Annotated in this window: 30 protein-coding genes (2 of these 30 running past the window's edge); 28 read left to right on the top strand and 2 right to left on the bottom strand. The window is 41.7% G+C overall.

Annotated elements, in window-relative coordinates:
* The 28 genes from B4G94_RS22450 to B4G94_RS22585 form a co-directional block, all read left to right on the top strand.
* Positions 1 to 2239: the 3' portion of a glycosyl hydrolase gene (locus B4G94_RS22450; RefSeq protein WP_286862098.1), read on the top strand. Its footprint begins 503 nt before the window's first position; the window shows 2239 of its 2742 coding nt (coding positions 504-2742); its start codon lies beyond the left edge, outside the window; the stop codon is at positions 2237 to 2239.
* Between the two features lie 356 nt (positions 2240 to 2595).
* Positions 2596 to 4809: a fasciclin domain-containing protein gene (locus B4G94_RS22455; RefSeq protein WP_286862099.1), complete on the top strand. Its 2214-nt coding sequence runs from the start codon at positions 2596 to 2598 to the stop codon at positions 4807 to 4809.
* Positions 4810 to 4822: 13 nt separating this feature from the next.
* Positions 4823 to 8104, top strand: coding sequence for a SusC/RagA family TonB-linked outer membrane protein (locus tag B4G94_RS22460; protein WP_286862101.1), 3282 nt, complete (start codon positions 4823 to 4825; stop codon positions 8102 to 8104).
* A 7-nt stretch (positions 8105 to 8111) separates the two neighbouring features.
* Positions 8112 to 9572, top strand: a complete 1461-nt coding sequence (locus B4G94_RS22465) for a RagB/SusD family nutrient uptake outer membrane protein (protein ID WP_286862104.1) — start codon at positions 8112 to 8114, stop codon at positions 9570 to 9572.
* 117 nt (positions 9573 to 9689) lie between these two features.
* Positions 9690 to 11498, top strand: a complete 1809-nt coding sequence (locus B4G94_RS22470; RefSeq protein ID WP_286862106.1) for a fasciclin domain-containing protein — start codon at positions 9690 to 9692, stop codon at positions 11496 to 11498.
* 6 nt (positions 11499 to 11504) lie between these two features.
* A complete protein-coding gene (locus B4G94_RS22475; RefSeq protein ID WP_286862108.1) occupies positions 11505 to 12968 on the top strand; it encodes a fasciclin domain-containing protein in 1464 nt (487 codons plus the stop codon).
* A gap of 16 nt (positions 12969 to 12984) precedes the next feature.
* Entirely contained in the window at positions 12985 to 16167 is a 3183-nt protein-coding gene (locus tag B4G94_RS22480) for a SusC/RagA family TonB-linked outer membrane protein (RefSeq protein ID WP_286862110.1), read from the top strand.
* An 11-nt stretch (positions 16168 to 16178) separates the two neighbouring features.
* A complete protein-coding gene (locus B4G94_RS22485; RefSeq protein WP_286862112.1) occupies positions 16179 to 18005 on the top strand; it encodes a RagB/SusD family nutrient uptake outer membrane protein in 1827 nt (608 codons plus the stop codon).
* 2 nt (positions 18006 to 18007) lie between these two features.
* Positions 18008 to 20701 (top strand): hypothetical protein, encoded by a 2694-nt coding sequence (locus B4G94_RS22490; protein ID WP_286862114.1) that lies wholly within the window; start codon positions 18008 to 18010, stop codon positions 20699 to 20701.
* Positions 20698 to 21696, top strand: a complete 999-nt coding sequence (locus B4G94_RS22495; protein WP_286862115.1) for a polysaccharide deacetylase family protein — start codon at positions 20698 to 20700, stop codon at positions 21694 to 21696. Before B4G94_RS22490 ends, B4G94_RS22495 begins: the two co-directional genes overlap by 4 nt.
* A 194-nt stretch (positions 21697 to 21890) precedes the next feature.
* On the top strand, positions 21891 to 25064 hold the full coding sequence (locus tag B4G94_RS22500; RefSeq protein ID WP_286862117.1) for a SusC/RagA family TonB-linked outer membrane protein: 3174 nt from the start codon (positions 21891 to 21893) through the stop codon (positions 25062 to 25064).
* A 4-nt stretch (positions 25065 to 25068) separates the two neighbouring features.
* On the top strand, positions 25069 to 26574 hold the full coding sequence (locus B4G94_RS22505; protein WP_286862119.1) for a RagB/SusD family nutrient uptake outer membrane protein: 1506 nt from the start codon (positions 25069 to 25071) through the stop codon (positions 26572 to 26574).
* 279 nt (positions 26575 to 26853) lie between these two features.
* Complete coding sequence (locus tag B4G94_RS22510) at positions 26854 to 27915, top strand: glycoside hydrolase family protein (protein WP_286862121.1); 1062 nt, start codon at positions 26854 to 26856, stop codon at positions 27913 to 27915.
* A gap of 126 nt (positions 27916 to 28041) precedes the next feature.
* The gene (locus B4G94_RS22515) at positions 28042 to 29442 is read left to right on the top strand and encodes a glycoside hydrolase family 28 protein (protein ID WP_286862123.1); all 1401 of its coding nucleotides are present in this window, start codon (positions 28042 to 28044) and stop codon (positions 29440 to 29442) included.
* Positions 29443 to 29599: 157 nt separating this feature from the next.
* Entirely contained in the window at positions 29600 to 33187 is a 3588-nt protein-coding gene (locus tag B4G94_RS22520; RefSeq protein WP_286862125.1) for a DUF4450 domain-containing protein, read from the top strand.
* Positions 33188 to 33219: 32 nt separating this feature from the next.
* On the top strand, positions 33220 to 35376 hold the full coding sequence (locus B4G94_RS22525; protein ID WP_286862127.1) for a hypothetical protein: 2157 nt from the start codon (positions 33220 to 33222) through the stop codon (positions 35374 to 35376).
* 3 nt (positions 35377 to 35379) lie between these two features.
* Positions 35380 to 36513, top strand: coding sequence for a glycoside hydrolase family 88 protein (locus tag B4G94_RS22530; protein WP_286862128.1), 1134 nt, complete (start codon positions 35380 to 35382; stop codon positions 36511 to 36513).
* Positions 36514 to 36728: 215 nt separating this feature from the next.
* The gene (locus tag B4G94_RS22535; RefSeq protein WP_286862129.1) at positions 36729 to 38180 is read left to right on the top strand and encodes a hypothetical protein; all 1452 of its coding nucleotides are present in this window, start codon (positions 36729 to 36731) and stop codon (positions 38178 to 38180) included.
* 77 nt (positions 38181 to 38257) lie between these two features.
* Positions 38258 to 40456 carry a fasciclin domain-containing protein gene (locus B4G94_RS22540; protein WP_286862131.1) on the top strand — a complete coding sequence of 733 codons (2199 nt, stop codon included), beginning with the start codon at positions 38258 to 38260 and terminating at the stop codon, positions 40454 to 40456.
* 66 nt (positions 40457 to 40522) lie between these two features.
* Positions 40523 to 43210, top strand: a complete 2688-nt coding sequence (locus B4G94_RS22545; protein WP_422663712.1) for a SusC/RagA family TonB-linked outer membrane protein — start codon at positions 40523 to 40525, stop codon at positions 43208 to 43210.
* 31 nt (positions 43211 to 43241) lie between these two features.
* Positions 43242 to 43739: a hypothetical protein gene (locus B4G94_RS22550; RefSeq protein ID WP_286862134.1), complete on the top strand. Its 498-nt coding sequence runs from the start codon at positions 43242 to 43244 to the stop codon at positions 43737 to 43739.
* Positions 43740 to 43750: 11 nt separating this feature from the next.
* Entirely contained in the window at positions 43751 to 45217 is a 1467-nt protein-coding gene (locus B4G94_RS22555) for a RagB/SusD family nutrient uptake outer membrane protein (RefSeq protein ID WP_286862136.1), read from the top strand.
* Positions 45218 to 45224: 7 nt separating this feature from the next.
* A complete protein-coding gene (locus B4G94_RS22560; protein WP_286862138.1) occupies positions 45225 to 46838 on the top strand; it encodes a fasciclin domain-containing protein in 1614 nt (537 codons plus the stop codon).
* Between the two features lie 30 nt (positions 46839 to 46868).
* Positions 46869 to 48434 (top strand): fasciclin domain-containing protein, encoded by a 1566-nt coding sequence (locus B4G94_RS22565; protein WP_286862140.1) that lies wholly within the window; start codon positions 46869 to 46871, stop codon positions 48432 to 48434.
* 4 nt (positions 48435 to 48438) lie between these two features.
* Positions 48439 to 51558 (top strand): SusC/RagA family TonB-linked outer membrane protein, encoded by a 3120-nt coding sequence (locus B4G94_RS22570; RefSeq protein ID WP_286862142.1) that lies wholly within the window; start codon positions 48439 to 48441, stop codon positions 51556 to 51558.
* 7 nt (positions 51559 to 51565) lie between these two features.
* A complete protein-coding gene (locus B4G94_RS22575) occupies positions 51566 to 53194 on the top strand; it encodes a RagB/SusD family nutrient uptake outer membrane protein (protein ID WP_286862143.1) in 1629 nt (542 codons plus the stop codon).
* Between the two features lie 585 nt (positions 53195 to 53779).
* Positions 53780 to 54937 carry a glycoside hydrolase family 88/105 protein gene (locus B4G94_RS22580; RefSeq protein ID WP_286862144.1) on the top strand — a complete coding sequence of 386 codons (1158 nt, stop codon included), beginning with the start codon at positions 53780 to 53782 and terminating at the stop codon, positions 54935 to 54937.
* Between the two features lie 75 nt (positions 54938 to 55012).
* Entirely contained in the window at positions 55013 to 56050 is a 1038-nt protein-coding gene (locus B4G94_RS22585) for a GntR family transcriptional regulator (RefSeq protein WP_108634959.1), read from the top strand.
* A 151-nt stretch (positions 56051 to 56201) separates the two neighbouring features.
* On the opposite strand, the gene B4G94_RS22590 is transcribed toward B4G94_RS22585, so the two are convergent.
* The gene (locus B4G94_RS22590) at positions 56202 to 56774 is read right to left on the bottom strand and encodes a DUF4136 domain-containing protein (RefSeq protein WP_286862146.1); all 573 of its coding nucleotides are present in this window, start codon (positions 56772 to 56774) and stop codon (positions 56202 to 56204) included.
* 257 nt (positions 56775 to 57031) lie between these two features.
* A protein-coding gene (locus B4G94_RS22595) for an NAD+ synthase (RefSeq protein WP_286862148.1) crosses the window boundary here: on the bottom strand, positions 57032 to 57671 show its end. The gene runs 1004 nt beyond the window's last position; the window shows 640 of its 1644 coding nt (coding positions 1005-1644); its start codon lies beyond the right edge, outside the window; it ends in the stop codon at positions 57032 to 57034.

A 57671-nucleotide genomic window follows, 5' to 3' on the forward strand; every position in this document is an offset into this window, starting at 1 on the left:
CGATAATAGCGAAATTAACCTGGATGATTACAGTTCACATAGCGATGGAACTTGGGAAGCACCGACCGACGTACGTTTATTGGCTGTATTCTCAGGAAGAACGGGGCAAAAAGTGAAACGTGCTGCACCGGGTGGAGAGGGGTATACTTTGGATCACCTCGGACAGCATTCTGTCGCATCTTATTTCAATAGATTTGCCGAAGTATTTAAGGATAAACAATTGAATGCCCGCGCCTTTTTTAACGATAGTTACGAGGTATATGGGGCGAACTGGACAGATGAATTTTTACAATCGTTCGAACGAATAAAGGGATATAAACTGCAGGATAATCTTTTGGATTTTGCAGGAAAGGGAGGAAATGAAATTAAAACAGCACGTCTAAAATCTGATTATCGTGAAGTTGTAAATGCGTTACTGGCCAACAACTTTTTGATCCCATTTACAGATTTTGCCCATCGCTATCAAGCGATTTCAAAAAATCAAGCGCATGGATCTCCAGGAAACCTGATTGATTTATATGCCGATACAGATATTCCCGAGTGTGAAACCTTTGGATCCAGTAGTTTTGCTATTCCCGGATTAAGACGTGACACTGCCGATATTCGTAATGTAGACCCGGATCCAATAATGGCTAAGTTTGCAACCTCAGCAGCAAATGTGTATGGGAAGAAATATACTTCTTCGGAGACGTTCACTTGGTTGACGGAACATTTTAAAACCTCCTTGTCACAAACGAAACCCGAAGTTGAACAATTATTCCTGGCGGGGGTGAATCATGTGTTCTACCATGGGACAACCTATTCGCCTAAAAATGTTCCCTTTCCGGGTTGGTTATTCTATGCGTCTGTTAACTTTGTTCCCCAAAATTCATTCTGGGATCACCTATCCGGTTTGAACCAATATATTACACGTGTCCAATCCATTCTACAGTCCAGTCGTGCCGACAATGAATTGTTGGTGTATTGGCCCATTTACGATATTTGGAACAATGCCAAGGGGATGGATAAAGCGTTGAAGGTTCATGATGTTGACGAGTGGTTGCACCCAACGCAATTTTATAAACAAAGTGTTCAACTACAGAAACGTGGGTATAGCTTTGATTTTGCAACAGATAAAATTCTGGCGGGAACAACTGTAAACGACGGAAAACTACAAACTTCGAAGGATGCGATCCCGTATCGAGCGATTTATATCCCTGCCTGTCATTATTTTTCGGAAGTGACGCTTCAGAAAATTTTAGAAATGGCGAAGCAAGGAGCAACTGTCATTTTCCAACAATTACCGCAGGAAGTACCTGGGTATAATCAATTGGATGAACGCACTGCGCTATTCAATAAATTAATTACATCGCTTGGTTTTGAAAAAGATAAGGCGAACCAGTATACGGCTTTTGGAAAAGGTAAAATCTATCTGACGACGGATGTCAATTCAGCCCTCGAAACAGAACAGATAGCACCCGAACGAATTAACCAAGCAGGACTGAAATTCTCGAGAAGAGTCTCTGGTAAGGATACGTATTATTATTTGGTCAATCACAGCGAACGGACCGTGGATCGTAGTATGACGCTAAATGCACAGGCTAAATATTATTCTTTGTTGGATCCACAGACGGGAAGAGTATTTAAGTTACCATCAACGGATGGTAAAATACGGGTGCAGATTCCTTCGGGTTATTCCTGGATCATTTTGGCTTCTGAGCAACAAGCCGCGGAACCATTCCGCTATCAAGATGAATTGAGTCAAGTGACTCAATTGGATCATGATTGGAAAGTTAGCTTTATTTCAGGAGGATCTGTTTTACCGCATGCTAGAAAAATCGGTCGACTGTCATCCTGGACGGAATGGGGCGATAAGGATGCGATCAATTTTTCGGGTGCCGCGGCGTACGAGAAAACGTTTTCCATCGAGAAGGATCAATCGAAATCTTATCTGTTGAAGCTTGGACGTGTTGCTGAAAGCGCTCGTGTATTTATCAACGGGCAGGATGCAGGTATTTTATGGTCAATACCCTTTCAACAGGATATTACCAAGTGGTTGGTCAATGGAGAAAATAAAATCCGTATCGAGGTTGCTAACCTAATGGCAAATCGTATTCGTCAGCTGGATCAGCAAAAAATTGCCTGGCGTAATTACCATGAAATAAACTTTGTCAATATCAACTATAAAAACTTTGATGCCAGCGATTGGAAACCAATGGAAAGTGGTCTGATCGGTCCTGTGACTTTGTGGAGTTATTAATTGCGGGCCGGGACATTCAGACTGCTTAAACAAATAGAAGCAAACGCAATCGTTGTTCCATTTTATTTCCAGAGATCTGTCAATTGAATATGGCGCTATTATTCCANNTGGAATAATAGCGCCATATTCATTATATAGTGCGTGACTTGAGTTGTCAATTCCCTCCCGCTCCTGCTCAGGATGGGGCAGGATGGTTGGTAAAACCATATGTTTTATCTTCGAAGTGCCAATTGTGAGCTACAGAAAATAAAAGAGATATAACCTATCACAAGTATTATTGCCGTATCATTTTTTAGCGTTACCAATTATTAACAGAGTTACCAGTCAATTTTTTATTGAACCAATATATCTAAATTATGTTATCATCCAGATTTACATTACTATGGATCAGCTTGCTGGCCCTCACGGTTTCCTGTCGGAAAGAGGCCTTTGATGCTTATTATGGCAGACCGGATTGGTTGGCCAGCCCAATTTACCAACAATTGGATTCCATGGGCGATTTTAAAAATTTCCTTAACTGTATTCAGTTGTCAGGCTATCAGAACACACTGGGGACAGCGGGTTCATGGACGGTATTTGCACCGACGGATAAAGCCTTTGAACAATTTATGAATGAACAGGGAATCGCAGATATGACCAAGGTTAGTCCTGAGCTTGCGGAGAGGATCGTCCGCTCTTCGATGACCTATGATGGCGAGCGTATCGAAAAACTAAGCGATTTCTTTTCTAAACAAGGGTGGCAACCAGGATTGGCTTTTAGACGTCGTTCTGTGTACTATGATTTTGTGGAGAGCGAAGATTTGGGAAATGGCAAAATTCGCAAATTTGTCTCGACCAATCGTGGTTCAGATAAGTTATATGTGCCGATAGAAAACAATAATAAGCACCTGACCTATTTCTTTGATGCCTATATGGCACAGCGGGGCTTAGGAAAGTCAGATTATACTGTGTTTTATCCCAACTCTACCTATAGCGGACTGAATGTCGGTGCTGCAAATATTGATCCGAAACGCAATAATATTGCAGCAGAAAATGGTTATATCCATGTTGTCGACCGAGTATTACTTCCGGAGAAAAGCATTGATCAATATTTGACTAGAAGTGATGAGTATTCATCTTTTAAATCGATTTTGGATTTGTTTGCAACTTATACCTACAACGCGGATCTGACCCGTAAAAATGAAGTGTTAACAGGAAGCAAAGATTCTGTTTTTGTTAAAAGTTATACGGGGGTGGGGCTGGCTCTTAACAATGAGAACTACACGAAGGAGGATGCTAACGATGCACAGATCAATAATTTTTCGGTCACTATCCCAAGTAATGAAGCCGTTGATAAATATGTCAGGGGTATGTTGCTCCAATATTATCCGAAAGGGTCTACGCTCAAGGATTTGTATGCAACAAATAGCGGTGTCTTGGTTGAATTTATTAATTCACATCTCTATAATACGCAATTATGGCCATCCCAGTTTACAAATCAACAAAACTTTCTTGGTGAAAGTACCAAGCTAACTAAAGCGAATATTAAAGAAACCAAATTATTGAGTAATGGTACATTCTATGGCGTAGATGTTTGTCAAAAGGCTAATGTATTTCAGTCGGTATATGGCAGTGTACTACTAAACCCAAAGTACAGTTTAATGCGACGTGCGATTGAACGTATGGGAATGAATCTGACGCTTAAAATACCCACCTTACGCTACATGCTTGTTTTGGTCTCCGATGATAATTTATACAAGATGGGGTTTGATTACGATGCATACAACACGACTGATCCAATTCGCTATAAGGGTGGGAATGGTACACCTGAGATGCGTGAGGTCTTAAATGCGCATATTATTCCTTTAAATAACGATCCGATTCCAGATCTAAGTGGTACTGGAGTGCTGGAAAGTTACACCGGAGAATACATCAAATATGATCATATGATGTTATCATCGAGCGGCACCTTAGACAGTGTTGCCAACAAGCAAGCGCTGAAAATTGATTCAACGAGCACGGGTACGAACTTGTCAGGGCCACTAAATGGCGTTTCAGTCTATCTGGATGGCGGGTTGACCTCGTCAAATACGAATATCGGTTTCTTTTTGCAAAAAATGGGGGCAGACCAAGTCAGTTCACCATACAATGCATTCTACAATTATTTGATCAAAAGTACGCTGTATTCTGCAACCGATGGTGTAGTCAAAGGAATTGAGTTGGGACTCAACTACAGTATGCTGATTCCGAACAACGCGGCAATTGCCGCAGCAGTCGCAGAAGGCGATCTGCCGTCAGCAAATGCTCCTACCTCGCAAGTTGATATCGATAAGGTAACTCGGTTTATCCAGTACCACATTACGCGCAATTCTTTTGCGATCGATGGCAAAAAGACCGGTTATTTTCAGACCTTATGTAAAAATATCGATGGCGATGCACAGTCGGTACAAGTGGTGCTCAATCAAAAGAATAAGCTTCAAGTAATGGATAATGCTGGACGTGTTGTCGATGCAAATATAGCTCAAAGTAACCTTTTGGGACAGCGTGTGGTCATTCATTCCATCAGCAGTTATCTTAAACACGGCTTATAACCCTAGACCTCCTATGAAGATAAAACAAATTAAACTTTTAGTTCTGCTAATCGGCTTTTTTGCAGGATTTCAGTATAGTGCATATGCACAAAATGCGTCACTTTTAATTGGAAAAGTGACGGAGAAGAAAACCAACCAACCTGTGGTTGGCGCTACAGTCGTGCTAAAGGATAACGAGAACCGGACTATCGTGGGTACGGTAACTGATGTGGAAGGGAATTATAGTCTCCGTGCCAATATGAAGGGGTTAAAATTAATGGTGAGCAGCACAGGATATAAATCGTCCGTACCGACCTTAGTCGGTGAGCGTAAAGCGATCAATGTACAGGTTGAGTCAGCACAGCATACAATTGAAGAAGTCACCGTCTCACGCGGTAGACCCGTAAACGATGGAATGGGGATGGGGATTTCCAAAGCACGTAATACGGCCGCGATCTCAACAATTAGCATGGAGGAAATGTCCGAAATGCAGTCCGCATCCGTTGATCAAGCCCTACAGGGGCGTTTGCCAGGGGTGGATATTACGACCGTCTCCGGCGATCCTGGAGCAGGGATGCAAATCCGAATTCGGGGTACTTCCTCCCTCAACGGAGCAACAGATCCACTGATCGTGGTAGATGGTATGCCCTACGATATTACAGTCCCTGATGATTTTGATTTTGCGACATCCGACGAAAATTCTTACGGTCAGTTGCTCAATATTGCTCCTTCAGATATTCAGGATATCTCGGTATTGAAGGATGCAGCGGCGACAGCGGTATGGGGATCACGTGGTGCCAATGGCGTATTAGTTATCAATACCAAACGGGGTACTGTAAGTGCACCTTCCTTCGGGTATACGTTTAAAGGCTCGTTTTCAAAACAACCGCAGGCGATACCGCTGTTAAATGGCGATCAATACACGACTATGCTTCAGGAGTCTTTCTACAACGCGGGACGTGTATTTTCGACAACAGAGAATGCGCAACAGTTTCAATACGATCCAAACGACACCTATATTTACCATAACTACAGTAACAATTCCAATTGGATCGATGCGATTACACAATTAGGCTATTTTCAGGATCACAATATTCAGGTGCGCGGCGGCGGTGAGAAAGCACGTTACATGACTTCAATCGGTTATTTTAATCAAGAAGGTACTACAATCGGTACCGGTCTCGATCGTTTATCTGCCCGAATCAACCTCGATTATCTGGTCTCCGAAAGGATCAGCTTTCAGTCAGATGTATCCTATAGCCATGTCTCCAACGATAATATCTTTTATAAAAATGTAAGGGATGTTGCCTATCAAAAAATGCCAAATCAAGCGATCTGGGAATACGATGAGTATGGGCGCCTGACAGGTAACTTATTTAATCCGGCGCAGACTGCCCAGGGATATTTCCGACCTGCGGAGGCAGATAAAAATGCTTCCGGTACTTATAACCCACTGTCGATGGTCAAAAATGCCATCAACAAGCAGCTGGGCGATATCTTGAATACCCGATTTAATATCGACTATAAATTGATACCAAATGTACTGCGGTTTTCGAGTAACCTTGCGCTCAATATCCGCAATAATAAATCGAAAAATTTCTTACCTCAATTGGCTACTGGTAGGCCGTTTACTGAATATTCTGTAAATAGAGCGTCTGATTCGGATTTGGACGAATTTTCACTCAATACGAAGACGAGCCTATTGTATACGCCACAATTGGGTAAAAAACATTTGTTTACAGCGAATATGTCTTTCCTGACTTCTGATTATCGGAGTACCATTCAGGGGTTGAGTTCGACAAACACGGCGTCTTCTTATTTGCAGGATCCAACGGTACCTTCTCGGACATTGACGGGTGATGCCAAATCGATCACGACACAAACTAGATCCATCGGAGGGTTGATCCAGGCCAACTACATGTTGTTGGAAAAATATGTGGTCGCGGCTAGCGTACGTGGAGATGGCAACTCTAGATTTGGTCCGGACAATCGCTATGGTATATTTCCGGCCTTTTCAGCGGCTTGGCAAATCGGTCGGGAAAATTTTCTGAAAGATATCCGTCAGATCAAGGATGTTAAATTGCGGGCGAGTTGGGGGCGTAGCGGTAATGCGCCACGCAGAGATTATAGCTACATCAATGTGTATAAAACCTATGACTATGCTTACCTGGGCGAGAATGGGGTCTACTCGAGCAACCTTGAACTCGCAGATCTGAAATGGGAAACGGTGACCCAGCAAAACTTGGGATTGGACGTGGATATGTTTGACTACCGTTTGACTTTTGGTGCCGAAGTATATAAAAAGAGAACCACAGATCTGATGATGGACAAGATCCAGATTCCGACCTACAATGGTTTTAGTGAAATCAGTATGAATGTGGGAACCATGGACAACGACGGATGGGAGGCATCCTTGAATGTAGTACCTGTCCGCAACAAGAAATGGGATGTAAGTTTTAATTTCAATATTGCACATAACCAAAACGTGATCCGAGAGATTTCACCTTTATACCCAAGGGAAAATGCCAAGTCATCCTTGAAAAACAAAACATTTTTCGCTTACCTACAAGAAGACAATCCTTTTGGTTCCTTCTATGGTTTCCGTTATCAGGGCGTATATAAAGACAAGGAATCAACTATCGCGACCGATGCACAAGGTAACCAGATTGTTAGTCCAGACGGTGATGTTGTATATATGCGGTTTAACTACCCAACCGTTGATTATGTATTTCAACCGGGTGATGCCATCTATGAAGATATTAACCATGACGGCGTGATCGATCAAAAGGATATTGTTTACCTCGGAAACAGCAACCCCAAACTTACGGGTGGCTTTGGTTTTAATGTAGGCTATAACAAACGCTTGAAATTAAGTGCCTTCTTCAACTATAGACAAGGTATTGATATGATCAACGGTACACAGATGAATACGACAGATATGACAAGCTACAACAACCAGAGTACTGCGGTATTGCGTCGTTGGCGCAAAGAAGGCGATGTAACGGATATTCCGAGAGCCTTGTATGGCACAGGCTATAATTCCTTGGGATCCAGTCGCTATGTGGAAGATGCATCTTTCATACGCTTACGTACCGTTACCTTGAAATATGACTTTGCACAAGAATTCTTGAAACGTCTGCGGATCGGGGCATTGAGTACGTATATAACAGTTGAAAATCTTTTGACCTTTACCAAGTACACTGGACAGGATCCTGATGTGGCTGTGAAATTAAAAGATGCCTTTACGGTATTGAAAGACGATTCCATGACGCCACCGCTAAAGACGGTGACACTGGGTATCACTGCACGTTTTTAATTGAAAAATGATGAGAAAGATAATTATAATGAGCCTTCTTGCGCTATCTAGCGTATCGCTCAATTCATGTAATAAATGGCTTGATCTGCAGCCACAAGACGGTATTACCAACGTCGAGTTTTGGAAAACTAAGGAAGATGTCCATGCAGGTCTGATTGGAATTTATTCATCATTAAATGGAGGGGGGGTAGAAAAAAGCCTTTTCCTTTGGGGGGAATTGCGGGCGGATTTGGTGGGTTTAACCAGCTATGCGAGTGATGATAACCGTTTTGTCAAAAATTATAATATTCTGAGCACCAATACGATTTCTGATTGGAGCGCCGTGTATACTGCAATCAATAATTGTAATCTCTTGATCGACAAGGCACCACAGGCAAAAGAATCTGATCCTACTTTTACTGATGCTGAATACAATGATGCCGTCGGCGAGGCACTCGCTATTCGGAGTTACTTATATTTTTATTTGGTACGTACCTTTCGTGATATACCTCTAAAATTAAAAGGTATTGCAAAAGATACCGACATTGTCCCTACTACCCAATCCACCGCAGAGGAGGTTTTGAAGCAAATTGTAGCGGATTTGATCAAAGCTCAGGGAATGGTGCCGGAATATCTTGTGGAGTCTGTAGATTATAACGCAACAAATACAGGAAGGGTGACCAGATCTGCGGTCACTGCGATGCTGGCCGATGTATACCTTTGGTTGGAACAATACGACAAAGTCGAAGTAGAGACGGCCAAAATATTAAATACTGGTCGCTATCGGTTAAATGGGATAGCTACGGTTTCTATTTTTGACGGCGGAACAGCGGAGACCATCTTTGAGATTAGTCATAAGGGTTCTCAGGTAAATCCCATGTTTGACTTGGTTTTGGCCGACAAGAAACCTTTTATGGCCAATGTAGACCTGTTGAATTCTGAAATTTTTCCAGCAAATGCGGATGTAGATGCAGATCTGTCCGATTCACGTGGTGAAGGAGGTTTATATTTACCTGCAGGCAGTATTGTCAAGTATGGCTTGGAAACACCGGACTATTTTAACTTTCAAATTTATCGGGTTTCCGATGTCATGCTAATGCGGGCAGAGGCGCTGGCTGAATTAAACAGGGGGTCAGAAGCATTGCAATTGATTAATGAGCTGCGGACAAAAAGAAAGGCTATCGCTGCATCTGATGCTTTGGTCGATGAAAATGATACCGAGAGTATCATTTTCTATGTGTTTGATGAACGAGCCCGTGAATTGACCTTTGAGGGTAAGCGCTGGTTTGACCTTTTGCGTCTAGCAAAAAAGGATAATTATGCCAATTTAAATGTTTTGGTAGACCTCGTGACGAAAACTGCGGATTCCAATGTACAGCAATCGGCTATCAGTAAGGTTAGAGATACCAATAGTCACTACCTTCCAATCTTGGAGAACGAGTTATTTAAGGATAAATCACTAAAACAAAACCCATTTTACCTAAAATAAGACTGATGAAATATCCACGATTGCAAAGTATAAACTCGAATGAAAATAATGTGGATATTCCATATGGCCTTAAAAAAACAAACCGAGCTTGCGAGCTCATGAAATAATTATTTACATATGAAAAAGCAACTGAATATGTCATTTTGGATAATTGGTGCATTGTTTGCGCTGATTATCGGTCTGATTCAGGCCTGCCAGAAAGAAAATTACCGCACAACCACGACTGATGAGGTGAATATCACCGGTTATCTCGAACAACATGCGGATGATTATTCGCTATTGACCGATATTATGTACCGTTCGAAAACAGCGGGCTATCTAGGAGCCTACGGTACCTATACGCTCTTTGCGCCAAATAATGCAAGTATCACAACTTGGATGAAGGATAATGGCAAATCAGCATTAACCGATTTTACCGATGCTGAGTTGTTGGACTTTATCAAATACCACGTCGTACGTGATACGGTAGGTACGCTCCGTTTTTCGGATGGAAAGATTAAGACACCGAGCTTGTTTGGTGAGTATCTGTACACAGATGTACTTCGGGGAAATTATCGAATCAATAAATCTGCCATGGTTACCAAATCGAATATTTTTTGTGGTAATGGTATTATCCATGCGATCGATAAAGTATTGACCCCACCGGTACAGAGTATTGCCGAGATGGTTGCCAATAATCCACGATATCGTATTTTTTCTGCCGCACTAAAAGAAACTGGATTTTATGATACATTGTATTATAAGCGTGGAATGGAAATAGCTGCTAACAAGCGATTTCAAACCCTAATTGTTGAGTCAGATTCAGCCTTGAATACTTTAGGGATACACGATATTTCTGATTTAAAGGCGAAATACTCCCAGACAGGTAACCCCAAGAATCCAAAGGACAGCTTATGGTTATATATGGCTTACCATATCACTAATGATGCGAAGTTTTTGGAGGATGTCGTCGCTGGTGGAACGCTCTATACCTTGGCACCAAAAGAAATTATTACCACCAAATTGTTTAGTACGAGTGTTTTGTTGAATGAAGGAACTTTTAACGGAATCTTCGAACCAGGGGCGGAATTAAATCGGACCTACAGTGATCTTATGGCTTCCAATGGCGTGATCCACGAAAGCAAACAGGAAGTTAAGATAAAAGTGCGGCCGCAAGTACCGGTTTATTTTGATATAGCGACCTCGCCTGAATTACTCTCTTCGCTGGGTAGTGCCTATCAAAGTACAGCCAAGCCCTTGGTTGCCAATGGTCAGTCAATTGCAAATTCAATTGGTTTTAATAATCTTACTGTATTAACGATCGGAACCAATGCCTACACGTATTATAAAGCGTTGGAATCTAAACGTCCGTATGCAAATGGTGATTTGTTAAGTTTATCCTTGTGTTTCAATAATGCCAATCGTGCGAAATGGATCGAATTCAAAACCCCTTATTTGGTCAAAGGCCGTTATAAAGTCTGGATTTGCTATGCACAACATGGGGACGCGCCTGAGATACAGGCAACTTTCAATCCAGGGAAAGCTGATGAGCAGATTTTGCCGAATATTATCGTATTGAATCAAACTTTGACAGCTTCCGGCGTCAGTGATTTGGGCAATTCGAATGCAGACAATCTCATGTTGGCCCAAGGCTACAAACGTTATATGGCCACTGTAGGTGATTATAATGCAAACAATGTTACCGGTGGATTGAAGGCGAAGACCGGTAGTGAGGCTTCGTTGAATGTAGGTCGGTTGGCTGGAATCATTAACGTGGAAACCACGGACCGTCATGTTATTCGATTTGAAGCAGTAAAGGATAAAAAATGTGGTAGCAATACGGTTTATCTGGATATGATCCAATTTATCCCAGCAGATGATCTGGAGCAAAACTATCCACGTTTCCACCAGTTAACAGGCGAACTGTTTTATAGACCACAACAATAACAGATTATGATGAAAGATACCTTAAAATATATGGGGGTGATGATGGTCTTGTTACTGTCACTCGCCTCCTGTACAAAAAAATGGGAAGATCATTTTGGGAATACCAGTACACAAAAAAACTTGTATGAGTTGATTTCCGAAAATCCGGATTTCTCGGCCTTTACGGAATTGTTGAATAAATCGGGCTATGCAGAATCATTGAAGGCCTCGAAAAACTATACATTGATTATTCCGACTAACGCGGCAATGGCAGCAGTTAAGGCGGACTATAACTTTACAGATACAGCGGTGGTCAAAAGTTTTGTTGGCTATCATATCATCAATTCGATCTACAATGTGAATACGGGTGTTGATACCGTAAAAGCCCTGAATATGCGCAACAAATATGTAGAGTTTACCCATGGTGAATTTGATGGCGTTGTACCGACAAAGAGCAATGTGATCGCCAGTAATGGGATCTATCATGTGGTAGGCCAACCGCTTAAACCTCTACAGAATATCTTTAACTTATTGCTATCAAAGTTTGCCGACACTAAACAGGTGGAAGCTATTGCTTCTTTTGATACCGTGTTTCGTGAAGGTGAGACAATCACGTATCATACGAGTCCTGTTTGGATCAGTGAAGTGCGACGGAATATGACCACTGAAAACCGTAAGCATACTTATTTTGTAGTGGATGACGAGAGCTATGAGGTAGAGTATGCCAAGTTAAAGCCATATTACACGACTGCTTATGAAGAAGGAAATACGACTCGGCCAGATAGTACAACGACTTTCTTTACAAAGAAAGCCGTTTTACGAGATTTTATGGTAGAGGGAGATCTGAGCGCTGAAGCTCTTGCGGCTGGTGTAGTCTCCATTACAGGAACGGCCTTTCAACTTAATCCAGCTGATATTATCTCGCGGACGAAGACCAGTAACGGAGCGGTATATCGTGTCAAACACCTGACGTATAAACTAAGTGATCAAATCAAAGAAATCAAAGTTTTAGGTGTTGAGCCCCGCGGTTACAAGCAGAATGATAAACGAGGTAATATTTTCTTTAGGGATAAACGCGACATGAATGGGGCGTTATATCAAGATATTGAGATTTACAATCATGGTGTAACATCATTCTATGCCAAGTACCGCGCATTGAGCATGAATGTGGGCAAATATAAAGTCTATGGTCGTGCGATTATGGGATTGGCAGGGGATCCACAGACAGCTGCATTCACGCAATACATCCATTTTTTAGATCCCAGTATCGTCGCAATCAATGAGCCTGATCAGTATAAGCGACAAGTGCTTAACAGTGCGGGCAATGTAGACACAAGAATGGTCTTTGAAGTACAACCTTTAAACCCCAATGAGGTCTATTTAGGCGAAGTAACCCAAGATGTATATGGCAATATGCAACTATTGGTCATGTCCAATGGTACTGGGCCAATTATCTTGGAATACCTCAGATTTGTACCTATTATCCAATAACCAAATGACGACAAAGATGATTTTTAATAAAGTGAATAGTAAGTTAGGATTAATCTTGTTGCTCACGACTTTAGGGGGACAAGCCACATGGGCGCAAGAGAATGATTCTACTATAAAAAAGGCGACAACGATCTCGCGACCACAATATAAGGTAACGGGTACGGTTTATGACAGTAAAACCAATAAGGTAATTGCTGGAGCACGGGTAACCTATGGGAAAAATGTGGCTAAATTGACTAATTCCAAAGGTGAATTTTCGATGGACATTCCAGTAAAGACTGCGGTTGTAGAAGTCTCTATGGATGGCTACATCCCAAAACAGGTTCCGATCCTGAAAGATGGAAAACTACGCGTGACGCTGTATCCCTCAGATTATCGATCGCTTTATAAGACAACAGCAACTGTTTTTGGCGATAATGATGTATTGTCTAGTGGCGGTGCTGTGGATAAATTGGAGTTCAATGCTTGGGAAGAAAATTCTGAAACAGTAGGCAGTTACTTGCAGGGGAAGATGGCAGGAGTCAATGTCGTACGCCGCTCAGGGACACCGGGTATCGGAGCCAACGTTAATATACGCGGATTATCATCGCTCTATACCAACAACCAACCCTTGTATATCGTAGATGGAGTAGTTTACAATGCTGAGCATTTGTCTCCCTCCATTACGACAGGGCACCTGAACAATGCTTTGCAACATATCGATGTACGTGATATTGAGAATGTAACTGTGTTGAAAGATGCGGTAGTGGCGTCGATTTATGGTGCAAAGGCGGCCAACGGTATCGTGGTGATAAATACTAATCACGCAAGGGAGGTTGCTACGCAGATCGATTTGCAAGCCAATACGGGCTATAATTTCCGCCCGAAAAGCTTGCCGGTAATGGGAGCCTATGCCTATCGTAGTTACCTCAATGATGTACTGGCAACGAGTAAATATACCGGAACTGAAATTGCAGCCTTGCCCTTTAATAACGATAATCCAAAATTTGAAGATTATGCCGTGTACCACAATGAGACCAATTGGCAAGAAGAAGTGCTCAAAAGTAGTATTGATCAAAACTATTACCTGCGAGTAACGGGTGGGGATGATATTGCGAAATATGCGCTTTCGGTTGGGTATAATGACGAAAAAGGGATTATAGACCAAACATCGCAGACCCGCTATACGGCACGTTTCAATGGGGATATGGTATTGACGAAAAAATTTACGGCACAAAGTAATATTTCGATTGGTTATGGACAGCAAAATCTCAAAGATCAGGGATTTTCACCAAAGACAAATCCTTTGTTTTTATCAATGATCAAAGCACCGATCTTAAATACCAATGAAGTGTCTTCGGATGGAACTGTCTCGCCAAACTATGCCGATGCAGATTATTTTGGTTATTCCAATCCGATGCAGATTATTCATAATGGTATCAATAATAAAAAAGCGTACCGTCTACTAGGGTCTTTGGTTTTTAATTATGAGTTTAATGACAAGTTTAAATTAAGTAACCTAACCACCGTAACCTATGATAAAGCACAGGAGAATTTTTTTATTCCCAAGAAGGGCGTAGCAAAGGACACGATCAACAACATCGAAGTATTCAGTCGATTGGGGACGCAAGTAGCGCGGTATTATTCCATTTCCAATGATTTACGTTTGCAGTATAAGCAAGACTTTGGATATTCAGGTAAACTACAAGCCATTGGCGGGATCCGGTACCACAAACATGATTCGGAACAGGACTATGCATTGGGGTATAACTCAGCCACCGACCAGTTGGTAAGTATCGGTAACTCGACAGCAGTATCGCGTACTTATGGTGGTAATATCGGCAAATGGGCGAATATGACAGGATATGGATTGGCCAACTTTACATGGAAAGATCGTTATATTTTTAATGGATCTATCGCCATGGATGGCTCTTCCCGTTTTGGCGATCAGGTCAGTGCGGGTGTTCGGATTGCGGATAAAACCTATGGGTTATTTCCGGCAGTGGCTGGTGCCTGGATATTATCCAATGAGGATTTCTTAAAGAATAGCAGCAAAGTTAATTTGGCGAAGTTGCGTTTGAGTTATGGTTTGGTCGGTAATGACGATATCGGTAACTATGATGCACGGCAAAACTATGTGTCACAGAACTTTTTGGGCGTGCAGGGATTAGTCCGCGATGGAGTCGCCAACCCCTATTTAAAATGGGAAAAAGTGGAGAAAATAAATGCAGGATTTGATTTGGCCTTGTTTCAGGAGCGCCTGAATCTAACGGTGGATATCTACCAAAACACCACACGGGATATGTTGGCCTATAATCCAGGCAATACGGTATCTGGGATCAGCTACTATTTATACAATAATGGTTCAATGCGAACCAAGGGGATTGACCTGAGTGTATTCGGTCGTATTATCAACGGTCCTGTTAGATGGGATGCGGGTATCAATTTGGGACATTATAAAAGCCGTATGCTGAGTATGCCGGAAACGAGTTTTAGCCAATATGCGGGTGCTACCTATATTACCGAAACCGGTGGTGCGCCGAATGCGTTTTATGGCTACCAGTTCGAAGGTGTGTACAGTACTGACGCAGAAGCTTCGACAGCAGGTTTGTCAGTTGTGGATGCCGCAGGCAATAAGGTTGCTTTTACAGCGGGAGATGCCAAGTTTGCGGATCGCAATGGCGACAAACTCATTGACGCTAAAGACCGCGTCGTGATTGGCGATCCCAATCCTGACCTGATTGGAGGGTTGAGCAATACCGTCACGTATAAAAATTGGAAATTTTTGGCTTTGTTTACTTTTAGCGTGGGCAATGATATTTATAATTATACCCGTGCACAACTTGAATCGGGCAGTACCTTTTACAATCAGACGGAGCTTTTGCAGAATAGGTGGCGGGTGGAAGGACAAGTGACGGATGTGCCTAAAGCGACATATAATGATCCAATGGGCAATAGTCGTTTTTCAAATCGTTGGATCGAGGATGGATCGTACCTGCGTCTACGTCAAATTTCGGTTGAATACGGTATTCCAGTCAATAAAAAGATCATCAAATATGTGCGTCTGTATGGAACGGCCAATAATTTGTTTACCATCAGTAAGTACTTGGGGTATGATCCCGAATTCGCACAATCTGCTGATGTCTATCATCAAGGTATTGATGTGACATTGGAACCATTGGTTAGATCTGTCCAATTAGGATTTCGTTTAGGTTTGTAATAAGCAGCAGCATGTTGAAAGTATATAAAAAACAGTTAATATGGGCGACAATGGCCTGTATTGTATCAATCTCATCGTGTAAAAAGGCCTTGGACTTTTTACCTGAGGATAAATTAGACAGTTCGAAAACGTATAATACGCTGGCAGATGCCGATGCCGCGGTATTGGGCATCTATGGGCAAGTGGCGACTTTGGGTGATCGCTATGTCATTCTGAATGAATTACGGGCCGATTTGATCGATGTCACGGCGAATGCGAATCCCTATTTGCAGCAGATCTCCAACCATGAAGCCGGAACGGATAATCCCTATGCCGATCCGACAGCTTTCTACCAGATTATTTTCAATTGCAACGATGCATTGAAAAATTTCAAGATTATGGAGAGCAGCGGTAAATTGAGTAATGCGGATTTCAATCAGCGCTATTCGGACATCGCAGTTTTACGCGCTTGGTTGTATTTGCAATTGGGGATGCATTTTGGAAATGTACCCTATGTGAAAACAACGATTGATGATGTCAAGCAGATCAAAGCGTTGGAAAGTTATCCAAAAACCAATTTTGACAATTTGATCGACTCCTTGATTCAGGATACCAAAGACTTACCTTATATGGAAGCCTATGCTTATCCGACAGGATCGAGCTTGGTGTTTACAACAGATGGGGCCAATACCCAACGGGTATTTGTCAATAAGTCGCATGTATTGGGGGAACTCTACTTGTGGAAAGGTGACTATTATCAGGCCGCCTACTGGTATAAAAAGATTCTTTCGGCCGAAGATAACAATACGGATATTGAGTATTTGTACAATGGAAATCGGATTGGTCCCTACAATTTTACCGTAAATTTTGCTCGGGCGCAAGAAGGTTCGTCGCTTGTTAACTCGGTCTCAGAAGGCTGGCGCAGTATGTTTGCGCTACCCAATACCAACAAAATTTGGAATTCGGAGTGGAACTGGTCGATACCGTATAGTAATTCTTTCGCGCCGGGCAATCCTTTTATCGCGTTGTTTTCCAAAACGGGGAAATACGAGTTACGACCATCCCAAAAAATTATGGATGAATGGAATTCGCAGACGAATAGCAACGGTATTCCTTGGGATCCCAGGGGGAAGTTATCGTACGAAATTGCCGCTGATGGTGAGCCTGTAATCACAAAGTTTACCGATAATTCGACTGACGTCTTAAACCTGCTCAACAAAGGCGGCCGATGGAATATCAATCGTGCAGCAGGCGCACATTTAAGATTTGCCGAAGCTGCCAATCAAGATGGTCAGGGGCGATTGGCATTTGCATTAGCCAATAGGGGATTGATCAGAACCTTCTATTATGGTGCATTTACAAGTTTGGGTACCGTAGCGGCAAGTAGTTTCTTTGAGTTGGAATCGCAGATTACCCATCAAGGGTTTGGTTTGGATCGGGTGACCTACCCCAAATCTTCACCATATTATTTTGATGCACGTGATAATGCCAGTCTTGCCCGCGGTGTTTGGTACCGGAGTATTGGCGTCAGGGGAAGAGCAACAATGCCAGAATGGAAATTTCCCGGTGTCCTTTACACACCGGGGACGGTGAATGGTTATGGTCAAATGATGATGGAGTTTGATGTTCCGAAGCTGGATCTGGAGGATAAACTCATTGAAGAATCCTCGTACGAATTAGCATTCGAAGGCGAGCGTTGGTCTGACTTAACCCGTATTGCACGCCGCCGTAACGATCCAGCATTTTTAGCAGATAAAGTCTACGAAAAACTCTTGAAAGCCAATAACCCGAAGGCGGGAGCTGTGCGCAGCAAATTGATGGATCCCAAAAATTGGTATTTACCATTTAAAATTAAATAGAATTGTTTATCCGTTCTTTCATATCGCCAGCGGTCAAAAGATCAGTTTCGTTACTGCTATTGATCGCTGGCTTTTTTGTGTCGGGAGAGGCGCAAGAGCCTGTTGATTTTTTTAGGCGGTTACAACAAGCGCAGGCAACACATCTGGAGGAAAAATTGTACCTGCATTTGGATAAAAATAGCTATGTCGCTGGTGAGACGATCTGGTTTAAGATCTATTGTACCGTTGGTCTGGAAAACCTATTGTCCAACGGAAGTAAGGTCGCCTATGTCGAATTGATTGGCGCCGATCAGCGAAGAGCAAAACTGATTAAAATACCTTTGTATAATGGCTTAGGTGTGGGTGACATCGCATTACCGGATACCTTGACCGAGGGTAGTTACCGATTACGGGCATATACCAATTGGATGCGGAATGATGAAGCTATTTATTTATTTGACCGGACTTTGGCAATCGGTAATGGCCGATCTGACCAGGTCTTTACGCAGACGACTTGGCAACCGAATGAACAAGGTGGCCGCTACCAGCTCGAACTGAGGGCCTTTGCGCAAGTGCCGATCGTCAATACGGATGTGAATGTGACATTTACGCAAGATGAAAAGGTGTTACAAACGGCTAAAGTACGGACGGACGGATTGGGAAAAGTAACCGTGAATGTAGACCGTGGCTTGATGCAAGCACATATGGCGTATTCATTTCAAACCGATGGCCGGACAATCCGTAAGTTGGTGAATCCCCTGATTGCGCAAGAATCGTCCGATGTGCAGCTGCTGCCAGAAGGTGGAAGGCTGTTGGCCGGCTACGACAATCGCATCGCTTTCAAGGTGGTTAATTCCCGTGGACTGGGCGAAAAAGCAACGTTGGTTTTTCGCGTGGGACGCGATACCTTGGTGCAGGTGTCCACCAATGAGTTAGGGATGGGAGCAACACAAATACAAGTGCCTATTGCAGGGACAGTGGAGGTTACCGCTTGCTTTGGCTATGGTAAGCAGCAATCTGTTATTTTTCCGAAAATCTATACCAGTGGGTATGCGGTTATATTAGACACCTTGCAAAAAGGGCAACGAATGCTACGATTGCATACTTCGCCCGATCTCGTGAAGGGACAGCAGCTCCAGGTAGTGGTACAGCATTTGGGCCAGGTATTTTTCCTCAAAACGGTGTCGGTGACTGCACCCGAGATCGCGCTTCAACTGCCAACGACAAACTTTCCAAAGGGCGTATTGACCTGCTCGGTATTGGACGATTATTTTTTGCCGATCGCTGAACGTCCGTTCTTTCATGAAAAGAACAGCGTGTGCGAGCTATTCACCTTTCTTCTGGACAAGGCACAGTATGACTTGCGTGAACAAGTCAATGTAGGAGTACAGCTTCGGCAAGATAGTGTTAAAGGGCGAATCGGTGCATTTTCGGCTGCGGTGATCCATTTGGGAAAGATTGCAGCGAGTGATACCATCAACGTCCCCAATATCTTGACAAGTCTGTTGTTAAGTGCCGATCTCAAAGGCTTTATCGAGCGCCCCGAATATTACCTGGACGGTCATCGGATCAGGACAACCGATCTGGATTATTTAGTATTGACACAAGGCTGGCGAAAGGTTGACTGGTGGAACTTGGCAACAGTGTCTACACCACGATTTGCGGTCGAAAAGGGCCTGTCGATCCGTGGCTATCTTAAGAAGTTAGGTCAAAAGGCACCGGTGCCAAAAGGGACAGTCAATTTGATACCCTCCTCGAATATGTTGGATGTTCAAGCAGTATATACCGATCAAAGGGGCTATTTTGAATTCCCGGATCTGCAATTTCCGGATAGCAGTCATTTTATGCTCTATGCACAAGACGCGAAAGGTAAGAAGCGGGTTCGTTTTGACATTTGGACAGATTCGTTGGCGGAGGTCGGTTTTAACCGCAATTGGCCCTTGGAACAAAATGACGTCAATCGTGCCTATCAACAAGAGTTAAAGCTGGCACAAGCCTATTTTGCCCAATTAGCACGTGTAGGCTTAAAAGATAACACCATCTTATTGGACGAAGTTTTGGTGGAGCGGAAACGCAACAAAGCAGCGATACATTCGCAAAACCTCAATGGTCGTGGCAATGCTGACTTTGTATTTAATGCAGATGATTTTAAGGGCTATGGTTTGTTGGGTTCGGCGATACACGATCAAATTGGCGGGACATTTAAGGGATGGAATTTAGATATGGAATGGCCACCACTGGCGATTTTCTTTTTAGATGGACGTATACTGGATGCTGAATTAGCGGAGAATATTCCACCAGATGCCATAGAAAGTGTAGAAGTACTGCGAAGTAGTGTATACACCGGTTTATATGGCGTTGGGATTCATGCTGGAAAAGAAGATAGTGTCATCTTTGTATTGACCACCAAAGTCGGACGTGGAAACCTAGCCAAAGCACCTGATCGTTATGGTTCAATCAGCGTCAGTCCACAAGGCTTGTATTTTGGGACGACCTATTACAAACCTGCTTACGAAGTTGATAATAATCCGGCGACTTACCAAGATCTACGGACAAGTATCCACTGGGAACCGAGTATCGTGGTCAATAAGTCGGGTAAGACGAGTTTTCAGTTCTTTACTTCCGATGAACCGGGAACCTATCGCATTATTGTTGAAGGTTTGGATATGTATGGTAATTTATTTCGGCAGCAAAAAGATATTACAGTAAAACGATGATCCTACATACAAATAGAAAAGAGATGAAGCAATTGGTTCGAAGTCTTGAATTATATATACCATTGGTAATCACATTATGTTCGGTAAAGATAGGAAAAGCACAGGAGCTGAAATTTGAGATCGCTAAATATCAAGGAAATCGGCAATGTGCCATCAGTTATACCTTCGATGACGGGCTAAGAGAATATGCGACGATAGTGGTGCCACGCCTAAACAAGCTTGGGCTGACGGCCACTTTCTGGATCAATGGATCTAAAGTGAATACCGATCCTGTAGATATGAAAGATACCACTCGGGTGACTTGGGCGGACCTGAAAGCAATGGGAGCGGCGGGACATGAGATATCAAATCACGGTTGGGCGCATCGTAATATGGCTAAACTTTCAGTTTCCGAAGCAGAATACGAACTGTTGAAAAATGATAGCGCGGTTTATGAAAATCTAGGTGTATGGCCGAAAACATTTTGTTATCCGGGCAACTCCAAGAACGAACAAGCGATTGCTTTAGCCTCAAAAAATCGAGTGGCAACGCGCTTATCACAATTTTCGGTTGGTAGCAAGAGTACGGATGCGAATTTGGATAAACGGGTAGAAAATCTATTGACAACAGGAGAATGGGCTGTGACGATGACGCATGGCATTACGTACGGTTATGATCATTTTCTGGATGCGGGGATCTTATGGCGACATTTGGAAAAGGTCGCTCAGATGAAGGATCGAATCTGGATAGCACCTTTTGTACAGGTTGCCGCCTATGTCAAGGAAAGGGATAGCACCACCTTGACTATTGAAAAATTAAAAAAAGGCTATCGTTTCGTACCGCATCTGCCGTTAGACAGGAACTTATTTCAGGAAGATTTGACCATGGTGATTCAGGGTGAATCGGCGAAAAGGCCGATCGTCACACAAGGTGACAAGCTGCTGTATGTGTGGACGGTCAATCGGACTTGGCTGGTCAATTTTTCGCCATGGCAAGAAGTCTATATTGAACTTTAACTGGATTGAAAAGAAACTGAACTTGTTACATTAATAAAAAATAATAATTATAAAAGCTCCATTTATGGGGCTTTTTAGTTTCTGTAACAGACTGGATACATAGGAGCCTGTAAGTTCAGGATAGTTAGTTTAAAGGGATATCATAACTTCCAGTTACCAATATAAATCACAAATAACAATTTAAACTTCAACCCATGAAAAATATCTTACGATATGGTACCGTAGTAATGGCCCAGTTGGCTTTGACTCAGGTATTATATGCTCAAGAACTGCTGAAGGGAAAAGTTGTTGACGATAAAAGTCAACCTATCAGCGGAGTGACTATCCTTGTCAACGGCAAAGGTAGTGGAACAACGAATCAAAACGGTGAATTTGGTATCGTTGCCAAGCCAGGTGATAAAATTACCTTCACTTCGATAGAATACCTCACTAAAACCCTAAATGTAGCTAACCTCTCGTTTTTACAAGTGAACTTGACACCTAAACAAGAATCGCTTGATGAGGTCGTCGTCATTGGTTACGGTACGCAAAAACAGAAAAATCTGACCGCTCCGGTTTCTAAATTTAAAGCTGAAAATTTGGATGAACGTCCGATTGCCCGTGTTGATCAAGCCTTGATTGGGCAAATTGCGGGGGTACGGGTCAAACAATCGACGGGTGTCCCTGGCAAAGGTCTCAGTGTGCAAGTCCGGGGTTCGGGGTCGATCTCCGCAGGTACGGAACCGCTGTATGTGGTAGACGGTTTTCCTTTGCAAAATGCTAAAACAAATACATCTGGAGGTTATTCCTCCGGGAATCCATTGGATAATATGAATCCAAATGATATTGAATCGGTCGAAGTATTGAAAGATGCCGCGGCCGCGGCAATTTACGGATCGCGTGCAGGGAATGGTGTTGTGTTGATTACCACCAAACGTGGACGTACCGGCGAAGCAAAACTAAGTTTAAACTCTTACGTGGGTATTTCGTCGCCTTACCGCAAACTGGATATGCTCAATGGAGAAGAATGGATCGATCGCCAGATTGAAATGATCAATGCCCAATGGGTAGCGTCGGGTACAGGCAGATTGGCCACCCAGAGTAATGAAGAGCGTCGCAAGATCTTAGGGTTACAGGATGGGACCTTTAATACGTCGTATATGTACGACGACCGTTGGCTTGAACCGGGGCACCCAGGGCTATATATGATCGATTGGCAAGATGAGGCTTATCGTAAGGGAATCACACAGAATTATCAAGTCACCGGTTCGGGGGGGACAGAATATGTCAATTATTATGTTTCGGGGAATTATATGAACCAGCAGGGGATTGTGCATGGCCTGAATTATAAAAATTATACAGCGCGTGCCAATGTGGAGGTGAAGGCCAATAAAAAGCTAAGTTTTGGTTTGAATTTAGCACCTTCTTATTCCATTGGTAACGATCCGGGTGTCGAGGGAAAAGATAATATCATGCATCAGATTTACTCGATGTCGCCTGTGCAAGATAATCCTGCTGGGACGGTGAATGTACTTGACAATGATAAGTATCCTTGGAGTGTGTCAACTAACGATCCTATTGCTAAATTGAAAAACTATCTGGGCGAAAATAAAATCTCGCGTTTGCTTGGGACCATCTATGGGCAATATCATATCCTGGATCATTTGACGTTTAAAACAACTGTCAATTTGGATCAAACAGATAGTCGGAGCAATAGGTTTGAGCCGTATACGATTGCTGGATCTTTAGCAAATAGGCTCACAAATCCAAATCAGGCAACCTATGGTTCTAACAGTGTATACCGTAGACAGACCTTTGTCAATGAAAATACACTGAACTACACGATCAATATCGGGAAGCATGATATTACGGCTTTGGTAGGGCAAGCGTATAATTTTGACAAATTAGAAACCTCATCGATTACATCGAAAGACGGGTATATCAATAGCTCAATTAAAACTTTGAATGGCGCCGTCGCTACTGTTGCTTCAACGGGGGCAACACAAAGTGTTTTGTTGTCCTATTTCGGTCGTGTCCAATACGCCTTTGATGGAAAGTATCTATTTTCGGCAAGTCTTCGGCGAGACGGCTCTTCTCGCTTTGGTGCCAATACCAAGTGGGGTTTATTCCCCTCTCTTTCATTGGGTTGGCGTCTGTCGGACGAAAATTTTATGAAATCGTTGAGTTTTATCAACGATTTAAAACTGCGGGGTAGTTTTGGTACGGCTGGTAACAATAATATTGACGATTATAAAAGTATTCCCTTGCTGGGAATCTATAACTATGCTGGAAATGATAAGTCTGTTCCGGGGCAAGCACCAAAAAATATTGCGAATCCTGATCTAAAATGGGAAAAATCACGTACTTACGATGTTGGATTGGACTTCGGGCTTTTTGGTTCTCGAGTTGCCGGATCTTTTGATTGGTATACTCGGAAAAGTAGTGACCTTTTGCTGAATGTTCCCGCCATGTATGTAACCGGATTTGGATCTTACTTAAACAATGCGGGCGAACTAAAAAGTAATGGCTGGGATTTGGAAATTACATCGCATAACATGAAAAAAGCGGATTTCTCATGGTCGACATCGTTCAACATCAGTCATAGTGCCAATAAGATAACCAGATTGGATGGCGGTCAGAGGGATTTATTGATTCCATCTTCTTTCGATATACAGCATAGCCTCTTACGCGTTGGTGAGCCGCTATACAGTATCTATGTAGTCCAACAGAATGGGATTTTGAGTCAGCAAGATATTGACAATGGCGCTGCATTATTTGGTAATGAGAAAGCCGGAGATCCACGTTATGTCGATGCCAATGGTGATGGTGTGATTGATGCCAATGACCGTGTTATTGTCGGGCACCCCAATCCAGATTATGTTTGGGGTATTACCAATAATTTTAAATACAAAAACTTTGATTTGAGCTTTATGTTCCAAGGGCAAAATGGTGGGCATATTTATTCTTTATTGGGTAGAGCACTGGGACGTACGGGACAAGGAGCTTCGGACAATGCATTGGGCTTCTATCGGGATAGATGGCGTTCAGAAGATGACCCAGGAGAAGGTCGCGTTGGAAAAGCCTATTCAACCTTTGGACGTATTAAAAATACAGATTGGTTGTATTCTTCGGACTATTGGAGACTGCGTAATATAACCTTAGGCTATAACATCAAAGATATGAAGGTGGGCAGCCAATCCAAACTTAGTATGGTTCGCCTGTTTATGACTTTGGAGAACTTTTGGGGTAAAGACAAATATGATGGTGGTGTCAATCCTGAGTCGTCCAACACCAATCTGAGCGGAAGCGATACCTATCCAGAAGCTGGAGATTATGGCGGTTTAGCGATTCCGAAGACAATCACCTTTGGTTTAAACGTAAATTTTTAAAATCATGAAAAAACTAACTATATTTTTGTTGCTTTTAGGATTGTTTGGATCCTGTAAAATGGATCTGGATCAACAACCCATTTCAGATGCAACCTCTGAAACTTTTTTTCAGACAACGAATGATTTTGTGCAGGGCGTAAATGCCTTATACAATGGCCTCCAAAAGTATCCGGATCGCTTGATGAACCTTTCCGAAACCCGCTCGGACAATTTATATGCTATCTCGGATGGTGGAGTACGTGATTGGGAAGGGATCAATAGTTTTCATAAGACGATTGCGAGTAATCCCTATGTGCAAGAAGCTTGGTATACGAATTATAATGTGATTTTTCGCGTAAATAATTTTTTGGAGCAGCTGCAATCCAAAGGTGGGGCCGTGATTACAGATGAGGGATTGCGCAATCGGATGGAGGGTGAAGCTAAGTTTTTGCGTGCTTTTCTATATTTTGATCTGCTGCGTTACTTCGGGAAGGTTCCGTTGATTGATCATGTTGTTTCGGCCCAGGAAGCCAAAACAATTCCGCGCAGTAAAGTCGAAGATATTTATACGTTAATTATCAGCGATCTCAATAAAGCAGTGGAAACTTTACCAGTGCCAGGTGGGTATGCTGAGGCCGACCGAGGTCATGCAAATAAATATGCCGCAAAGATGTTGTTGGGATTAGTTTATATGACGCGGTCAGGACCTACTTTAGGTGTAGAAGGAGCTGGATTGAAAAGTAATGAGTGGGGAAAGGCAGTCGAACAATTCAATGACATTATTGCCAGTAACGAGTTTCTTCTATTGGACAAGTATACTGACATATTCGATTATAATAAAGAACGCAACAAGGAGGTTATTTTTAATATTGAATATGCTAGTGGAGCGAATCCGATTGTCGGTTCAACTTTTCCTTGGGTATTGGTACCTGACAATTGGTTCAATTCACTTGGATTGGGCACGCAAGGCGGGCTGACGATTCGACCAGTATCAAACGACTTTATGAGTACTTATGTCGCCGATGATAAGCGGAGACCTTTTTGTATCCAAGAGGGATTTGTATATAATAAAGTGGCGGAAAATAGACCTTTCGTTAAAAAATTTGTTGATGTGACGAAAGTACCAGCGAGCCGAACCGATTGGCCCATCAATTACATTGTGTTTCGTTATACAGATCTATTGCTATTAAAAGCGGAATGTGTATTGAATGGTGCTTCTGGTTCTACAACGACGGATGTGGATGCGGTTGTTAATCAAATTCGAAAACGCGCTGGATTGACAACAGAGTTAGCGAATGTAACTAAATCTCAGCTGATGGACGAACGGAGACGGGAGTTTATTGGTGAAGGAACACGCTGGTTTGATCTGATACGTAGCGGAACAGTCGAATCTGTTATGAAGGCTTGGATCACGAAGGACGATGTAGCAAAACAAATGTCTGCTTTTCAAGTAAACTATGTGTTATACCCAGTGCCACAATCTGAGCTCGACAATAGCCCGGGCTTGTATACACAGAATCCGGGATATTGAAAGTGGTGCCGCATTGACACCGGCAGAAAAACAAGCAATGCAAAATCCAGGCTATTAATTTAGTGAATATAATAAACGTGAATCTACCTGTTCTGTACTAGAATGGGTAGTTTTTTTTTGAGGAAACCCTTAGAAGGTTTGTAAATATTGGTTTGCAATCGGTTGCAGGATAGCGCAGGATAGGTGGCTTCACTCGTTTTATTATCTTACGGCTTGATTCGTGTAAACATTACGGATCTGATTAAACCAAATTGTAAATCAACGGAAGGGAATGTTCAAATGGATAGAAGAGTCTTCTTAAAGTCAAACGCATTTTTATGGATGACAACCTTGCTCCCCTTAGGTACATGGGGTCAAAAAGGTAGGATAGAGTCGCCCTATTTCAAATTGAAACCGATCGGTCGTTCATTACAATTAAAGGATTATTTTATTTGGTGTTCATCACCGATTTGGGGCGAGGATGGGAAAGTCCATCTTTTTTATTCGCGTTGGCGAAAGGAAAAAGGAATGGGGGGCTGGATCAAAGGTTCTGAAATAGCCCATGCTATTGCCGATTCTCCCTACGAAGCATTCAAACATAAGGATATTGTTTTACAACCTCGAGAAGGTTTTTGGGACAGTACCACTTGCCATAATCCCTTGATAAAAAAAATAGATGATAGCTATTATTTATTTTATATGGGAAATTCCAATGGAAAGACAGATACGAAAAGGATAGGTGTGGCAACAGCGAAAAGCTTGGATGGGCCTTGGAAACGGAGTGATCATCCGATCTTATTGCCCGGGGCAGAAGGAGCGTGGGATGACCACTGCACCACAAATCCAGCATTTTTAAAAGGGGATGACGGTAAATTTTGGCTTTACTACAAATCTTGGAATACAGCCGAATACCTCCATGATAAAGGTTCTGTCCGGGGAAATCGGAAATATGGGTTGGCCAAAGCAGATCACCCTTTGGGGCCATACCTAAAGGTGTCTGAATCTCCAGTGATTGACTTTTCGGACCGCCCTCATAATGCACAGCTCGAAGATGCTTTCGTTTGGAAACAGGATGGACAGTATTGTTTGATCGCAAGGGATATGGGGTTCTATAATCATGAATATGGACTAATCTTAGCATCATCAGATGGGCTGCAATGGTCCGAACCAAAAGTAGCCTATTTAAATTTAGCTGAATATGTCCAGGAACCGCCACCACCGGCAAATTTGAAACGGTTTGGTCGGCTGGAGCGGCCCATGATTTTAATGGATAAAATAACAGATAAACCTCGTTTCCTATTTGGAGCAACCCAAGGTGGGGAAGCGGATACAGCTACAACTTTTGTTTTTGAAATATTGTAAAGAATTTGTACGCAGTTAAATAGCGCTAATGATAAAAAGGAACTGCAATAATTCTGCTTATTTATTCTGGAAAACAGCAATGCATAATGGATTAAACTTATTCGCTCATAAAACAATTATATACCGATGAAAAAGATTTTTAGTATTCTGCTCGCACTTTTTGCATGCGTCGCAAGTCAAGCACAACAGAAAACCTGGACGAGTGCTCAGCAACCGCTAAAGGAAATTGAACAACTCAAAAAGATCATTGTGGCCCCTAAATTCAAAAAGAAAGATTATTCCATCGCTGATTTTGGCGCAATTGGAGATGGGAAAACAAAAAATACGGCAGCCTTTAAAGAAGCAATTGAAACGTGCAATAAGCGCGGCGGGGGACGGGTAGTTGTTCCCAAAGGTGTGTATTTGACCGGTGCTATTTATTTGAAAAGCAATGTCAATCTTCATATCAGCGAAGGTGCAACGGTGCTCTTTAGTCGGGATAGTGCTGATTATCCGATGGTCTTCACGCGTTGGGAAGGCATGGAATGTATCAATTTTTCCCCCTTTATCTATGCGTATAAAGAAGAAAATATAGCGATTACAGGAAAAGGATTGCTGGATGGAAATGCCGATAATGATCATTGGTGGTATTGGTGCGGTGCCCGTAAATATGGCTGGCACGAAGACCGTCCTGGCGAACAAAAGCCTGCTCGGGCAATTTTGCATCAGCAGATGGCCCAAGAGATGGATCCGAATAAAAGGGTATTTGGCGATGGACATTTTCTTCGTCCCAATTTTGTACAGCCTTATCTCTGCAAAAATGTCTGGATTGCTGATGTGAAGCTAATTAATTCGCCCATGTGGAATCTTAATCCTGTCTTGTGTGAGAATGTATTGATCGAAGGTGTAAAGGTGGTTAGCCATGGACCTAATAATGATGGTTGTGACCCTGAGGCAAGTAAAAATGTATGGATCAGAAATTGTTATTTCGATACGGGCGACGACTGCATCGCCATTAAGTCGGGGCGAGATGAAGATGGGCGTAATATTGGCCGGCCCGCAGAAAATCATATCATCGAAAATTGTGAAATGAAAGATGGGCATGGCGGCGTCGTCATCGGTAGCGAAATTGCAGGCGGAGCCAAAAATATCTACGCACTTAACAATGTGATGGATAGTCCCAATCTGGATCGGGCGCTACGCATAAAAACCAGTTCCAGCCGAGGTGGTATTATTGAAAACGTGTTTTTTTATAACACGGAAGTGGGACAATATAAAGAAGCAGCTGTACGATTCAATATGTTTTATGAAAAACCCGGAAAACACATCCCAACAATCCGTAATATCTGGGTCGAAAATCTTCATGTAAAAGGTGGTGGAAAGTATGCTGTGCTCTCCACAGCGTACGAATCTTCACCTGTAACTGATTTTACAATGGTCAATTGTAAGATTGATGGGGTAAAAGAAGCATTTAAAGTGGATTATCTAAAGAATGTTTCATTAAAGAATGTCATTGTCAATGGAAAAGAGCTAAAGTCTTTTGATTAATGTGGAATAATCTGTGTTTAGTATGGAGAATCGCGGATGATCAGGCAGGAGCATGAGCGTCATTAAAATTGCAGAGGACCGCAATAAACGCTTTAATGGGACAATAAACTCATGAACAACAAACTGAGCATAGCGAGCTCATGAAATAATTATTGATATGACACGAAGGAGCTTGATTCTTTTCTGTTTTTTAGCCGGTATTGTATTACAGGAGACAGCTGCCCAATCTAAACATTGGCAACATAACGACCGTGTATTGCATTATACGGAAGATCAAGGAGATTTCCTGCTGGTCAATGGACGATATCGATTTAATCGCGCGCTTTATGGTAATAACTTGGCATCCCGTGTTGAAGCTGGCGATTTACCTGAATTTGCACTCTATATGCCAGGGATGGCAGGAAATCTGCAATTTGTCCTAGGCAATAAACAAATACGTAAAAAATTAATCAATGCCGATCATATTGAGACAAGATATCGGCCCGGAGCCATGCATTATCGTATCAAAGATGCTCTACTGGGGAAAGGCCATATCGATATCGTTGTCATGGCGCAGGCTGATGCCGAAGGAATGATCGTAAAACTACAGGGCATAGACATTGGACCCGAAGCACGGCTCTATGCTGTTTATGGTGGTGCCAGCGGAAAAACCTTTAGCAGGAATGGAGACATCGGAGCAGACCCAGAATCTGGATTTTACCTTCTTCCTGCCTATTGTGAAAATAATCGCTATACACTGGAGAAAAATCGTTTTGAATTGAGTTATCAAAATAAGAAAAATGAACCGCAGTTTATTCAGGGAAGCTTTTCTGGACTATCAACACTGCGGATGTCAGATGCTACGGTTTTGGACGATCTATCGAATTTGACCAAGTCGGAGAATAAGGGCAGCCCTATTCTTGTTGGGGAATTTAATTTAGCTAAAAAGCCATGTTATATTCAAATCTCAAAGGGTAGGCTTTCTGCTGAGAAATTTTCTGAAAATTCCTTGGTAAAGGCCTTTGAACAAGCAGAGCAAAAAAGGGTTTCCTTGGCCAGTCGTGTTAAAATAAACACGCCGGATCGATACATCAATAATTTAGGGGCGGCGCTCGCGGTAGCTGCCGACGGTATTTGGGAATCGCCTACTTTTTTGCATGGTGCAGTGGCATGGCGCATGCGTTTGAATGCATGGCGAGGAGCTTATATCGCAGATGCATTGGGCTGGCATGACCGAGCGAAAGAGCATTTTTCGAGTTACGCCAAATCGCAGGTGATTGAACCTAGTGCGGGTCCAATTGTGATGGATACCACCCTACACTTGGCACGGCATCTGGAAAAGATGGGAACATCGATGTTTTCCAGTGGCTATATTTCTAGAAATCCCAATAATAACAAGGTACCGCATCATTACGATATGAATTTGGTCTTTATTGATCAACTGTTGTCACATTTTAATTATACGGGGGATGTTGCTTATATCAAAGAAATGTGGCCAACACTGACCCGGCATCTCCATTGGGAAAAGCGCAATTTTGATCGGGACAATGATGGCTTATATGATGCTTATTGTGCGATTTGGGCCAGTGACGGATTACAATATTCTGGAGGGGGTGTCACGCATACGACTTCCTATATGTATCGGGCTAATCAAATGATGGTCAAACTAGCACAGCTAATAGGGGCAGATGCTACACCCTATCAACAAGAAGCCGATAGGATTAAAAAGGCGCTAAAAGACCGACTTTGGTTGAAAGAAAAGGGATATTTTGCGGAGTTTCAAGATGCGTTGGGAAATAAACTGGTACACGAAAACCCAGGATTATGGACCATTTACCATGCCGCGGACGCCGCTATGCTGGATGATTTTGAAAGCTACCAAAACCTTCAATATGTAACCAATTATTTGCCAAAGATTCCTATTCGTGTCAAAGGACAGGAACAGCATGACCTGTATACATTGCCCACGACGACATGGCAGCCCTATACTTGGTCAATCAATAATGTTGCTTTGGCTGAGAATCTGCAAACGGCACTAGCCTACTGGCAAGCTGGTCGGGCGGAGGATGCCTACCAACTCTGGAAAAGCAACCTCATGGAAAGCATGTACCATGGGATCAGTCCAGCCAATTTTCAGCAGCTCTCACATTATGATGCATTTCGGGGTGAATTGTACCGTGATTTTGCTGATCCTATTGGTGTTGCATCCCGCACCTTAGTTGAAGGATTATTTGGCGTGCATCCACGTCTATTGGATAAACAGTTGTTTATAAAACCAGGTTTTCCAGCGACATGGGATTTTGCACAGATCGAACTGCCTGAATGGAGTTACGCCTATAAAAAAGAGAAGGCAGCCCTTACATTTCAAATTAAGACGCATTACGCGATGCCTGTAAAACTTAACTTGGAGATCCCCATAGATTTTACACAAGTGCGTGCTGTTAAAGTCAATGGAAAGGAGGTCAAATGGTCGCTAAAATCTTCCGCTATTAATAAGCCCTATGTTGTCATTGAATCTGAAGCTGATCGGAATTTCGACGTCGCAATATTAGGTGAAGGTAAACTCGAAAAGATGGATACCAAAAATGTGGGGCATGCATTCACCGAACCATGGTCATTCCCCTTAACGACGCATACAACATTATTGGATTGTTATGACCCACAGGGGATGATCCAAAAGCGAGCGGATGACAAATTCTCTTTTGTCCAGCAAGAGCGTGTAGGAACTTTCTTTGTGAAGCTCCAGCAAGATGATATGGTTTGGTGGCAAGCGGTCGATATGCGTTTATTACCGCCGTTAAAAGCAACAATTGTAAAAAAACAGGCGAATTATGAGCTAGTCGTGGAAAACCGTTCAGGTCAGCCGCAATACCTAAAGATTGAGCATAGCAATTTTCAGACGACCTTAAACTTAAAATCCAAAGAGATAAAAGAACTTGCGCTTCCCATCACTATCTTTTCGAAAGGAACAAATAGTCTTTATCTGAACGGGGAAAATTATCGTCAAAAGATCGATTATGTGGATTGGACTATACATGATAACCCAAGTTTTCAGAAACAAAACTTATCAAACTATTACAATGCACGTTTGACGGACATCTTTCAACAGCAATATCTTTTGCCGAGGCCAGAAGGTCCTACCCTGCAGCTCCCTTGGCAAGGAATAGGCAACTGGTGTTATCCGTTGACTATGGCGAATATCGATGATTCAGGAATCATGGAACGAAACAAGCAGGATAGTTTAAAATACTTAGGTATACCGTTCAAGATAAACAGTGATACCAAAAACGTGGTCTTTGTCAGCCAATGGGACAACTATCCAACAAGTGTCACGATACCTTTGGAAGGTCAGGCCAACAAAATGTATCTTCTGGTCGCCGGTTCTACAAATCCCATGCAATCCCAATTTGTAAACGCTAAGATTAAGGTCAATTACAAAGATGGAACTTCCGATACGCTTGATCTGGTCAACCCCATCAATTGGTGGCCGATAGAACAAGACTATCTGGATGATAACTATGCCTTTGAAATCCCGGATGAGCGAGTTCCTTATCGAATCAGTTTGCAATCAGGAGCACTTTATAAAGGGGGAAGCTGGCACCACTATACCGATATCAAAGGGTATAGCAACCGTGCCATTGAGGGGGGAGCTGCCACCTTATTGGATCTACCCCTAAATGTGAAAAAGACGCTGCAATCGATAGAGCTGATAGCCGTGGCAAATGATGCGGTCATTGGTCTGATAAGCCTCACTTTGATGCGGTAGATGAAATCAATACTTATAACTAATTTATACGGATGAAAAAGAAATTTTGCGTTATTTTCATAAGCCTTGCAAGCGTATTTTTTCCGATGTTGATCAAAGCACAACAAGGAACAAAAATTAATCGTCAAAGCGTCGTCAAAAGACATAATGTATTTAACCAAACCATGGATACATTAGCCTCGCTCACGGTAGGGAATGGTACCTTCGCCTACACCGTTGATGCTACGGGTATGCAGACATTCCCTGTATACTATAAAAATGGGGTATCATTAGGAACACAATCTGAATGGGGCTGGGACTCATTTCCCAATACAGAAAATTATACATTCGAAGAAACATTGAAGTCCTATGATTTTAACAATGAAGGACGAGATGCGAAGTATAGTATTCAGTTGAAAGAGCCCGAGCGCAACGTCCGGGCGGTAAATTATTTTAGAGAGAGTAAGCATCGTTTACAGCTGGGCAATGTTGGTTTGGAGCTTTATCTGAAAAATGGGCAGCGGGCGACTGTAAAAGATATTGAGGGCATTCGACAAGAATTAGATCTTTGGACGGGTATTATTACGAGTGAGTTTCGTGTTGAGGGTGAGCCAGTTGTTGTGAAAACAGCGTCGCATCAAGGAAGTGATCGGATAGCTGTCCATGTCGTTTCCCCATTGATCGCAGCGCAAAGACTTAAGGTATTTGTACACTATCCTTATCCAAGTGGGAAATTTTTGGATGAAGGTACCCATTATGGTCAAATAGACAGCCATAGCACGTCGATTGTAGCTGAATCGACAAGATCTGCGGTTATCAATCATCAGCTGCAGGGAACAGATTATTTTACGAAACTGGATTATTCCCAAGGAACGATAAAAAATACAGATCCGCACTATTTCGTGTACCAACCAGCAGCGGGACTCCAGGAATTTGATTTTTCATTTGCATTCGCTGCCACAGATAAATTTGATCATGATGGCCATAGCTATGCGGATGCAGCACGTGAAAGTACAGCATCCTGGAAACATTTTTGGGAAAGCGGTGCAGCGGTTGACTTTGCGGGAAGCACAGACCCTCGGGCCAATGAATTAGAAAGGCGGGTAGTGCTTTCCCAATATTTGACAAAAGTCCAATGTGGTGGAAGTAACCCACCACAAGAGACAGGACTCACCTTTAACAGTTGGTATGGTAAGCCGCACACAGAAATGCATTGGTGGCATGCCGTCCATTTCGCACTCTGGGGGCGCCCTGAGATTATGGAAAAAACACTTGACTATTATTTTCGGACTTTTGAAAAAGCCAGAGAACTAGCGAAAAGGCAAGGCTATCAAGGAGTGCGGTGGATTAAGATGTCTGACAACGAAGGCAATGAAAGCCCGTCATCTGTAGCAGCATTTTTAGTTTGGCAGCAGCCACATATTATCTATATGACGGAATTGGCATACAGGGATAAAAAGAACTTGGCTGTCTTAAAGAAATACAAGGATCTGGTTTTCGCAACAGCTGATTTTATGGCTGACTTTGCACATTACGATAAGACTACTGGTCGATATAATGTCGGTAAAGGTGTCATCCCGGCTCAAGAAGTTTTTAAAGCTTCTGAAACAATGAATCCTACTTACGAGGTCGCTTATTGGGATTGGGCACTTCGCATCGCCCAAGAATGGAAGGAACGTCTGGGCGAACCCAGGGTGGCAAAATGGGATCAGGTTATTGAAAAATTGGCTCCCTTACCAATAAAGGATAAAGTATACCTGGCGACTGAAACTGCTCCTGACTCCTATACTTTTGATCGATGGATGACTGATCATCCTGCAGTATTAGGGGCATTGGGAATGGTGCCCGAATCACCTAAGCTAAATAAAGAGGTGATGAAAAATACATTGGATGTCGTTTTGGAGAAATGGCATTGGGAAAAAACTTGGGGATGGGATTTCCCCATGACGGCTATGAATGCTGCTCGTCTGAATCTTCCTAATAAGGCGCTGGATGCATTATTTATGAATATCCAAACCAATACTTACCTCAAAAATGGGCATAATTATCAGGATGGACGCCTTCGGATCTATTTGCCGGGCAATGGAGGGGTATTGACGACCGTGGCGATGATGCTGGAAGGTTGGGATGCATCCACAGGTGATTTACCAGGCTTTCCGAAAGACGGCTCCTGGGTTATAAAAAAAGAAGGATTTAAAAAGATGCCTTAATATATGATGAAGAAAATATTATTACTACTGCTTTTGGGCTGTGGAACAGGAGTGACGATTGCCCAGGATTTACCAGCTAAGTCTACGATCGTCCGTGAGTTGCGTTCTGCTAATGACTATTTTATGAAGAAATGGCCAGATCCGGTCAAAACCATCATTACAAATAAGGAAAGGCCAGCCAATATCTGGACCCGCGGTGTGTACTATGAAGGACTGATGGCATTTTATAAAATCGATAATCAAAAACGCTATTATGATTATGCGGTAGAATGGGCCGAAAAGCATCAGTGGAAACCCGTCCGCGGTGAAGTGTATACGCGACATGCAGACAATCAAAACTGTGGAATGACCTATATTGATTTATATCGTATTGATCCCAAACCTGAACGTTTGGCAGCGATCAAAGCAAATATAGATGCTGTCATTAACAGTGGGCGATATGATGACTGGACCTGGATAGATGCGATCCAAATGGCGATGCCGATCTTTGTCAAACTGGGCGTAACGTTAAACGATACCAAATATTTTGACTATATGTATAAGATGTACAGTCATATTAAATATCAGGAAGGAGGACATGGTCTCTTTAATCCGAAAGATAACCTGTGGTGGCGCGATAAGGATTTTATACCGCCCTATGCCGAACCTAATGGTGAAGACTGTTATTGGGCACGCGGAAATGGCTGGGTCCTCGCAGCTTTGGCTTTGGTGCTTCAGGAACTACCTAAGACAGATACACATTACATGGAATATCTGGATGATTTCCAAAAATTAGCGAAAGCATTGCTCCCCTTGCAAAGAACTGATGGTTTTTGGAATGTAAGTTTGCATGACCCAAATCATTTTGGCGGAAAAGAAACTTCAGGTACGGCATTATTTGTGTATGGAATGACCTGGGGGATAAATAATGGGCATCTAGCAAAAACGGACTTTTTGCCAGCAGTAGCAAAAGGTTGGAATGCAATCTCAAAGGAATCATTACAACCAAATGGTTTTTTAGGGTACGTGCAATCCACAGGAAAAGAGCCGAAGGATGGACAACCGGTCACTGTTGACAAAGTACCGGATTTTGAGGATTATGGGCTTGGTTGCCTTCTCTTGGCAGGCACTGAAATATATAAACTTGCGAAAAAATAGACTCGTGGCTATCCAACTCTTTGGGTAGCCTTGTTTTTTACAAAAGGTTGGTCTACAAACCAAAGGAAAGACAAAGATACCGTGGTGTCTTTTTGACATACAACAGTACAGTGCAGGATGATGAAACCGGTTGCATTGTGTAATATTGTGTAAACCAATATATAACAATTATAAACCCTAAAGCCAGCACTGGTTGGCTTGAAAATCTCATCATTATGAAAAGACAGTGTCTATTTTCTTTTGGCGCTTTGGCTATGATTCTTCTTTCTTGTTCCAAAGATGCACTTGTTTCCAGATTGGAATGGATTGAATGGGCTGAAAATAATGCTACAACTGACGGCGGAAGGCTACTCGCTTTTCCTGGGGCAGAAGGCTTTGGCCGTTTTGCTGCCGGGGCCAGGGGAGCAGCAACACCAAGTGTCTATTTTGTAACAAATCTGGATGACAGCGGTCCAGGCTCGTTTCGCGATGCGGTAAGCAAGCCTGGGCGTTTTGTATTGTTCAATGTATCCGGTATCATTAAATTAAAATCTAATCTAGCCGTTGCCGCAAACACCACCATCGCCGGACATACGGCGCCAGGCGATGGTGTGGTCCTATATGGAAGGAAAGTTTCTTTTTCTGGCTCAAATGGGACGATTGCACGCTTCGTTAGGATCAGGCTCGGCGCAAATGCCGGGGCCGGGAAAAGTGATGATGCATCCGGTATTGCCAACGGAAAAAATATCATGCTCGACCATATGTCTTTTACCTGGGGACTGGATGAGGTGTTCTCCATAAACTGGGATAACAAAGGTAACGAGCCAGATAGTATTACCATCCAGAATTCAATCATTGGGCAGGGGCTACATCGTCATAATCACTCTGCCGGCGGCTTGATACAGACTGGAGGGAAGATATCTATTATCAAATCACTTTATCATAGCAACAAGACCAGAAATCCGAAAGTGAAAGGCATTAATGAATTTGTCAATAATGTAGTTTATAACTTTGGCAATGCCAATACAACCTATCCCGATCATGCCATATCTGCAGATGCTTACATTCTTGGTGGTGAATCCTCCGGAGAGTCTAATGTGACCATCTTAAATAATTATTTTGTGGGCGGTCCGTCAACCCCAAAGACAAAAGGAACCCCATTTTCTAGAGGAAACGTCAACTTTAATCTCTATCAGTCGGGAAATTATTTTGATAATAATCAGAACGGAAAGCTGGACGGAGAATTAATCGAAGCTACAGCGGCCTGGTACCCGGGGCTAGCTGCAGATAATTTTAAAACAGCCGACTTCTACGAGACCTACCCCACCTTGAGGCCCAAAATGAGCGCTAAAAAAGCGTATGCCTACCTGATTGATAATGTCGGTGCCACCTTGCCCCAAAGAGATCAGGTTGATGCTTTTTTAATTCAGGAATTACAGAGCAAAGGCACACTCGGATTTTATACCTATCGCGAGTCGGATCTTCCTTTGGACAATGGCGGGTTGGGCAGATTTGAATCTGCCGATCTACCGATGGATTCGGATGGAGATGGAATACCTGACGAATGGGAAGTAAAGTTAAAGCTTGACACAAATAATAGTGCTGATGCCTTGCAGTCAAGTAAGCATCCTTTGTTCAAGGGCTATTTAAATATTGAAGCTTATTTGATCCTATTAGCCCAAAAATAAGATAGTTTATCTAGCTATAATCAAACCCCAATTATAAACCAATGCCAGTATAACAAATTGGCGTATTTAAATTTTTTATGAAAAGACTATTCATCTATGTTATTGGTGTCTTTTTAGCTTGTATGTATTCCTGTTCTAAGAAGGAACTTGTATCGCATTATGAGAGACCAGATTGGCTGAAAGGCAACGTGTGGGAGGTTTTGCACAACCGGAAAGAATTCTCCATTTTCTTAAGTGGAGTCGAACGTGCAGGTTTTAAAGAAATATTGAATGGCAAGACAATTGTGTCGGTTTTCGCGCCCAACGACCAAGTGTTTTTAAACTATTTGAAAAACAGAAACCTGACCTCGATAGAACAGATTCCTGTCAATGAACTGAAAAAGATTATCGGGTACCATCTTATTTATTATTCCTATGATAAAAATCGACTGATGAACTATCAACCACAAGGGAGCCAAAATGTGCAACCAGCCTTTGCTGGATTGTATTACAAGCATCGTACCAGGAGTCAGGATTCTATCAGTGAAGAAATTGACGTAACAGATGGAAAGTTGAAAAAAGTATATCATAAGGACAGGTTTGTACCGATTCTTTCTACGACACATTTTCAAACGAAAGGAATTGATGCGAAGCAGAATTATGAATATTTTTTTGGACCAGAAAGTTGGACCGGAGAAAATGGTTTCAACGTCTCTAATGCAGGAATTACGGAATATGATATTCCTGCGGATAACGGTTATGTTTATGTGGTCGATCAGGTCATAGCACCATTGCCAACAGTTTATGAGCGATTGGCTCATAGCACAACCTATAAGGATTTTTTGTCCGTTTATGATCGTTTTCGAAATTTTACGTATGATGAACAAGCGAGTTTAAATTATGCGACGGCGGGAGATTCCTTATTTTTAGTTAACTATGGAGCACTGCCTGCAATTGCTTCAGAATGGTCTTATAACGGTGAATCAGGTATTCCAGACTATGCTAATCTTGGAGATCTCTCTTATAAAGCTTTTAATGTATTTGCGCCCAACAATCAAGCGTTGTCCGCTTTTTTTAATCAATACTTTAAACCCTATTCCCCTTCGATAAAAGATGTAGACATGTTGCCTTTGGCCATGATGCTACGAAACCATGTGTACACCGGCAATATTGTCTTCCCTTCAGAGATCGGGAAGAATCCGGATATCAAAACAGTAGATGGAATTCCCATCGTTTTCAATACACAATCGGATGTGGGAGATAAAGCAATCGCCTCCAATGGAACATTTTATGGTTTAAATAAAGTCTTAATTCCCGAAGCTTTTAATAGTGTAACGGGACCGGTGATGGTCAATCCGAAATATAAAATTTTTATGTATATGCTGTATAACTCTGGCATGTATAAAACGTTGTCGAGTAGAGATATACGTTACACGCTGCTGATTCCGTCCGATGAAGAAATTCTAAATACACTTTATGGCGATAGCTATATCTTCTGGAATGAAGGTAGTCCTTTGATCTTTGGAGATGAAGAGGTGCAGATTCAAAATAACGATGGCGTTAAAGTAGCCATGTCGCAACGTCAACAGGAACTGTTTGTTTCCGACCATATTGTGTATGATGATATCACCAATTTGGCGGGTACCAAAGTGTACCGGACCCGAAATCCATATAACTATATATTTACGAAAGATGGAAGCATGTATTCGACAGCTACCTATAATAGCAATGAGGCAGTATCCGTGATGCCAATCGCGGGAAATTGGTATAATGGAAAGAGTTTCGAAGCAGCTCAAACTTTGTTGGGAGAAACGCGAACGATCAAGTTTACGTTGATCGGCGCTGAAGCCAGTAGCAACCCCCTAAATAAATACGCAGAATTCTCGAAGTTATTGGCGAAAGCAGGTATGATTGATGCAGGTAGTTCGCTTTCCTTTCTTTTTGGTAATCGCTTTATACTGTTCGCACCAGACAACGCTACCGTTTTGTCAGGTATCGCAGCAGGTCTCATTCCAACAGATAAAACAGCCCTGACGGAATATCTCAAATCCTATTTTGTTTCTATTGCTGACAATTCTCTTGGCGATTATCCTTTTCCGGGTTTTGGCATCCAAGGAACCTGGAATACGACACGAAGAACAGGTTATAACGTTTATCGGCAGCTTACCTTAGTGGATCAGGGGACAAACTTGCGCCTGAAAGATTCGGATGGGACGAGCATTCCGATCGTAGAATATCTGCCACAAGTATTTAATGATGGGGCTGTCTATCATATTAATAAACTTTTAAAGCCATAGGCATGATTTCATTCGCATTGATTTCATTACCATAAACTAAAATTCATGAAGCTAAATATATTTTTAATGATTACCTGCATTGCTTTTGTGCTACCCGTTTTTGGGCAACGGGCAAAAGTCTTGACAGGTAGTGTTCAAAGTGTGCAAAACGCGCCTTTGGCAGGGGCTTCCGTTTATATCGAAAACAAGGATAATCGGAGTCTGATGGGCGCTTCAACAGATAATTTAGGCCAATTCACCATCGCCGTCCCCTCCGGTGAAGGGCTGACTATTGTCGTTGCCTGTATCGGTTACAAAACAACAAAAATACCATTTAAGGGACAAGGCAGTGTGATCATCAAACTCGTTAAAGATGATCGGGTGATGGACGAAGTAGTGATTACGAAAGAGAAAGCCAATACTAAAAACAATATGGGGATCAGCTACCGTAATCAGGTTTCGGCGACGGAACGCTTTGATATGAAGGAATTGGAAGCTTTACCTTTTGCATCTATTGAAAGCGGGTTACAAGGTAGGCTAGCCAACGTTGATATCGTATCCAGTGCAGATCCTGGAGCAAGAAGTTCAATACGTATTAGGGGTACATCTTCATTGAATGGTAATTCCGAACCGTTGATTGTGGTTGATGGAGTTCCCTATCCAACATCCATAGGCAGTGATTTCAACTTCTCTACTGCAAATGACGAGGATTTTGGCGGTTTGGTCAATATTTCTCCTAACGATATTGAGTCAATTGAGGTGCTGAAGGACGCAGCGGCCACTGCTATTTGGGGATCCAAAGGAGCAAATGGTGTCTTACTCTTTACGACTAAAAAAGGGCGGAAAGGTAAAACCCAATTTGCATTGTCCAGCAAATTGGATGTTAAGCGCGAAGCAGAAACCATTCCTATGTTAAATGGAGGGCAGTATGTTGCGATGGTGCAAGACGCCGTTTGGAATTCAGTGAATGACCTCGGATATAGTGCCGCACTACCCTACCTCAACTTACTCTATAATACTAACGAAATCAAATATGATCCGTCATGGGTTTATTTTAATGAGTATAATCAAAATACCAATTGGCTTGACCAGGTAACCCAGGTGGGACATTTCGAAGATAATTCGCTTTCGATTAGTGGCGGAGGAGATAAAGCTACCTATAGGCTGTCACTCGGCTTCTTAAATGATGTCGGAACAACCAAAGGGACCAAGCTGAATCGTTATAATTCACTGTTGAGCCTCAATTATAAATTTTCCAATAAATTTAATATCAATGCCGACATGTCCTATTCCATTAGCGATCGGAAGAATTTTTGGACGGGTGAAGATGTAAGTACGCCAAGAGGTATGGCAATGACGAAAATGCCAAATATGAGTCCTTACGTCATGGGGGAGGATGGCCAATATACAGATCAATATTTTACGCCTAGGATAAACTTTCAGGGTTCATTTGGAGATAACCAAATGTTCAATCCGGTAGCCATGGTGAATGAATCAATCAATAATACTGTCGGCGAGCAGGCAAGAGTCGTCTTTCGAGGGATCTATAATATTATTCCAGCGCTTCAATATATTGGTACAGTTGGATTTGATACCAGGTCAACGAAAAATCGAAAATATTTGCCGCAGGCTGTTACCGGAGTTATCTGGACCGATCCGTTCTTCAATAGGGGATCGGATATGCTGTCAGATGAGTTATACCTAAACACCGAGAATAAATTTATATTCAATAAAAAGATAAAAGAGCATAGCATTGTTGCTACGGGCTTATTGCAGACAAATGAAGCACGAAAGTTTAGCTATGCCAGTGAGACATCAGGAAACGCATCATCATCTTTAAGTGATCCAACCGCCGGCGGCGCCGTCGTGAATATGGGGTCGGGAAATTCTAAAACACGGAATATCGGTGCGATTTCCAGTTTGCATTACGCATATAAGGATCGTTATATCGTCAGTGGTACATACCGTTGGGAGGCCAACTCCAGTCTCTCGGCACAACATCGCTGGAAAGGGTTTCCCTCAATTGGCGCTGCCTGGCATCTCGGTGACGAAGAATTTATTAAAAAACTAGGTCTTGTCAGTACCGCGAAACTTCGCTTTAGTTGGGGGAAAAGTGGAAATGCCCCTTCGGGCGCTTTCACTTATTTGGGCACGTTTCAGCCGATCACTCCAGGTTATATTGATATGACTGCTGTGGGACCAGTATCCATTCAATTGGATAATCTTAAATGGGAGACGATAACTCAAACTGATTTTGGTGTCGATCTCTCTTTCTTTAAAAATAGACTTCAATTTACGGGTGAGCTATATAATCGGGTTACAACGGACCTCCTACAAAAGGACGTGACATTACCTTCATCCACGGGCTTTGGTAAAATGAGGTATTACAATTCAGGGAAATTAGCCAATAAAGGTTGGGAATTGATTTTCAATGCCGAGGCTATCCGCTCCAAAGATTTTGGTCTCTCCATTAATGCGAATGTATCACGCAATAGAAATGAAGTTATTGTACTTCCAGATAATATGCAATTTGAGAACTACAACTTCGGAAACGGTAAATACGCCCATAAAATTATTGAAGGAAATCCTGTTGGCTCATTTTATGGTTACCATTATCTCGGTGTATATCAGAACGAACAAGATACCTATGCAAAAGATTTAGATGGTCAGGTCATTCATGATTTACAGGGACAGCCCGTATTTATGGTAAATGGCAACAGGCGGGTATTTGCCGGCCNNGGAATACCAGGATATCGACGGGAATGGTGTGATTAATCAATATGACATTGTTTATTTAGGAAATGCAATGCCCTTATTTACAATGGGGGGCGGGATAAACCTGCGTTACAAAGCTTTTGCGCTAAGTACTTTTTTGCACGGTAGATTTGGCCAAAAAGTAGTCAATCAGGTACGGATCAATACGGAGAATATGTATGGTACAGCTAACCAAAGTACTGCAGTACTTGGACGATGGCGCCAGGAGGGAGATGTTACCGATATACCGAGAGCGCTATACGGTGAAGGTTATAATTACCTGGGATCGGACCGCTTTGTAGAAGACGCGTCTTTTGTGAGATTAAAAATGATCTCTTTAAAATATGCGCTTCCTAAAAAAGTAATAGAGCGGTGGGGGTTGACACGGTGTGAAATATTTACCACAGTTCAGGATGTATTTACATGGACCAATTATTCCGGACAAGATCCAGAAGTTTCCCTATCAAGTAATATCTATATGTTAAGCCAGGATAATGCAAGCACGCCCCGTCCAAGACGTTTCGCTTTGGGGGTAAATGTAAATTTTTAAAAAGTAAGCGTATGAAAATAATATATAAAATAATGTTGTTGTGTCTACTCTTGCCAGCAACATCTTGTCAAAAATGGCTTGATCTTAAACCACAGAACGAACAGGTCAGTGATGCTTATTGGACCAATAAGGCTGAAGTCGAAGCCGTATTAGGTGCGGCTTATGTCAAATTGCAAGGCGCTGTTAAAACTATGTTAGTATGGGGTGAAGGTCGGGGAAATACATTGAGCTTAGGAGGCTATGTCGACGTCGATCTCTCACGGTTAAAAAACTTCTCCCTTCTACCGACAAACAGTTATGCAAAATGGGGTGAATTCTATCAAATCATTAATTACGCGAATATGGTGATAAAATATGCGCCTGCTGTGGTAGAAAAAGATCCTTCGTTTAACCAAGCCACGATGGCGTCATTTTTATCTGAAGCTTATTTTCTGAGAGCGCTCAGTTATTTTTATATCGTCAGGAGCTTTGGAGAGGCGCCATTGATCCTAGAACCCTATATGGACGATCAGCAGGCTTACGAATTGCCAAAATCGTCCAAAGCCCAGCTTTTTGAACAAATTATTCAAGATCTAACGGTCGCCGCAACCAATGGCAAGGAGATCTGGCCTACCGTTTGGGAAACCAAAGGGCGCTCGACAAAATGGGCTATACAGGCTTTATTGGCAGACGTCTATCTGTGGTTGGGCAAATACGATGAAGCGATTATTTCATGTAATGCAATATTGCAATCGGGCAAATATGGACTTATACAAGGAACTGTTAATAACAAAAACAACTGGTTCAGTATTTTTAATCCGGGCAATTCCAACGAAGGAATTTTTGAAGTCCAATTTGATTATTCCAAGAACCAAACAAATAAATTGATGGAGATATTCGGGTCAAACTATAATTGGATCATATCCAACTACTGTGTATCTCTTTTTATAGAAAATGCCGAAGATATCCGCGGTGTAGGGGCGTCTTATGAAACGATTGGCTACAAGCTTTGGAAATATTTAGGGGCAGAGGGAAATACAACAATCCCTAGACCCTATAGTGATCAAAACTGGATCATCTACAGGATAGCGGATATTTACCTGATGAAAGCCGAAGCATTAATCATGAAAGGAGAAAGCTACTATCCGCAGGCGGTGGAATTGATAACGGCAATTCGTTCCCGGGCAGCTATATCCAGGCCATTGGAGGCCGGAAGTACTGAATTGGATCTACTGAAAGTCTTAATGGAGGAGCGGGCGCGCGAGTTTGTCGGGGAAGGAAAGCGCTGGTTTGATTTATTACGCGTAGCACAAAGAGATCAATATAAATATAAGGAATATTTGATCGAACAAGTGTTATTGGGGGTATCGGGTGCTTCGACCCCCGTCATTAGATCCTTATTGCTCAATGAAAATGCACACTACTTGCCGATTCATGCCGATGAATTAAAGTATAATAAATTGCTCGTGCAGAACCCGTATTATGAAAACCTAAATTAATGCAAAAATGAAAAAGAATCTTATTCCTCTTTCTAAAATTGTGCTGCTTTTTATTGGATTATTTTCGATCATACTTACCGCGTGTAAGGATGATTTTGAAAATAATACCTATTCGGCCTACGAAGATTTGCCGATGGCTGTATACCTCAAAAATCAACCCGAAAAATATGATTTATGGGTGAAAGTCCTCGAAAAAGCAGATTTATACAATACATTAAATATTAATACCATATATACGCTCTTTGCTCCGGTTAATGAAGGTGTCGAACGATATCTAAAAAAAATGAAGCTGACTTCGGTAGATCAAATGACAAAAGAAGATGCTAATTATTTAGTACGCTATCATCTTATCCCCAATGTTTCAATTGATCTTGGTCAGTTTCAAAGTGGTGCAATATCAGACTTAAATGCTACTGACGATAATCTGTTCGTTGAATTTAAAGAAGGCGGATTGGATCAGATCTATTTGAACGGAGTGTCTAGATTTAATGCTTTTGATGTGAAAGTGATCAATGGTATTATCCATGGTATTGACGATGTCTTGGAACCGTTGACAGCGACTATATTGGATCGCTTGAAGGATGGTAAGTATAGCATATTTTATGGTTTGGCAACAGCGACAGGATATGACGAGCGATTAAATACGGTGTATACCACAGGGACGGATCCGGATGGAAAACCAATTCAACAGCGATTCAGATATACCGCGTTTGCCGTAAGTGACGATGTTTATCTGAAAGAAGGTATCTATACGTTGGCGGAGTTATTAAATAAACTGGGCGCATCGGGTTCGGATCTAAAATCGCCAGAGAATCCTGCCAACCGTTATATGGCTTACCATTTATTAGCGCAACAACGCTCGTTTGCCGACTTAGGAACATTCCCTGCTGGAGCAACGAAAATGAATTTGGAGACAATGGCACAATACGAGTTGATCAAAATTAGTGAAGGTGGGGACGGCTTGGTTATCAATGCGACTGGAGATGCTGGTAGCGCTATTCAGTTCAATGAGATTAATATCCCGTGTAAGAATGGGGTAATCCATGAGGTTGACAGTTGGATGCCAATTTTTGTTCCTGAGCAGGTTAAAGTGGTCTGGGAATTTACAGATTACCCCGATATCGCTGCCAATGTTACACAATACAGAAATCCAAGCTTAGGTGCGCAATACAATAAGACCTTTGTTGCGGCTGATCTAAAGAGCATTCTATGGCAGGCGCAACCAGAGACAAAGTTAAATGTCCTGATTTATCGTAATAACAGGAGTGCGGATGGTGTTTGGTATACTGGAACACTGAATTATGATCATTTACGCGTGGAGTTGGGAGAATCAGGCTGGATTCAGATGCAAAGCCCGACGATTGTAAAAGGAAAATATAAAGTGAAGTTGACATGGCCGAGCACAAAATATGCTTCAAATACAGGTATCTGTGCCTTTGTGTTAGACAACGAAATGATTTATCCGCGATTGGTTATGTCCAATACGAGCTCAGACAAGATCATGTCACAGGATTTAGGAACCGTTGAATTTACTGAAACAACTAACCATACCCTTCGCATATTGTCCCTGGATGGTAAATTGCTGACGTTGGATTATATCCAATTTGAACCGATTAATTGACCGAATTAAATGAGATCTAATTATATACAGATGAAAAATATTGTAGGAATTCTCCTGTTGATGCTGGTTGTGGCAACAGGGTGTAAAAAAAATTGGAATGATCATTATGAGGATCAGGGAACCGTTTCCGATCTAGATTTATTAGCTTATCTGAAAACTCAACCACAATATAGCCTATTCGTCTCTAAGCTGGAAGAATATGGGATTGCAGAAGAGTTGTCACGGGATCAAGAATTAACCATCTGGGCCGTACCTAACGATCAGATGGCAGTCTTGGAAGCATCTACAGAAAATAAAGCTTCGATTCTAAAATATCATATCAATAATCTAAAATATGATAGCGGAAAGCTCAAAGATGGTTTAAAACTAATTACGTTAAATGGAAAGTACCTGATGGTTTCCCGTAAGGATGATCAGCTGCACGTTGGTGACGCAGCGCTAACAAAAGCAAATCAATTTTGTAAAAATGGAGTGGTCCATGAAATTGACCAATTGTTAACCCCTGATGTTAGCATCTATGATTATCTCCGTGGACTTGGAAGCGATTATTCTATCATCAGAGATAGTGTTCTTGCGATGAATGATACTATTTTCGATTTGTCAAATAGTATCCCAATTGGTGTTGACCCTACGGGAAATACGCTATACGATTCTGTATTTACCATTACGAATCCAATTTTTGAAAAGGCAAATATTCGCTCGGAATTTGCAAATGTTACGATGTTTTTACCAAGTAATCAGGTTATTAAAAACTGTTTTGACGACTTAAAACGTCTCTATGATCAATTTGGGAAACAATTTTTGAAAGAAGATTCATTAATCGCCTATAGTTGGATCAAAGAGGCAATTTTTTATAATGAAATCATTGATAATTATGGTACGAAGGATCTCACATCGGCATTTAATCGAGTATGGAAGCCAACAGTGCAACTTGTGGATCCTCAATATAAACGGATGAGCAATGGCCGAATTTTTAATGTTACCAAATTAAAGATTCCCAATAATGTTCATATTCGAATGATAAAACAGTTGTTTCATTATTATGAATATGTGCCTGAGCATGAAAAGCCAGATCTATTTACTTTAGCAAATGTGACTGGTATAGAACCAAAAGATCGGGACAAAGTATCTTTTCCGACATTGGGTATTGAGTTAACCTATAGAACATTATTGCTTAGAGGCAATATCTCAGATAATCTACCCGCTTCTATCGATTTTACCCCGATTATGCTGGAGCGGAAACCAGACGGTTCCACAGGATATAAAGTGGTGGAGGTGCCTCCGGGAGAATATAATCTATATATGGGGTTCTTAGCGAAGAATCATCCCTTTGTCAATATCTATGTGGACGGCAAACTTATCGCTAAATCATTGAATGTAGAACCAGCTACGCCATGGAATTACGATCGTGCCACAAATACCGTACCTGGTACGAAATATAATGGCTGGGGCGGATTGGTTGGCCCTCTTGTTATCGAAGGTGATAAAATCCGATCTTTTAAAATAAAAGTTGAATTCGCCGGATTAGGAAAAGGGACTGTAGAAAATATAGAGCTATATCATTGGGCATTGATCCCAACAGTAAATAATTATTAATCAGATGAAATTTACGGATCTCATGTTTAGAAAAAAGAAACTTATTTGGAAACTGTCCATCACCTTGTCATTCTCCATATTCTGTGTGAATAGCTATGCGCAACATAGTATCCAAGGGAAAGTCGTGAATTCATATGATAAAACTCCGATTGAGGGAGCTGTCATTACCATTTTGAATTCTACACTTACGACCAAGACAAAGGGGGATGGGACGTTTTCGTTAGATAAAATAATTGAAGAAGCACCGGTAATCCGAGTTTGGAGTCCTGGTTTTTTTGAATCAAGAATTGAGCTGTTAGGACGGAGCCAGATTGAAATAACCTTGGTTTCGGAGGGACGGGAACATTATGAAAATGTAGTTTCAGGATCTTTCTCATCGGCCAATTCAAGGATTTTGACAGCTAATGATTACCCTAAAGGCGCGACTACAGTTGAACAAGTACTCACAGGGCAAATTGCAGGTTTGCGTGTTACCAACAAAAGTGGGATGCCCTCAGAAGGTGGTGCGTTAAATTTTAGAGGAATTCGGTCGTTTGAAGCAAACAATAACCCATTAATTGTGGTCGATGAGGTTCCCTTTTTTCCAGATATGGATAATTCTCCGATTATCGGTGGATATTCGCGGAGTATTTTCGCCCCATTTAATCTTCAGGACATAAAAAGTATTCGGTTTTTAAAAGGAGCTGAAACGGCTCGTTATGGATCGTTGGGATCCAATGGCGTGTTAAAATTGGAAACCTCAGCATCAGATGATATGGAAACGGTCATCGAATACCATGGTAATTTTGGTATCAGCCACCAATTCAGAAGGCTCCCGTTATTGAATGATAGTCAGTATAAAAGTTATCTTGGCGCAGTGGGCATGACCAACTACAATGATATGGGGGAACTTTTAACACAATTTCCTTTCCTGAAAGATGATCCGAATTATTATTATAATTATCTGTACAACAATAAAACAGATTGGCAAGATCAGATTTATAGAAATGCTTTTGTGACAGATCACCATTTAATAAGGATCAAAGGAGGAGATGCTATCGCAAAATACGATCTCTCACTCGGCGTATTGAATCAGCAGGGTGTTTTGGATTATACGAGTAACACTCGATATAGCACCCGCTTGAATTCAACCATCGCTTTAGGACAAAAATTCGATTTGAATGCGATGATGGCGTTGACCTATAGTACCGGAAGATTGCAGGAACAGGGTATGCTAAAAGCGACTAATCCCATGCTGGCTGCGATGTATAGAGCACCTATTCTTAGTCCCTATACAAAAGATAAAGACAATAACGTATTGAACGATTTGGATGGTGTTCGGCAATTTGGCGTATCGAATCCGATAGCTCTTTTGCAAACCGGCGATTTTACATCAGATATCTACGATGTTTTTGCACAGGCTAATTTACGTTATAGCGCTACAAAAAGTCTCCAATTTAATGCCTTGCTCGGATTCTATACAAATTATAGCAGACAGACAACCTTTGTACCGGGACTGTCCAGCGGAACTATTGTGCCTTTGGAAAATGGCATGGCCTTAAATACTGCGCGGTCTGGTGCGGGCAAATCGTCTAATATCTCATGGAATTTTTATGGAAGTTATTCCAGGCAGTATGGCAAGGATCAATGGGAAGCAGGTGCCGGTATACAGGGACTTCTGAACAGCCAGGAATACGATGCTGGTGCGGGGAGGAATACGAGTTCCGATTTTTACCGCACACTGAATTACATAAGTAACGCTGGACGTAAGTTTTGGGGATACGATGAAGACTGGAATTGGATGAATATGTATGGTTTCCTTAATTACAATTGGCGTAGCTTGTTGAAATTAGATGTCAATCTTAGTGTTGATGGCACTTCAGTTACAGGCTCAAATGTCGGAAGGTTTGAGTTTTTCCCAGCTGCGGACTTATCCATTTTGCTATCTAACATGTCTTTTCTCAAGGAACGTGAATCGCTTAATAAGCTAATTTTGAAATTCGGTTATGCAAAAACCGGAAATAGCCGTTTTTCATCGAAGATTGGACAATCGTATTACAGCAGTCAATTATATCGACAACTTGCTGGAATTGTCGTTGGGAATATTCCCAACAATAAAATTAGATGGGAAGATAATCAAAACCTGCAGGGCAATCTGATCTTTTCTGGATTCAACCAACGTTTAAACGTGAATACAGGTTATTATTACAACAGAGCTAGCCATCTTTTGAATGCGTTTTCAGTATCGCCGATAGCTGGGATCGATAAGATATTCTTAAATGGCGGACAAATCGACAATCATGGTTTGGAAGTAGACGTGAATTTCGCTTTTGTTGATAAAAAAGACTGGTCCTTTACGCTTGGCGGTAACCTATCCACATTAAACAGCACGGTGAAGAAACTTTTGAGCGTAGACCCTATATTGTTACAGCAGGAAGATGATATTGTTCGCATTCATCAAGTAGGACAGTCTCCCTTTTCTTTCTATGGCTATCAATCAAATGGAGTTATAGCTAGCGCTAAAGAGGCCGAGCAATTGAATTTATACGATTATAAAAATAGAATGTTTTCTGCAGGAGATATTCAGTTTGAGGATATCAATAATGATGGTATTATAGATTCTGAGGATCGGATGGATTTAGGGAATAGTTTACCCAAATTATTTGGAGGTGCCTATTTCTCATTACGTTACAAGAAGTTTCAATTGCAGGGCCTGATGAGTTTTACAAAAGGAAATAAAGCTTACAATGCCGTGCGAAGAAGCCTCGAAGACCTGTCCAGTTATAACAATCAATCCATTGCAGCATTGCGCCGTTGGCAAACGGATGGCCAGCAAACGGATGTGCCACAGGCTCAATATGGAGATCCGATGGAGAATGCACGATTTTCCAACCGCTGGATTGAAGATGCTTCTTATATGCGGTTAGAGAACCTGTCGTTGTCTTATAGGTTTGGAAATCATAGACTTAAAATTCTTTCCAATTCGGAATGGTATATCACTGCTGAAAATCTATTTACCTGGAGCAAATACTTAGGTCTAGATCCTGTAACGGCTTACAGCAATAATATGAGTTATACAGGTGCTGACTATGGGAAAATTCCATTACCTCGAACTTTTAAATTAGGTGTCAATATTAAACTCTAGAAAACGTATGAAAAGTTATCATATTCATTATGGCATAGCTGTGCTGTGCTTGTTTTTTACCAGTTGTTCCAAATACTTTGAAGTTAATACCAATGATATTTTGACGGATAAGGAATATGGAAAGGAAACAAACGAATTATATTCGGGATATATGGGCGTTGCCGCAAAAATGCAGGCATTAGCTGATCAAACGGTATTCTTAAGCGAACTGCGTACAGATCTCCTTGAACCCACCGCAAATGCACCGCAAGATTTGTGGGATCTGTATAATTATAGAGAGAAAAAAGGAAATACCTTTGCCAATCCCCGGACTTATTATGATTTGATTGTAAATGCCAATGCTTATTTAGAAAAGATTATGGCATATCGCAAAGCGAATCCAAAGGCGCTGGAAGATGAACATTATAGGGCATTGATTTCTGGAACTATTCGTTTTAAGGTATGGACCTATCTCACGCTAGGAAAACTGTATGGTAAAGTCGCCTATTTTGATGACCCTAAGATTAACCTGGATAATGTTGCCACAATTCCCGTGATCTCCTTGAATGAATTGTTGCCTAAACTAGTTTCATTAATGGAAGCAGGACTAGATGGCGTTGATGGTAAGTATGTTGCGAACTGGGGAAATATTTTGTTCCCCGGTGTCAATACCAATCAACAGGATCTCACATGGAATATGATCTGTCCATCACCAGAACCGTTGTTAATGGAACTCTATCTATGGACAAAGCAGTATGCAAAAGTGGTCGATATCGGTATCCGCTTTATTTATGACAATGGAAGTAATAAGTTTAAGGTGAGTAATGACGATTATAACGGCGAGTGGGTTCAGGTATTTACACGGGATCCAATCACGCGGACAAGAGTATTAATTAATATTGTTCCTTATGATTTCGAAAGAAATCAGACGAATCGTATGATCCAGTTTTTTTCAAATCTTACACCTTCAGTTTATTATTTAAAACCCACGGAGGTAGCGATGAAGAGATACCAGGAGCAAATTAGGTATGACGGTCATACACTGGGCGACCAATATCGAGGCGAGAATTACACCTATTATTTACAGAATGGAGATTGGGTCATTCGCAAGTTCTCCAGAGATCGGGAAAGTGCATCAGAAATATATAAAAATAACGTGCATATTGTAATATATAGAGATGCTGACGTACATTTTTTTATGATTGAGGCCTTAAATAATTTAGGCCTATTTGACCAGGCGGAAGCGTTACTGAACGATGGCGTAGAGTTGTACCTTTCGCGAAATGCGGGCAATTTAAAGTACCCTTTTGATGATGCGGTGATGAATGTTAGCCTTGCCAGAAATTGGGGCATCAGGCGTCGGGTCAATCTTGCCCCTGTTTATCCTGAGGGTTTAAGCAAGGACGACTTGTCAACGGTCGAGAAAATGGATGCTTATAAAAAAGCGTTGGATAAATTGATTGTTAAAGAAACGTTGATGGAAAGTGCTGGTGAAGCAAAGGCATATTTTGCCCTAATGCGGATTGCCGATCGATGGAACGAGCCAGCAATTCTAGCCGATGTAATTGCGCAAAAATACGCTGCTGGACAAGCGAATCAGATTCATCAATATTTGCTGGACAGAAAAAATTGGTTTGTTCAATATCCCTTAGAGTAAACTTAAATTATATTGTAAATAGTTGATTTATTGATGGTTTAAATAGAGGTGTGCCTTTTTTCTTATTAGAGATGCTTCCTAAAGAGGTAAATCGCCGAGTAAATGATTGATTTCCCACTATGGAATCAGTTTTTTGACGGGTGTGTTAACGATTTTTCCGTGTGGAAAAATGAGCATTTCCTCTGTAGATCTTCTGCAAACGTCCGTCGAAATGAAAAAGTCCGGTGACTGTTCTGTTTAGTCGCCGGACTTTTTCATTTTTCCGCCTGTCAAAACGAAGAAGTCCAGTGACTAACTGATTCTTTCATGTGACTCGTTGAACATTCCACGTGACAGAATAGACCAAACGTTGTTCTGAAAGGTATTTTCATGTGGGGGAAACAACATTTTACTGCGCGAAATCGTCGAGTAAGGGCGCGGAATCAAGACAGTTCAGGACGGCTTCTATTTCTTTTCGTCGTACTTTTAGGATTGCCAATTTCTGTATACGTTTAATATTCATTCTTAAAGTATATCCAAAACGTTCAATGCATATCGATATCTAATTGGTCAATAAATCGGTGTTAAAAATAAAGGATTACATATATGTTATTTAAAAAGATCGTTCTTTTCCTACAGTTGCTAGTCAGTATATTAACTTTGACAGCACAATCGATGTATCAACAGTTTGCGGATTCGGAGATGAAACGTTTCCCTGAGGCTTGGCAATTGGATCATGGTAAACGACTATATTTCGGGTATTCCCAAGGTTTAGGTTGTCTTGCCATGCTAAAAGTTGCCGAAAAGACAGGAGAAGCAAAATACTTCAACTACGTAGAAAAGTGGGCGGATGCCCTTATCAATGAAAAGGGAGAAATTCATCTATACGAGCTCAGTGCCTATAATGTGGATTTTGTGAATTCCGGAAAAATACTCTTTGAACTTTATGAAAAAACTAAGAAAGAAAAATATCGTCTGGCTATTGAAACATTGGTTCACCAACTAAAATATCAACCTACAACACTCGAAGGCGGCTATTGGCACAAATTAATTTACCCCCATCAGATCTGGTTGGATGGCGTTTATATGACCGGGCCTTTTCTCGCTAAATATGCAAAGCTGAGCAAGGATGACCAATATTATGACAAGGCTATCGATGAGATTTTAATTACAGCTAAACATACATTGGATCCTAGGACGGGATTGTATTATCACGCTTGGGACGAAAGTAAAAAGCAAGCTTGGGCAAATCCCCAAACGGGACAATCGCCCAATTTTTGGGGCAGAAGTATTGGCTGGTATTTTATGGCTGTCATTGATGTATTGGATGAATTGCCGTTGGATTATCCCAGAAGAGATAAATTGATTCAATTGGCTCAATCGTTAGCTAATACCCTTGCCAACTATCAAGATGATGAAGGCCTGTGGTGGCAAGTAATTGACCAGCCCAAAAGAAAAGGTAATTATCAGGAAGCGTCGGTCAATAGTATGTTTCTATATGCCTATTCAAAAGGCATCAATAAAAAACACCTTTCAGAAAGCTACATGGCCTTGGTAAACAAATTATATCAGGGTATTCAAAAAAAGCTGTTAAAGCAAGAAAATGGATCGTGGACATTGATGCAGTGTAATGCTGTCGCTGGTCTGGGAGGCAATCCTTACAGGGACGGCAGTTATGATTATTACGTTGGTGAGCGGATTCGTGAAAATGATACAAAAGCAACTGGACCTTTTATTATGGGATGCATAGAAGCGGGCTTCTGAGGCAAATTGTTTTTGGGAGTTTTGTTTAAATATTTATAAACAAATCGTTAATTTTATAAATATTAAAATCTAACAATGACCAGTTCCGTAAATCAGTTTTTAAAGACCTTAGAAATCAGTGATTTTTCTGCTACTCCCAAATATTTGCAATTGGCAAATACCATTATTGATGCCGTTAAAAATGAAACATTGGTCAGAGATGATATGCTTCCTTCTATTAATGAGCTGAGTGCATATTTGGAAATATCACGTGACACTGTCGAAAAAGCGTACCGTTATCTTAAGAAAAATGAGATTATAGCCTCTAACCCCGGGAAGGGATATTATGTGAATAAAACGGATGTCGAATCTAAACTTAAGATAGCGCTCTTTCTGAATAAACTAAGTGCGCATAAAAAAATTGTATATGATTCCTTTGCCAAACAACTGAGTGATTATGCGAATTTAGATTTATTTGTATATAATTCAGATCTATCGTATCTGAATACGCTTTTGGGCAGTTTAACCAAAACGTATGACCATTACGTACTCTTTCCACATTTTAAAGAGGGGAGAGACAAAGCACCGGACATTATCCGTAAGATTCCTGCCGAGAAGCTCATGTTGCTGGGAAAGTTCATTGAAGATGTGCCCGGAGACTTTCCTGCGGTTTACGAAAATTACGAACATGATATTTATACTGCATTGGAGGAAGCGAATGAAGTGTTGAGTAAGTACAAAAACTTGAAACTGGTATTTCCTGACTATAGTGATTTTCCAAAGGCTATTATCAAGGGATTTTATAAATTCTGTCAACAATACGCTTTTGACCATGAGCTGGTCTCTGATATAGATGAAGAGAAGGTAGAGAAAGGTACTTGCTATATCAATATTATTGAAGACGATCTCGTCAAATTGTTAAATAAGGTTATTCAAAAAAAATTGATCATCGGAAAAGATGTTGGTATCATTTCCTATAATGAGACGCCATTAAAGAAATTTATTCTCAATGGCATTACGACAATATCGACTGATTTTGAGATGATGGGTAGGATGGCTGCCGAATTGATCATTAATAAATCCAAAGATCGCGTTGAAGTACCGTTTTATTTGAAATTGCGTCCATCGGTTTAATGTTAAGTTATTGGGCTGACCTCAATCCCAATCCGGTGAAGAAGCGAATTGGGCGACGGACGGAACAATAAAAGAGATTTCTAATAAAAAAAGCGAAAGGCTGGTCTATCAAACCAGCCTTTCGTTTTTGGGCAGTCATCTTAAACTCTGCCTATTTTTTTAATGTTTTTACCGGGAACAAATCAATCACTCCGATCGCCACTTTACTGATGTTATTGATCGCTTTCTCCGGATTGTCTACATCCCCTGAACCCCGCGCCTGCCAGATCACGGTATTTGTTTTGCGGTCGATCGCTTCGATGATCAAGTGGCCATAACGATAGCGTTCTTTTGCAACGGGATAATATCCACCACCGTAATAGTAAGGTGAAAACCATGGTCTGTACCAGCCCCAAGGACCGCCCCAGCCATAATATCCGCCACCGCCATATACCAGACGGCTTTTGTTATTAACGATCGTGATATAACGGAATAATAGATCGGGATTATCTTTTGAATACTGGAGTCCCTTCGCTTCCAAGGCAGCATTTGCCGCATCCAAAATATTAGTTTTGGCAATATCATTGTCAAAATAAGACTTTGAAAGCGAGTCTACCGGTGGTAGCCAGGCATACGTCTTGAAAGGAGTAAAATCCATCTTCTCTACCCGAGTGGTATTGTATTGGTAAGATGAACATGATGCCAGCGCAACGCAGAGCACCAAAAATAACAGAATCTTTTTCATCGTAGTAATTTATTTATTAACTGTGATGAATCTATCATGAGCAACTGTTTAGCTGTTTACTCATAATGATTTCATGGCCTATATGGAACTTATATTTATTTAAATTGTTTTAAACTTTCTTAACTATTCGCTCTGGCGGCCCTCAAGCTGGCCAAAGCAATTATTATGGCAATTCACTTTTGTACTGTACAGCACCTATTTCAATTTATTTATGTTAGACAAAAAACTATAACTATGGTTTAATGCTAATTGTAAAATTAATACGGATATTTTGCTACCAACGGAATCTGTCTTCCCACACCAAAAGCTTTGGGGCTGACCCGCAGAATTGGTGGTGCCTGAAAGCGTTTAAATTCAGTATTATTCAGTAATTTACTCACTCTTTCTACTAACGCTTTTTCGAATCCCATCGCTACAACTTCGGAGCCGCTCTTTTCATTTTCAATCAATTCATATAAAATCTTATCCAGCAGGTCGTACTCCGGCAGAGAATCCGAGTCTTTTTGATCGGGACGCAATTCTGCGGAGGGGGCTTTTTCAATGGTGTTGACCGGAATAATTTCACGCTCCCGATTGATATAACGCGCCAGTTCATAAGCGCTGGATTTATAGACGTCGCCAATGACCGAAATGGAGCCTGCCATATCGCCATACAAGGTGCCGTAACCTACAGCGGCCTCGCTTTTGTTGGAAGTGTTTAATAGGATGTTGCCAAACTTGTTTGAGATGGCCATCAAAATAACAGCACGTGCACGTGCCTGTATATTTTCTTCGGTGGTATCGGGCTTCAAGTTTTCGAAGAGAGGAGCGAGCGTATTTTCGTATGCGGAAGCGATATCTTTAATGGGGACGATATGGTGTTTGCAGCCGGTATTGCACACCAGATCCATTGCATCT

Source organism: Sphingobacterium sp. UBA7625, from assembly GCF_002484085.1.
In the GTDB taxonomy this organism is placed as follows: domain Bacteria; phylum Bacteroidota; class Bacteroidia; order Sphingobacteriales; family Sphingobacteriaceae; genus Sphingobacterium; species Sphingobacterium athyrii.

What these genes read in the sequence shown, in the direction of transcription:
- B4G94_RS22580 (WP_286862144.1), top strand. Translation starts at nt 53,780, where the DNA reads ATGTTATTTAAAAAGATCGTTCTTTTCCTACAGTTGCTAGTCAGTATA.
- B4G94_RS22585 (WP_108634959.1), top strand. Translation starts at nt 55,013, where the DNA reads ATGACCAGTTCCGTAAATCAGTTTTTAAAGACCTTAGAAATCAGTGAT.
- B4G94_RS22570 (WP_286862142.1), top strand. Translation starts at nt 48,439, where the DNA reads ATGAAATTTACGGATCTCATGTTTAGAAAAAAGAAACTTATTTGGAAA.
- B4G94_RS22565 (WP_286862140.1), top strand. Translation starts at nt 46,869, where the DNA reads ATGAAAAATATTGTAGGAATTCTCCTGTTGATGCTGGTTGTGGCAACA.
- B4G94_RS22475 (WP_286862108.1), top strand. Translation starts at nt 11,505, where the DNA reads ATGATGAAAGATACCTTAAAATATATGGGGGTGATGATGGTCTTGTTA.
- B4G94_RS22460 (WP_286862101.1), top strand. Translation starts at nt 4,823, where the DNA reads ATGAAGATAAAACAAATTAAACTTTTAGTTCTGCTAATCGGCTTTTTT.
- B4G94_RS22510 (WP_286862121.1), top strand. Translation starts at nt 26,854, where the DNA reads ATGGATAGAAGAGTCTTCTTAAAGTCAAACGCATTTTTATGGATGACA.
- B4G94_RS22515 (WP_286862123.1), top strand. Translation starts at nt 28,042, where the DNA reads ATGAAAAAGATTTTTAGTATTCTGCTCGCACTTTTTGCATGCGTCGCA.
- B4G94_RS22465 (WP_286862104.1), top strand. Translation starts at nt 8,112, where the DNA reads ATGATGAGAAAGATAATTATAATGAGCCTTCTTGCGCTATCTAGCGTA.
- B4G94_RS22520 (WP_286862125.1), top strand. Translation starts at nt 29,600, where the DNA reads ATGACACGAAGGAGCTTGATTCTTTTCTGTTTTTTAGCCGGTATTGTA.
- B4G94_RS22560 (WP_286862138.1), top strand. Translation starts at nt 45,225, where the DNA reads ATGAAAAAGAATCTTATTCCTCTTTCTAAAATTGTGCTGCTTTTTATT.
- B4G94_RS22590 (WP_286862146.1), bottom strand. Translation starts at nt 56,774, where the DNA reads ATGAAAAAGATTCTGTTATTTTTGGTGCTCTGCGTTGCGCTGGCATCA.
- B4G94_RS22575 (WP_286862143.1), top strand. Translation starts at nt 51,566, where the DNA reads ATGAAAAGTTATCATATTCATTATGGCATAGCTGTGCTGTGCTTGTTT.
- B4G94_RS22555 (WP_286862136.1), top strand. Translation starts at nt 43,751, where the DNA reads ATGAAAATAATATATAAAATAATGTTGTTGTGTCTACTCTTGCCAGCA.
- B4G94_RS22550 (WP_286862134.1), top strand. Translation starts at nt 43,242, where the DNA reads ATGCCCTTATTTACAATGGGGGGCGGGATAAACCTGCGTTACAAAGCT.
- B4G94_RS22455 (WP_286862099.1), top strand. Translation starts at nt 2,596, where the DNA reads ATGTTATCATCCAGATTTACATTACTATGGATCAGCTTGCTGGCCCTC.
- B4G94_RS22535 (WP_286862129.1), top strand. Translation starts at nt 36,729, where the DNA reads ATGAAAAGACAGTGTCTATTTTCTTTTGGCGCTTTGGCTATGATTCTT.
- B4G94_RS22495 (WP_286862115.1), top strand. Translation starts at nt 20,698, where the DNA reads ATGATCCTACATACAAATAGAAAAGAGATGAAGCAATTGGTTCGAAGT.
- B4G94_RS22525 (WP_286862127.1), top strand. Translation starts at nt 33,220, where the DNA reads ATGAAAAAGAAATTTTGCGTTATTTTCATAAGCCTTGCAAGCGTATTT.
- B4G94_RS22485 (WP_286862112.1), top strand. Translation starts at nt 16,179, where the DNA reads ATGTTGAAAGTATATAAAAAACAGTTAATATGGGCGACAATGGCCTGT.
- B4G94_RS22530 (WP_286862128.1), top strand. Translation starts at nt 35,380, where the DNA reads ATGATGAAGAAAATATTATTACTACTGCTTTTGGGCTGTGGAACAGGA.
- B4G94_RS22505 (WP_286862119.1), top strand. Translation starts at nt 25,069, where the DNA reads ATGAAAAAACTAACTATATTTTTGTTGCTTTTAGGATTGTTTGGATCC.
- B4G94_RS22540 (WP_286862131.1), top strand. Translation starts at nt 38,258, where the DNA reads ATGAAAAGACTATTCATCTATGTTATTGGTGTCTTTTTAGCTTGTATG.
- B4G94_RS22480 (WP_286862110.1), top strand. Translation starts at nt 12,985, where the DNA reads ATGATTTTTAATAAAGTGAATAGTAAGTTAGGATTAATCTTGTTGCTC.
- B4G94_RS22470 (WP_286862106.1), top strand. Translation starts at nt 9,690, where the DNA reads ATGAAAAAGCAACTGAATATGTCATTTTGGATAATTGGTGCATTGTTT.
- B4G94_RS22500 (WP_286862117.1), top strand. Translation starts at nt 21,891, where the DNA reads ATGAAAAATATCTTACGATATGGTACCGTAGTAATGGCCCAGTTGGCT.